This window comes from Paenibacillus sp. JT22N7 (genome assembly GCF_059383875.1).
Genome location: NZ_JBXENY010000003.1, coordinates 459,609 through 517,279 on the forward strand (window position 1 = coordinate 459,609; position 57,671 = coordinate 517,279).

Consider the following 57,671-nt stretch of genomic DNA (forward strand, 5'->3'; position numbering starts at 1 on the left):
ATGAATGCAAGCGATCTCTCGTTAATCGCCAATATTTCAAATCGGACGGTGCTTGCAGCACAGCTATTTGTTTCCATGCTGCCAGTCCTTTGCATTTATCCTTTCCTGCAAAAATATTTTGTTAAAGGTCTTGTTCTGGGAAGCGTGAAAGGTTAGCCAATTTTGTAACGATAGAGGTGCGAGATGAAACGGGATGAATTGAAAGCATCATTCCAGAATCCGGGTATCGATTACCGATCGGTACCTTTCTGGGCTTGGAACGATGAGCTGAAGCAGGAGGAATTGGACCGTCAAATTGAGGGGTTTCATGCGCAGGGGATGGGCGGATTTATGATGCACGTCCGAGAGGGACTCGAGACGCCTTATCTCAGTGAAATGTTTATGGATCGTGTAAAAGAGTGCGTCGCCAAAGCGAAGGAGATCGGTCTTAAAGCATGGCTTTATGATGAGGATCGATATTCCTCTGGTATGGGAGGAGGGATGGTTCCACGGCTTGGCGGTGACGCAGTGCGGGCTAAGGCACTGACACTTCATATATGCCGGGATTATCGTCCAGGCGCTAACCTCCGTTTTGTTTACCGAGCCGTCATCAAGGGAAATCATCTTTACTCGCTGGTACAACTATCCATAGATGAACCAAGCGAGTATCTTGAAGCTGCTAACGAGGTTTATCTTGTATTCGAACAACGGATTGCTGCCAAAAATGACTGGTGCCATGGCGATACGTATACAGATTTGATGAATCCCGAAACGACCCGCTTGTTTATTGAGGCCAATTATGAGCCTTATCGCCAAGCTGTTGGAAAAGAGTTCGGCAAGACGATTCCTGGTATTTTTACAGATGAGCCCACGGTTAAAGGTTTTTCAGAACGTTTAAATGACCCGGAGCTGACCTGGATGACTTGGAGTGAAGTGATAGAGCAATCGTTTGAACATCGAAGAGGATATCCAATCGGAAGCCTGCTTCCCTATCTTTTTTTTCAGGGAGAGGGCTCGGAGCAGATCAGACATGATTACTGGCTCACGATAACGGAAACGTTCAGCGAATCGTATACGAAGCAAATTGGCGCTTGGTGCAGAGAGCAGGGAATCCAATTCACTGGACATTTCCATTCGGAGAGCAGTCTAATCGGTTCCACTTTGAACAGTGGTGCAGTAATGCCGCATTATAGGTATTTGGACATTCCCGGTGTCGATACCTTATGCGAGCAAACGGATGAGCATCTTACGATGAAACAGGCATCCAGCGTTGCAAATCAACTTGGGAAAAAGAGAGTCATAACCGAAACGTATGGCGTAACGGGTTGGGATCTCACCTTTGAGACACGTAGATGGATTGGCGATTGGCAATTTGCGCTGGGTGTCAATGTACTGACGCATCATCTTTCCTGGTATTCGCTGCGCGGCTGCCGGAAGCGCGATTATCCGCCATCCTTTAATTATCATACGAACTGGTGGGAGCACAACCGCGGCATGGAGGATTATTATGCCAGATTAAGCGCCGTGCTGAGTGAAGGCAAGCTAACTCGTGATCTATTGGTTATTCATCCCTCTACATCGGTGTGGACGAGGCTAGGGTATGACGTGAAGATAACCGATTGGAAAAACAGTGCCGGCAACGAGCAGGAGCTTCAAAAATATGACCGTGATTTCAACCTATTCGTGAATCGGCTTGTCCAGCTTCACCATGATTATGATCTAGGCGATGAACTAATCATGAAGGAATTCGGCAAGGTGAAGGGGGACCACATCGTTGTGGGAGAGGCCATGTACAGCTATGTTGTGCTGCCTTCACTAACGAATTTATTATCCTCTACCTTGGAGTTGCTGCTTGAGTTTATGAGTCATGGTGGTAAAGTAGCTTCCTACGGTGAGCAGCCTTCGCTAATTGATGGCAAGACATCAGACAAGCTGGCTGCACTGCTGCTGCACGAAAGATTTACGCAAGCAGCCGATTTGAAAGAATTGGAGAGGCTGCTCGATAATGAGACAAAGCGTTCTCTCCGCATTCAGGAGCATCCTGGATCGGAAGCCCCATTCTTTATTCATATGCATCGTTCACTTGAGGGGCAATCGATTGCGTTCATCGTCAATAATGATCGTGAAAGAGGCTCTGAGGTTCAAATTATACTAGAAGGCGGCAGCTACTTGCAGGAGTGGGATGCTTGGACAGGTGAGATTAAAACGATTGAAACCGAAGCGACAGAGCATGGGGTCAGCTTTCGAGCTTCATTTGGTCCTGCTGACTCGAAGCTGTTTGTATTATTTTCGAATAAGCCGGAAGATGAAGCCGGGCAGATAAAGATATTTCCAGCAGGAAAGACAGACCTTCATTTGGAGCCTATAGGCTTCCAGCGCACAGCGTCCAATGCATTGATATTGGATCAATGCCAGTATCGTTTTGGAGAAGAGGTATGGACAGAGACGATGGAGGTTTGGAAGGCTCAGCGCCTAATTCGGGAACGTCTGGGGATGCGGCAGGTGTTTCATTCCGGTAATTTACAGCGCTATTTCTGGATTCATGAGCCGCATTCGGGGAATGGAACTCCTATTTCGCTACGGTTTACCTTTAACGTAAAAGTTTTGCCGAGCAGCGATGTGTTTTTTGTGTTTGAGGATGCGGAACGCTTCAGCTTTACTCTTAACGGAAAGGAAGTGCCTGCAGAAGCCGAGGGTTATTATTTGGACGTCAGCATGAAGAAGCTTAAGCTGCCTGCACTGACTGTTGGAATTAACACAATAGACATTCAAATTTCGTATCAAAATGATATGGAGCTTGAGAATGGATACCTCATCGGCGACTTTGCTGTTAATGAGCATCGAGAGCTGATAAATGAACCATTAAAACTAACGTATGGAGATTGGCGCAGCCAAGGCTATCCTTATTATTGCGGAAGCATGAATTACCTCTTCGAGATGGAACATCCGCCGGAGCATAGCACAGGATGCAGGCTCGAGATTGGCCAGTACCAGGCTGTTTTGCTGGAAGTAAAGGTGAATGAATCCGCAAGCAAAACGGTTCCTTGGCGAAGCGAAGCGTTCATAGAGCTGGATACCATACTGAAGCCAGGCTTAAATGCTATAGCCATTAAAGTCGTGGGCAGTCCTCGCAATTTGTTTGGGCCGCTCCACCTTGCTGATCCTCGGCCTAGCTGGATGGATTGGTGGTCATTTCATCCGGAGGAGGGCGAATATACGCCCGAGTACCAGGGCAAGCCTTATGGACTTATGGAACCGCCAAAATTAAAGTATGGTCTTAAGTAAATATCAGGAGAGTGAACATCATTCGGCCTATTCATTTGCAAATTAAAAACTATGACTCCCCTCTTGCGATCGATACGGATTGTCCGATATTTGCTTGGCAGCTGGAAAGCAAAGATCACGGAGAACAGCAAGCATATTATCGTATAGTGGTTGCTGAATCGGAGGAGGCCTTGTTAGCGGAAACAGAATTATGCTGGGATAGCGGCAAAGTGAGCTCCTCCGAGCAGTTGAATATACATTATGCGGGGCAGCCGCTCCAGAGCCTTACTGTTTACTATTGGAAAGTAGCCGTTTGGAATCAGGCGGGCAAGCAGGCATGGAGCGAGCAGCAGCTACTGTTGACAGGCTATTTGCATGTAACGGAATGGAAGGCAAAGTGGATCGGCAGCGGAAGAAAGCAGCCTTTCTATGCCCGTCATGAATTTCAAATATTAAATAAAGTAAAACGGGCTTATGCTGTCGTTTCAGGGTTGGGTCATTTTAAGTTGTTTATGAATGGCAGCAAAGTAGGCAACCATGAAATGGACCCTGGCTGGACGAATTATCACCAGTCCGTGCAATATGTGTGCTTTGATGTAAAGGATCATATCTGCATGGGAACCAATGTCATTGGCTTATCGGTCGGCAATGGCTTTTATGCGGGAGATGCGGGCGGAAGACATTTCTACACGATAGGAAAAGGGTATGAAGCATTCGGAGAGAACCTGCTTGCCATTGGAGAATGGCATATTGAGTACGAGGATGGCTCCAAAGCGCTAATCCTTACGGAAGCAGACCGCTGGAAGGTTAGAGATAGCGCAACGATGCTTGCGAATGTGTACGGATCTGAAAATTTTGATGCAAGACGTTACCCGGTCGGCTGGTATGAGGCTCCGTTTGATGCTGCAGAATGGGAGCAGGCAGTGGTGTTGGCAGCTCCATCAGGCAGATTGGTTCGCCAAAATCAGCCACCAATAACCGTGCGAAAAATATATGACACCATTGGAATTGAGGAGCCGCTTGAACAGGTATATGTCTACGATCTTGGACAAAACATGTCCGGCATGTTTGAGATCCATGTGAGCGGACCGGCAGGCAGCAAAGTGACGATCAAGCCGGGTGAGTTGCGAAATAAAGATAATACGGTTGCAACGCCTTGGGATATTGTTACTTTTTCTGAATACATCCTTGCCGGCACGGGTGAGATCGAGGTATGGAAGCCTGACTTTTCCTGCTACGGGGCCAGATGGGTGCAAATCGAAGGCTGTACGCGTGATGGTGGAGACCCTGCCAAGCCTGTCATACACGATGTCAAAGGTTACTTTGTCACTTCTGCCGCGAAAAATGTGGGCGAGTTGGAGGCGGATGATCCGCGCATCACACAGCTTGCCAAAATTATCATTAAAGCAATCGAGAGTAATTTACAGAGCGTACATTCGGATTGTCCGACGATTGAGAAGCTGGGCTGGGTAGAGACGGCCAGTCTGATGGGACCCTCCATTATGTATGTTAAGCAGGTGGAAGAGCTCTGGCTGAAAATAATGCGCGACATGATGGAGGCTCAGACAGAGGAAGGGCTCATTCCTGATATCGCTCCTGAGTATTCCAGGTTTGAAGAGGGGTTCCGTGATTCCATCGCATGGGGAAGCGCGATCATCCTCGTGCCAGAGCTGCTGTTGCAGACATACGGGAATAAGACCGCTATAGAAGAGGCATATCCGGCTATGAAAGCTTATATGGCTTACTTGCATACCAGAGAGATTCATGGCGGATTCATTGGACATGGATTAGGCGATTGGGGCATTGCACCGCAGACAGGCGGTGATTATGTTGAAAACGTGGAAACCGCCTTCTATTACGAAGCCTTCCGTTTGATGGCAAAATATGCTTTAATGCTGGGATATAACGAGGAGCATACGTATTATGCTGCCGAGGCGGAGCGAACTAAACAGCTTTATAATGAGCGTCTGCTTAAACCAGTTCCAGGTCAAAACCGCTACGCCTATTGCAAGCTGAACGGCGAATATGATCCAGAGAACCAGGTCATGCAGGCGATGCCGCTTTATTTTAGCTTGGTTCCGGAGGAGAAGCTTGCTGATATTGAAGTCGCATTGCTTCAGGCGACAGCCAGCCATCAGCTGCGCTCGGGAGAGATTGGGCTTCGTTATTTATTTGGCGCATTAGCCAAAATAAATCGAAACGATATCGTATTCGATATGATGATGCAGCCGGAGCATCCGAGTTATATCCGGTTTGTGGAGCAGGGCGAGACGGCTTTGCCTGAATTTTGGACGGACGATTCTAGGTCACGCAATCATGATATGATGGGCCACATCTTAGAGTGGCTATATAAGCATATGCTTGGTATCTCATCGATAAAAGACGCTTATCAAGAAATTGGGATCGCGCCGATTTATTTTGATAAGGTGCGTTTTGTGCGAGGAAGCTATCATTCCGTTAGAGGTATCATCCAAGTCGATTTCTCGCATGGGCAAGATGGAGTGCGATTACAGGTAAGTCTGCCTCCTAACACCATAGGTCAAGTTAAGATTCCACTTGCTTCAGCGAATGCCAAGGTATTAGAGGCTGGGCAGGAAAGGGAGTTCGATCCTGAATGGGAGAATGGCCAGCCTTATGGGGTAATTAAAATCAGCTCTGGCAGCTATAATTTCTATTCCCCGAAAGAATAAGTAGGCTTGCTTAGAACTGAACTGATCCCTGTTTATGAGACGGAGATCAAAAAACCTTTTCGTACTAAATAGCCAAGTGAAGCTTCTATAACAAGTATAGTGTTGTAAATAGTAAAGTACCTTAGAACTGCTAAAAAGACAGATAGATTCCAGGCCTTTTTGGAAACTGTCTGTTTCTTTCTTTTTTATCGTGGCTATATATCCATCAATATTCTTTTCGTTCCAAGGATACCCTCTATCTTTACTTTTTAGCACTAATGTAATTATATTCTTAACAAGAATAATGCTTTTTCAACTCGGGATGGACCCGATCATTATCTTACGTACAAATGGAATTATTGTCCTTCTTTGAATGTGCTATGTTGCTTAATTAAATTATGATAAATTCACTCTAATTCAGTTATTTGTATGTTTATGTGTCTTATAAAGGCCTCAAACGAGATTCGAACCAAGATCCCGTCGTCTAAACTTTAGGAACCGTTCAGGCTTACAATACTACTATGGTTAGGCTTTCTTGTTGGCTACAAGAAACTCGTAACATTTTATACATAAGGGATATAACTGCAAACGATCTTCAATTGTTCTTAGGAACTCTACGACATCCTCAAAAAATTGAAAAGAGTACCAAAAATCATCCTAAAGCCGGCAAAGTATTTGAGGGAAGTTCTTCAGAAACGAAACAATTTGGCTGAAGAAGCGTTATTTATTTCCTTGAAACGAGGACAAAGACTTACTAGAAGAGCAATTGAGCTTATTATTGAAGAAATTGCACGTGACGCGGGAGTAAAAGCAAATAATTTAAAGGTCACACCTCATAAGCTAAGGCATACTTGTGCTGCGGTATTATATAATGATGGTGAAGGAGCAGATCTTTTGGCAATAGCAGATTTATTAGGTCATGCAGACCCTAAAACTACAACTATTTACACCAAGGTAAGCACCGAGAAAATGAGAAATATCATTATTTCAAATCCATTAGAAACTACATAATAAATAAACAGATTAATAAACAGATAGGATGTTTAACGATTCAGACTATGTTATCATTGTGTCATTTTATCTAAAGGGGTAAAGTTGCTATCAATATAGGGATAAACTTTGTGTCACTGGACATCACTGGACAAATGGACCGATAAACCCGCGTGGTTACGCGGATTCTCACAGACATCTTCACAAAACCCGTATTTCTTTTAGTTTAATTCCAATGATTTTTTGCTGTATAAATATAATATTTTTATATATTGTGACACAATTTATTTAAAAATCGAAAAAACAGGTGAAGATATGGAGGATCCGCTCTCCATCGGCACCATCGGGCTGATCAAAGCCATTGAGAGCTACCGCGCGTACAGAGGCACGAAGCTGGCTACTTTGCTACCCGCTGTATCGAGAACGAAATCCTGATGCATTTAAAAAACAAAAAGGACGTATCCCTGCATGACCCTATAGGGACGGACAAGGAAGGTAATGAGATTACGTTAATCGATATCCTCGGCTCAGAGGCAGATGATGTGATCAAAGAGTTGGATCTGAAGATCGAGAAGAGCAAGATTTACCTCAATCTGGATATTCTGGACGACCGGGAGAAAGAAGTCGTAGTGGGCCGCTTCGGCCTGGACACCGGCAGGGAAGAGCGGACGCAGCGGGAGATTACGAAGGAGCTGGGGATCTCGCGGAGTTATGTACCTGTTAAACCTTATTTCTTTCAAAATAAGTTCACATCATTTTTTTCGCTTTAATCAGGCGAGCGCTCTCCCGTTATATTGGGAAAGCGCTCGCCGTATTAACACGTTTTTCTATTAACTACCGTATTACCAAGGCAGCTCTGTGTCCATATGAAAGAACTTGCCTGTCGGTCCGTCCGAAGGTAACGTGGCAAGCATTACGCTTGTCTTACCGCCATCTTCAAGATCCATATCAGCGTATTTTCCGCCCAGTGGAGTCTTCACCCAACCAGGGTAAGCAGAATTCACTTTAATTGGTGTATCCTTCAGCTCATGTGCAAGATGGGTCGTAAAGGTATTCATTGCCGCCTTCGAGGCATCGTAAGCAAGAAGCTTGACATCATAAATTTGAGCAGCGGGATCGGAATGGAGTGTATTCGATCCAAGCGCACTGGATACATTAACAATTCTTCCGGCTGGCGCTTTGCGAATCAACGGCAGCAGTAGCTGAGTTAATTCAACCATGCTGAAGAAATTGGCATCGAAGGTTTCACGCATAACGACCGGCGAAACGGTACTTGTTTCATTAATGGGTGCAAGATCTTCAATCTCTATCTGTATCCCAGCATTATTAATCAACATATCAAGCTTACCGTACCGCTGTTCAAAAAAATTGTAGGCAACTTGAAGGTCTTCGGCTAGATTGACGTCCAATTTGATATTCTCCGCTTGGATTCCCTCCGAACGAAGTGTATCCACAGCAACCTTCCCTTTCTCCAAATCGCGTGACCCAATAACGACAGTGGCTCCAAGCTTACCTAATTGACGTGCCGTTTCCAATCCAATGCCACGATTTCCTCCAGTTATAAAAGCAACTTTGCCGTCCATGTTTATAGTCATTTTTAAATTCTCCTTTAAGATTTATTTTATACAGTCCTTTGACTTAGCCTTGATGATTTTAGGATTGGCATCATACCTAAAATTAATGCCGCTTTAGATTTAAATCGAGAACGATCGTTCTAATTATGTTAAAAAATTTATCCCAGGACTGCTAAAGTTGTATTAATAATGCTTTCCAGCTTTTCTTTGTCTTCTGTCGTTTTAATCATTACACGCAATCCCACCTAAGCATTATGCAGATAGAGGGAAAGGCTCACAGCATCATAATGTTCGGGAATTTCTCCCGTTTTCTGAACTGAACGCTCACCTGCAAATCATACAACAATTGCTCTGAAGCAAAAAAACTGCTCATGAATTTAAACTGCCACTTCTGGATCGAGCAGTGACAGTTCAACGGCCGAATTTACCGTTAAACAGCCCTTGGGTTGATTCTCTTCACAACTGACTATCATTTCAAACAACTGCTGGATAGCCTCTTTGGCAGAATTTGAGCGATGAATGCGATTCGTAATATTTGAATTCAAAGTCAAAGTATATCGGTTCAAGACATCCATAAATAACTGATGCTTGTCTACGAACGTATCATAAAAGCTTCTTCTGTGAATACCCATGCCCTGGACAAGCCCCTGTATGGAGGTTTTTTCGTAGCCTTGACGCCAGAATAAGTCCATTGCCTTGTCTAATACCACGTTGATTTCAAACTCTTTGCTTCTCGCCATGATCATTCTCACGCCCTTTTGCTGCCCCACCTCCTGTCTGCAAATTCATATTATCATATTGAGAACGATAGGTAAAGTATTGTTTTGAATTGAGCTGCAGCCCGCAGCAATGGGGTTTATGTGTACATTACGGATTGCACGGTGAAGAAAATCGTTTCCATTTAATCGACCAATGCAGATGATATTGTTAAGGAAGTCTATCTGAAGATCGAGAAGAGCAAGATTTACCGCAATCTCGACATTCTGGATGACCGGGGGAAGGAAGTTGTAGTGGGCGGTTTGGCTTGGACACCGGCGGGGAAGAGCGGACGCAGGGGGAGATTGCGAAGGAGCTGGGGATCTCGCGGAGTTATGTGTCGCGGATTGAGAAAAGAGCACTGATGAAGCTGTATCATGAGTTTTATAAGGTGAAGCGGTAAGAAATGAAATGATAATTACAAAGTAGTATTTTAAAATAAAAACGTTAAAAAACGACTTGTCTGCGGATAAGTTGCTTTTGTTTTTTAGGTGAACCCCTGATGAATGCGGATTAGTATATCCAACTGCTATATCTCTACGAAAAAAAGGGATTCACGATGAAGTTGGAATTCGACGAAGCTCCAAAAAGGGTTTGGACATTCTTGGTTTTAGAGAGAGTTCTTTTGCGGTTTTTTTGAATCCAACTAGAGGTTTGGATTCAGAGACCCTGTTTGATTAAACTCCAGATGCGTTCAAACCTGTCCTGGTAGTCTGGTAAATTCCAGGATTCTTTGAAGGACGGGAGGCTAAACACCGCAAACGCGGAGAGAATCGCTTCTGCCCGTTCCAAGTGGGGATCGTGATAGTCCATTAAGCCGTCAATAATTTGGTAGGAATCCCAGAGAACGTCACGTAATACCAGTGGATTGCTGTCAACATATTGCGTATTCAAGGCGAACATTTTGGCATTCTCGTTATAGGCACGTTTTTTTGCGTTAGCAAATGCCCAAAGCCAATCGTGGAGCAATTCCTGTGGATTAGCCATATTAGTCATGTCTATTTTGATTTGTTCTGAAATCATCCGGTTGAACCAGCTCTTCGACACGGCTGCCCAGAGCTCTTGCTTATTTTTAAAGTGTTTATAAAGCGCTGCGTGGGTGATACTTAATTCATCCGCAATTTGTGAGAGGGTCACTTCGGATTTTTCCGTGCGTTCAATTAATGTCTCCGCTGTTTCAATAATGAGCTCTTGTGTGATTTTAGCCACTGTGCTGCCAACCCTTCTTTCTTCAATAAATCCCCAATAATCGTTTATACACCTGCCTGTATTTTATCATATAAAACAATGAGTAACAATTGTTGACTTTTGTAACCTCTGGCATTATGCTTGTCACATAAGTTACAAAAACAAATAAATGTTACTTATTATTCAGCGCATAGGAGGCTATTAATTATGAAAGCAGCACAGATTACCAAATATTCAAAAAAATTCATAGTAGAAGTCAATGATATTCCAGTCCCGGAAATAAGTGATAACGAAGTCTTGGTCAAGGTGAAAGCAGCGGCGGTTAATCATTTGGAATTGCTCATTGGTACCGGGAGCGTGAAGCTGATCCAGGATTATGAGTTCCCGTTGGTACTGGGTAACGAGCTGACAGGTGTTATCGAAAAGGTTGGTAAGAACGTCCAGGGATTTAAAGTTGGCGATGCAATTTACTCACGCCTGCCACTACAAAAAATCGGTGCCTTTGCGGAATACGCGGCGATTCATGCGGATGCCATCGGGCACTTGCCCGCTAATCTCGATTTTGTGACCGGTGCTGCTGCGCCATTAACAGGATTGACTGCTTATCAAGGTTTGCATGAAGAATTGGCTGCCAAAGCTGGCGAAAGCGTGTTTATTCCCGGGGGTTCTGGTTCATTTGGCCAAATGGCCATTCCTATCGCCAAAAGCATGGGGCTGAGGGTCATCGTTAGTGGAAATCCGCAAGCGCGTGAACGGACAATGGCGACTGGAGCAGACCAATATATTGATTACACGACTGAGAATTATTGGGAGCAGCTTAGTAATGTAGATTATGTGATGGATACGTTGGGACCAAGCGAATTTGATCATGAACTTTCCATTATTAAAGCAGGAGGTCGCCTTCTTTCTCTGCGGACCGGACCTAACAAACGTTTCGCCGAGCATATGGGCTTGCCAGGTTGGAAACAAAAGCTCTTCACCATTGCCGGGGCTAAGTATGATCACAAAGCGAAGAAAAAGAAGATTCAATATCATTTCATTTTTGTTCGCAGTGATGGCGAACAATTAAAGAAAATTACGAAGATTATTGAAGATAACGGGATTGTACCAGCGGTGGACCCGACTGAATTCCACATTGAAGATATTAATGAGGCTCTGAAGCTTGTTGCGACTGGTCATCCTAAAGGAAAAGTCATTATCCGATTTTAAGGGGAGCACCTAATGAAAGCTGCACAAATTTCTAGATATTCCAAAACACTTGAAGTGGAAATCAACTCAGTCGATGTTCCATCAATCACATCAACTCAGGTTCTGATCAAGACTAAGGCAGCCGGTGTTGATCCACACCTTGTCTTGGCGATTACAGGAAAAGTTAAGTTGTTCGATCATTACAACTTTCCATTGACTCTAGGCAACGAGTTGGCTGGAGTTGTGGTTGAAGTCGGTACCGGTGTCCAAAATTTCAAAACAGGTGATTTCGTGTACACTATGCCACCGCTAGATACAATGGGAGCGTTCGCTGAATATGTCGCAGTAGATGCATCTATTGTGGCTAAAATACCAGCTAATTATTCCTTTACAGAAGCAGCAGCCGTACCATTGTCTGCTTTGACGATCATCCAAGCACTTGATATTTTAGGTGCTCAACAAGGCAGTAAATTATTTGTCTCTGGAGGTACGGGGGGCTTTGGACAGATTGCCATACCTTACGCGAAGTCACAAGGACTGTTTGTGACCGTCAGTGGTAGTGGATCAGCGCGTGATTTGGCCAATCGACTCGGTGCAGATGAGTTTATCGACTATGAAACGCAGGATTATACTCACATACTGAGAGGCTATGATTATGTTATTGATACCCGGGGCGCCAGTGAAATTAGTAAACAAATTAAAATATTAAAGCCAGGTGGTAAATTATTGTCGTTAAATGCTGGTCCCAATGCCCGTTTCGCTAAACGAAGCGCAGACTTGTCAACGGCGAAGAAGATTCTTTTCAGTTTACTGGGGTTGCCTTTTGATGGGCTAGCGAAATGGCATAATAAAAGTTATGATTTCATATACGTTCAACCAAGTGGCAAGCAATTAGCAGCTTTCACACAGTATCTTGAAAAAGCAAAATCTAAGCCGGTAATTGATTCTGAGTACCCCTTTGATCAAGTGAATGCCGCAATTACTAAAATTGCGACAGGCCATAGTCAAGGGAAAGTCATATTGAAAGTAGATGATGAAGAATGAAATTGAATAATAGAACGATACTGGTGACAGGCGGCACGTCTGGAATTGGCTCTGCTTTTGCAAAACGTTTTCATGAGATGGGAAACACAGTGATCATCACAGGGCGCTCACAAAAACGCATTGATCAAGCAGTAAAGAACAATCCTGGAATCATTGGGATGGTAGCTGATGTTAGTGATGCTAAAAGCGTTGAGCAACTTGCCAAAGAATTAGCTAAACATTATCCCAAACTGGATATTGTTTTCAATAATGCTGGTATCATAAACGAGTTTGACTTATTCGATGAAAGTATTACCTACGAGTATCTTATTTCAGAAATCAACACAAACTTGAATGGTACAATATATGTGACCAAGGCTTTGTTGCCACTATTAGCCAAACAAAGAGAGGCAATGATTGTTAACGTTACTTCACTACTTGCTAATATTACAGTAGCCAACGCACCGACTTATTCTGCAACGAAGGCTGGCATACACATGTTCAGTGATGCATTACGTGAGCAAATCCGTTACAAAGGAAAAAATATTCATGTGATGGAGCTTTGTCCACCAGTTATTTCTGAAACCAATCTCACGGACACTTATGATGAAGGATTGATGAATAAATTGATCTCTTTCCCCTTAACAAAGCTTGTTAATGTTGGTATTAAAGGCATGTTGAGAAATAAACTACGCGTGAACGTAGGTTTTACCAAAGTTATGCGCTTTTCAATGAAGTTCGCCCCGGATTTTATCACGCATACTTGGGGTCAAATGATTCTTAAGCAAGGTAATAAGAAAAACTAATCTTATACATTTTTTACGGACTATAGTTCGTTTTCATTGATTGTGATATTGAATGGATTAGCAATAACATTTTTATTCTTTACCGATCGTTCTCAATATGTTATATTGAATACGGGAGGAGGGAACCAGAATGGCACGTTACAAAGAATTTGAAGAAAATGTAGTACTAGATAAGGCAATGAAGCTCTTTTGGGAACAAGGCTATGAAAAGACATCAATGACGGATCTAGTTGAGCATATGGGTATCCATCGGAGAAGTTTGTATGACACCTTTGGCGACAAACATACGTTGTTTCTGAAAGCAATGGATCGATTTCGAACTAAAGTAAATAGCGAGCTTGCAGGAGTAGTTAAAGGCTCTGAGACGGCTGTTGAGGCTCTTCAATTGATTATTAGTTACATGATATATGGGAATGAAGATTCACCTTCTGGTTGTTTAATGGTGAATTCTGCCGTGGAATTAGCTATGCGCGATGTAGATGTGGATTCAAAGGCCACTGAATCATTTACACTAGCAGAGCAACTGTTCAAGGATATTATTTTGTGGGGACAGGAGAATGGAGAATTAAACCTAGATTATGATGCCTCAGTACTGGCAGAACATCTGAATGTGGTGGGTATTGGGTTGAGGGCAATGGCGAGAACTTCCATTCCTAAAGAGAACCTGCAACGTACAGCCAACATCTCTATAAAACTTTTAACTAAATAGTTATAGGTTAATTGTCCTTTATGTATCAATGTTTATAATTTTTAGAATGATCGTTTTAATATATTGAACCAACAAAGTTTTCTTCTTGAAGAGACCCTTCTTTTTACCAAATATAGAATGATCATTCTTGTATTATAAAACATATCCCTCCATCTAATAAGAAATTGTATCTTCGTAATGAGAAGAATCCAGAAAATGTTGTTTTGGAATTGGAATACTATACTACAAAATAAAAAGGAGTAATAAAAATGAAAATTTCTGAACAAGTCGCATTTGTCACTGGTGCCAACCGAGGTCTTGGTCGATATCTAACGCTAGAACTTCTGTCCAGAGGAGCAAAAGTTTATGCAGCAGCAAGAAATCCAGAATCTATTGATATCCCAGGTGTAATCCCCGTGAAACTGGATATTACTAATCCTCAAGAGGTGATTGAAGCTGCTAAGATCGCTCAGGATGTAACACTTCTAATAAACAATGCGGGGTCGTCAACAGGTGCTTCTTTACTTGAAGGAGATCTAGATCAAATACACTTAGAATTTAACACGCATTTCTTTGGTACTCTTTCTATGGTTCGTTCTTTTGCACCACTTATAACTAAAAATGGCGGTGGTTCGATTCTGAATATTCTTTCCTTATTGTCTTGGTACAGTTCGGGTACTGTGGGCGCTTATACGGCTGCAAAAGCTGCAGAATGGGCATTGACGAACGACCTACGTTTAAATCTCCACTCTCAAAATATTCGAGTAGCGGGGTTACATGTGGGCTATATGGAGACAGACATGACATCGGGCTTAGAAGTTCCCAAAGTTAACCCCTTGGACGTTGCAAAAGCAGCGATTGATGGTATAGAATCTGACAATTTTGAAATTATTGCGGATGATGCTAGTCGTCAAGTACAAGGTGGACTTGCCGGTGGTGTAGCTGCACTATACCCCCAACTTTCCTAAAATAAGGGGCAGTAATAATAAGGAATTTCACTTAAAAACAGAACAAAGGAGACAATAAAAATGATAATTTCTGAACAAGTCGCATTTGTTACTGGAGCAAACCGGGGATTTGGCCGCCATCTTGCCCTTGAACTTCTATCAAGAGGGGCGAAAGTGTATGCAGGTGCAAGAAACCCGGAGACTATTGATATTCCAGGTGTTACACCAGTTAAGTTGGATATTACCAACCCTCAAGAAGTTGCAGATGCTGCTATGATCGCTCAGGATGTTACCGTGCTAATTAACAATGCAGGCTCATCAACAGGGGCGTCTTTACTAGACGGTGATTCTGAAAAAATAGGTTTGGAATTTAATACACACTTTTTCGGTACACTGTCCATGGTTCGGGAATTTGCACCGATCATAGAGAAAAACGGGGGAGGATCAATTTTGAATATTCTTTCCGGATTATCATGGTTTAGTTCGGGAACTTTAGGCGCGTATACGGCTGCAAAGGCTGCAGAGTGGGCATTAACGAATGATTTACGATTAAATTTATATCCACGCAATGTAAGAGTAGCTGGTCTACATGTTGGCTTTATGGAGACAGACATGACTGCCAACGTAGACATGCCTAAATCCAATCCTGCAGATATCGCGAAAATAGCTATTGACGGTATAGAATCTGGCAGCTTTGAAATTATCGCAGATGAAATTAGTCGTAAGCTACAAGGTGCACTTGCAGGTGGGGTATCAGCGTTATACCCACAACTTTCTAAATAAAAAACTAATTTAAACTACAGAGGAGTTGTTTGAAATGAGTAAATTGTGGACTAAAACAAAAATCGGAAAAATGGAATTGCCTCATCGTTTAGCTATGGCACCAATGACACGTAGCAGAGCAGAAGAGGACGGTACACCAGGTGAACTAAGCTCCCTTTACTATGCTCAAAGAGCATCTATGGGGTTAATCATTAGTGAAGGCACACAACCTTCTGATGATGGGCAAGGTTACTTGAATTCACCTGGTATCTATACTGAAAAGCATATAGAAGGTTGGAATAAGATTACGAATGCAGTGCATAAAGCTGATGGTTATATATTTATCCAATTAATGCATGTGGGCCGCATGTCGCATCCAGATAATACACCCCATCATCGTCAACCTGTTGCTCCATCTGCAATCGCGCCAGGTGTGGAGATGTTCACCGCTAAAGGAATGCAGGATATCCCGGTTCCGCGGGAGTTAAGTAAAGAGGATATTCAAACAACCATTGCTGATTTCCGAAAAGCAGCAGCAGCGGCTATAAAAGCAGGAGCAGATGGCGTCGAAATTCATGGAGCGAATGGTTATCTGATTAATCAGTTTCTTGGAGAGAATTCAAATACACGGACAGACGAATATGGAGGCTCTATAGAAAATCGTAGTCGCTTCGCGATCGAAGTAGCGAAAGCTATTATCGAAGAAATTGGAGCAGAAAGAACCGGCTTCCGTATTTCGCCAGGAACACCTCTTGGAGGAATACAAGATGGGGAACAAGGTCCTGAACTTTATCTCCACCTCGTAAAGGAATTAGCTCAATTGGATTTAGCTTACCTTCATGTCATGCATCTTGGAAATGAGAAGCTTCTCCAAGACATTCGCACAAACTGGACAAACGCATTATTGGTCAACAGAGCAGGGCGTGCTATTGATGATATTAGTGTAGATATTGATAGTGGCACAGCTGATCTGGTACCCGTTGGTGTATGGTCTTTGGCTAATCCAGATTTTGTGGAACGTCTCAAAGTAGGGTTCCCTTTAAATGAAGTTGATCGTAATACTTTATATGCTGGTACCGGAAGTAAGGGTTATACAGATTATCCTACGATGGATGAAGTGAAAGCTCAAAGGCAGTAACACAGCAGTAAGAACATAAATACCACATGGCGTGCCACTGTAATGGCACGCCATGTGGTATTGTAGATGTCGGGGGACAAGAACATATTCCCATTGAAAGTCACTAATTTAGCGGCTTTTTTTGTTTTATCGCAAGTTCGTGTCCCGAGCCAAGGACAAGAACTTGTACCGATTGCCGTAATGGAAAAGATTATAGTCCGATTACCGATTAGGCATATGTCTAATCGATTTTCGCCAGCTAATTCATTTAGCTGACGGTCAGGATAGCGTAACTATGGCGATTTGAAAAACTGGAACCGCAATCAATATATATTCGCAAATAAGGTTCCTTTTAAAGCATCTTCAAATATAAAAAGAAAGTTTTTATCCTAAATAAGGATTAGCACTTTTTCTGCAACCAATTTAGTGACCTTTCTTTATAAAGAATGATGCCAACATCAGTGATTGTCGAGCAAGATTTAAATTTTCTCTTCTATTATAGAGGTACTCTGTACTCTCATTTGTTCGTTGGTGCAGTTCAACATGTAGTGCTTTGATTTGGTCAGATAACTTAGGTATAGGACCATCAACTTTCACATTGCGAATGATCTCCTGAATGTACAAATTGTAGATAGGCGCTGGGGGGACGTTTAGTTCATTCATCCATTGAACTAGTTGAGCAGAAGAACTCGCATATACAATACGGCCTAATCCAACCCAAGCATGAGCAGTTGCACACATCGGGCAATGTTCCCCGGAAGTATATACAGTTGCTTGTGCGCGCTCCTCTGATGTCATATGCTTAGCAGCCCATCGTGCCAAAGCAAATTCTGGATGTTGGGTAGGATCACCCCCAGAAACATGATTAAAGTCTTCTTCCAACACATTACCTTGTTGATCGACTAGAAGGGAACCAAACGGTTCATCTCCGTTTACTAGTGCAACTCGCGCAAGTTCCACACAGCGTTGTAAATGCTTCAAGTCTTGTTCTGAAATCATTATTTCATCAATTTCTTAAATTTTGGATTTTTGATATATGTGTAACGATGGAATTCACCTATAACTTTCTCCTTCATACATCGCTAAGTCTAAAGAGATGTATATTCCTTCATTGAAGATTGTGGTCTTGATCCTCTTTGTCTTATGCTGCTAAATGAGATACCGTATAAAATAATAATAACTCCAAGCCATTGAGACCAACCTACGAATTCTCCTAGTACAAGTGAAGACATTATAACGGCGCCATGGGTAATTCAGATGCGGTCATAATTGTACCCATTCCTGATCCAATATGGGGTAGTACCAGCCTAGCTGACACGACCCGCAATCGCATGGATTAAATTAGGAATTCATTAATAACCTCGTTATACTCATTTTGAGCATCGGTAATTGCCAGTTTTGAGTATACTCTAAAGATTTTCTACTTTCATGTCCCGGAATAAGGTTGAATAAGTGCGTCATCTATGCCCTGCTTTTTTCGCGAGGTTAATAGAATGTGACGTAATGAGGAGAAAGGTTTTGAGATAAATTGGCTTCCTTTGAATATTTTTCCAAAATCTTGCGGATTCCCCTGTTTGTGTACTTTTTCTTCCATGAGGACTCAAACAAATAGGCCGCTTGCTTATTTTTCATAGTATCAGCGTGCATGGCCAGCAACTCTTTGAAATTATGAGGAAATGGAACAATGCGGTCTTTTTTAGTCCAGTGTGATCTTATTTTCAAAACGGGGTTCAACTGATCCGTTGCATAGAAAATTTATTTCCAATTCCTCCGACAACGGTTTTTCTTGATAAGGCTGATACCAAAAATATGCATCCGGACCGTGCAGTTGTACTTGATAAGGTCTCTCTGGCGATGATGGGATCAAAATACCCAGCGTGCCTAATACATCAGGAAACTCCTTGCGGTTCATTGATCCAACAGCTGAAACAAAAGAGTGATTCGTTAAATAATGACCGATGGCTCGCCCCCGGATTCCCGAATGAAGCAACAGACGTGGGGTTTCGAATGTGCTTTTCGATAATACGACCGTCTTTGCTTTAAGAACATAAGCTTTTTTGTCCGGAGATATAGCTTTTACACCGGTAACATACCCATTCTCTTCGAACACTTGGACCCGCCCGGGCCTTGACAGCCAAATCGTAAGGTCTGTTGTTCATCGCTTCAGCCAGAAAGGAGGTAGAACTGAAAAATACATCGGAAGGAACCTGCCCATATGCGGTTGGCTGCAGGTTGGCGGCGATCGGAGTAGTCGTGGCTGTGGGAAACCCGTTTTGATGCAGTCGATTCCGCAAAATGTCAGTGAACGAAGAACCATCGGTATATCTGTTCGTGACGCTCATGACCTGTTCGGCGATGGAATAATAAGCTTCCATTTCCTGAATTGGAATAGGCCAATATTCTAATTGATGTAGGTCCATACGGGGGCTAATTCCATTCCAGAATAACGTTTTTCCCCCAAGGGTCAAAATTCGCCTTGCTCCTGAAAATTCCGGAAGTGAACCCATTAAAGGTTTTGATACATATTGGAAATATCTTTGCACCCGTTCGCTATTCATAGAGGGAATATTGGCCGCATTCGTCGGCAGCAAAAGGTCTCCGCTTCAATGACGCCAATCCGTTTATTGCTTTTTTGCCTCTGTTCGCATAATCGCCAAATGACAGTCCCTCCTCCTGCGCCAGTACCGACGATGAGGACATCATATTCGATGTCGGCCATTTGTTCCAATGAGGTAAGGGGAAGCCAATGATTTAAATATATTGGCGGAGTCAATGGCGGTGGGCAAGAGGGAGAGTGGTACTTTGGTGTTTTCGTTGCAGGTGAGTAAGGAAGGTAGACCGGTTTACCGGTTATGTTCAGATCGGGATTTGCAATGTGCGAATTCAGGGAGATAAGATTTTCTGTTTGCACATCGTTTTTGTACGCGATTGTTCTTAAGGTTTCTCCCTCATGAGCAATCCAGATTCTCATCGTGATCACCACCTTTTGACCAAATCTTTTTAGATATATGCAGATTGTGATGAAAAAATGTCATTCTATGCTAAATGCAGAAGCAGATCATGGAACGGAGACCTGTACATGCTTACTGCTGCAAACAGTAAGCATGATCTGCCGTTTTATCCAAGACTTCAGCCCGCATCGCGCCACGACGCCGTAAGCTTTGTTGTCAGTTCGGTTGAATTTTCGCAACGTTTCACCTTGATCATGCTGGACAAGATGCTGCTCGATGCCGCTCATGAGATGTAGCGGCTATCTATGAACTGCTTCAGCATCAAGGCGTCAAACCATTTATTGATCTGAACAAACGGGCAACCAAGTACATAGATAGCGACAGCAAGATTTCACCCACCGGCACCCCGATCGTCCTGCAGGCAAGGAAATGACGCTTTATGGCTTTGACAACACTAGGACGTGTCTGAAAACTCATTACTGAGTCCATTTGAAAATGGCAGCCACGTATACAAACGACAAGAATGACTTTGCTAGCTTGTCATAACGGGTAGCCACGCGGCGAAAATGTTTGATTTTTTGAAAAAGCACTCCACTAAGTGGCGTTCTTTGTACAAATACCAATCCACTTTCCATATGCACAAACTGATGCTCATCCAAGAATTGAACAACTGGACTATGATAATGACCCGTTGCCTCTAATACGACTGCCGCACGTTTCCCAGTAAAAGATAGGGCGTTCCTCTGTCTGCAAAAGCTTGCGCGTGACTTTCCCCTTTGGACACATCCAAACTAATGACAGGGTTCACATAATCACTCCCATAATATTTTTCGCCGGCAACCCCTATAACCTTCTTGTCGTCCACATTATCGCATGTGATTCGGGATCATGGTCCCAACCAGCCTAATCATGGTTTAACAAGTAGGGGGGATGAACTGTATAGCTCTCGGGATCCAACTCCCACGGGCAGAAACGTTCGATCCCCGGCTACCGCTATCTTACGATCACACAAAAATAAGGTCTACCAGAAAGATCTGGTGACCTCATAATACGATTGGGCAGGTTAGTTTAAGATAAACCATGCAAACATAATAAAAATGAAAAAGCTAAAGACCAGTATAGGCTTTAGCTTTTTCTTAATTCTTTATATTTTTTTCCCCACTTGCCCATACTATCTAGTATAGGAATAAAACTTTTCCCTAAAGGGTATGCGTCAAACAGCCCCCATCATGCAGTCATGTTGAGGGCTGTCGTATACTATAGCTATTGTTGTTTAAATACTCGGCAGGCGAGCGGTAGCATCGGCGACCACGGAAGCAACTTGTCTAAGACTTCGGGATCGTTTGGATCTGTCAGCTGAGGCGGTTGCTCGAAGAGGTACTGCACATACTTAAATGGATTTAGGCCATTTTCTTTTGTTGTTTCCATCACACTGTAGATCTTCGCGCTGGCTTTGGCTCCGCGAGCTGTGCCCGCGAAAAGCCAGTTTTTACGATTATGTGCTTAAGCACATAAACGCAAAAACTTCCTCTTCAGCAATACGCCGCGCGGAGCAAAAGCAAGTGCGATAATCTACAGCATCGCGGAAACCGCAAAGGCGAATGACCTGAAGCCGCAGGCTTATCTGCAGTATCTATTCGAGCAGTTGCCGCAGCAACTTGAAGATGTGAAGGATCATGAAGCCTTGCAGAAACTGGCGCCATGGTCGCCATCACTGCCGCTCTTCTGCCGCAATTTCAAGAAATAATCTCGAGCCAAAGCCTCTTCTAGATAAGCATGGGCTATTCGGCATTCCTTGAGTTGCGATGTCTTCATATTCTCGAAAAATCGGTAGTTCCATCATCTCATATGCTTCATCTTAGTTCCATGTGTGTCGGATTTGATGCATACTGAATAACAGAGAAAAACAATTGCTCCCGCGCCTTCGCTTGGGCTACGTCCTCCATCAGTGGATAAGATGTACACGGTAATATGAACCATTATTTCCAACTTGGGCGAGTGACTGCTATGATCTCATGAGGAACTATAAGCATACTAAGAGAAAAAAGAGACAATCGTTAGAAAACGATTATCTCTCATCGGAATAATTGATGTTAAAAGGTTAAGTTAATGAAGTTGTTTAAACACAAGGATTTCCGAGTGTTTGAAGGCCTTTTTCTATATCTGGATAATGATGATTTGAGGGCGTGGTCACACGTTTGGTCACGCTAAACTAGGATACTCATGTTATGAGAGGCCCCGGGACGAAGGCTTAAAAAACATCATTCAACGTTTATTTCCACTCTGCAACATCGGCAATCGGCTTTCGTGTTGAAGGGCGGCCATCAGAATCTGCCTTACCGATGGATACCAGCATAACCGAAACGTAACGTTCCTTGTCCAATCCAAATATTTCAGCAATGTTCTCCTTATCATACCCACCCATGGCACAAGTGTCATAACCGTAAGAACGCGCAACCAGCATTAACTGCATAGCCACCAGTCCGCCATCGGTTAAGGCCACGTCTTTACGAAAATGATCCGGGCTATTGCTATAATGAATATTGATAGCCTCAAGGATATATTCTTTCACAGATTCAGTCATTGACCCCTGTTTTACTTCTGCATTGAAAATTTCTGGCGCACTCGCAACATGCTCTAGGTCACCAAAAATTGCAATTACAGCAGATGAAGTTACTATCTGTTGTTCATTGTATTGTTGCCCATTGAATATGGCCAAAGGCAGCAATTTGGATTTAGCCTCTTCGCTTTCAATGACCAGGAAACGCCATGACTGCAAATTATAGGACGAGGGAGCCTTGGTCGCCTTGGTTAATATATCCTTCATTTCATCGCGGCTAATCTTAACAGAAGTATCGTATTTCTTAATCGCCCTACGTTCAAAAACAATTTTGTTGAAATCGTTTATCCGATTTCCATGCTCATGTAAATTCATGCTTCTATTCTCCTTTTTTGTTGGATTTATATTCGATTGCAGGAACATCATACCGCGAGAACTAAGGGTCAACTAGTACGGTGTTTATGCTACTATAAAAACTATTACCTTAACTTAACTCACACGAAATCCGATAAAACAAATGCATTCGTTATAAGATTCTGGTACAATTTATTAAGCATAGATCATTGGAAAGGGGATGCGACTCTTGAATGACGAACTGCGGCGTAAGGAGCTTGCTGAATTTTTGAAAAACCGTCGCAACAGGACAAGACCAGAACAAGTTGGACTGAGTAACAACTCTAATTCTCATAGAAGAACTAAGGGCCTTCGCCGGGAGGAAGTGGCGGTTTTGTCCGGAATCTCAGTGTCTTGGTACACATCCCTTGAACAAGGGAGAGACGTGCGTATATCAGATAGTGTCATCGAAAGCTTGGCCCGTACTTTAAAGTTAAGTCGTGATGAAAGAGCTCATCTCTATGTCATAGCGGATCGCAAGATCCCTCTGGAATCGGTTTCAGATGCGTCATATCTGCAAATATCCACCCCTGTGCTTCAACGCATCGTTGATCAATATATACATCTGCCAGCCTACGCCATTGACGGTCAGTGGAATCTGTTAGTTTGGAATCAGACAGCCATTGAAGTATTTGGATTGCAGTCTAACAAGATGAAAAACTGTTCGGGAAATCTGATCTGGTTAATGTTCAACGACCCCGTTGTACGAGGCCGTTATGCGGACTGGGAAGACTCGGCCCGAAAGCTACTCGCAGCTTTTCGTTACACTTTTGCTCGGCGGACGGAAGATCCCTACATCATTGAAATTATTAAGAAGCTTTTGGAAGTGAACGAAGACTTCAAAACGATTTGGGAACTCCATGACGTCCAGTGTTTTCGGGATGATAACCATTTTAAAATACAGCATCCCTCTGCAGGTGAAATTAATGTTCGTTCCAACACGTTTTATGCAGGCGAATACGACGATGTTACCCTCATTTTGTATACACCTGAAGACGATATGGATGAGAAAAATTTGATAAATTTAGGAGCATTCAGGCCAATAAATTCATTGAACCCCTGATTATTTGATGATACACTGTTTGACCAGCCATTTCTTTTAGACGCAGAGAAAATTAAGTGGATGCTTCATCGAAAAGAACGATTTACATTTTCATCCCCTCATGCCATTGAGGATTCAGCCGAAATATGGAACCAGCTTAGAAAGGACACGAATCAGACCGTTGAATTTATTGAAGGCTGTAACGATGAGGAACTTTATATGCACTATGCCTTTGATCAGTGGATGGAAAGGCAGAAACCAAGAAATCCATGGGCTCGATATGCTGACGATGGAGTCATACACTGTTGGAAGAAAGCAGAAGCTGAACAACTCCTTGAGGAGTTGAAAAGTCGAATGAAAACCTGCAAATTGGAAATACACCCGGATAAAACCAGAATCGTATATTGTAGAAGTGATCGATATCAAGGAGGACATGAGTATGAAGATTTTACCTTCCTAGGATACACGTTTCGCAAACGGTATATGAGAAACAAGCAAGGGGAATTTTTCAATGGTTTTTCACCGGCAGCCAGCAAAAGTGCAGGACAAGTATTGCGAGAGCGCATACGTAACATACGTACTTGCAATAAATCGGTTTCCATAGAGGAATTAGCTAAGTTAGTGAATCCTGTAATACGTGGTTGGTTCAACTATTTCTCGAAGTTTGCTGCTGGCTCAGCCAAAAGAATCCTGACTTATGTAAACCTCACTATAGCCAGATGGACGAAGTCCAAGTACAAGTCGATGAAGGGGAGCACGCTAAAGGCAATGAGATTTTTGAAACGTATTGCAAAGTGCAACCCGAATCTCTTTTACCACTCATAGACATGTTCACAAAACCCGTATTTTATACATATGTACATAAGTAGACTCAAAGCCTTACCACGTTCGGTCCATCCGTAACGTTCTGTCGGAGGACAAGAAAAAGCGGTCAAACTTACATCCCTTTTACTCGAAGAAAAAATCTTCATTCTAAAAAAAACTTTTTACTGCAAAAAATTTCATCACAAAAAATAGAACAACCGATGGAAAATCAGGAGTGGTTACCTGTATTCCATCGGTTGTAAGAGACAACTTATGAAAGAAGACGAGTTTAAACCCCTCTTCAAACTTGGCAGCTTATTTCCTGCTCGAAAATGGTTTCTCATGGAGTGACTTAGCAAGACTTCTTATATTCAACTGATCAAGTATCGGGATCAGTCTCCACTCGAAATCGTTCTGCTGTATATTTCTTTTTTGTTTATCATTCCGTTCAAATTAAAAGATCTTATTCGTTCTCCAATTCATAATCTTTCAAAGCATCTTGACACTGCTAATCCGCACTAAAGAAACCACCAATTGACCGAAGAAGTAACATAAACCAGTTTTCTTTCTCCACTGTTCGCTCAGTGATTAAATCAACAGTTCTTAATTGTACGACGCTTTGCCCTTTGACTACGTAAGTAAATGTCGCCGTTCCAGCTTTTGTACCAGCTACTACAGGGGCAGCGAGCCCACCTGGAACTAAATTGACTGTAGCAATAGGTTGTGTAGATACATCTGATTTCGGGAGAATAAAATAAACATCATCTTTTGTTACTATCTGAACATTTTTTTCTTTCCCGCCCTTGACAGGAAATGTTTCCATCCCAGTGACTAAACTCCCAGCAGGAATTACTTGATTCATTGTAAAGTGATTGAATCCATAGTCTAATACCTTTGCCGTCTCTTCGAAGCGGCTCCCCATCGATGGAGTCCCCATGACAACACTGATTAAACGCATACCATTGCGCTCTGCAGTTCCGGTAAAGCAATAGCCTGCGCTTTTGGTATATCCTGTCTTGAGCCCATCCAAGCCCTCATAAGCATAACTCGGAATAGCTTTGTTAGTCTCTAGCATCCGGTTTGAATTGACAATTGGATCTTTATCGGACTTACGCATCTTGTAAAATGGAATGGATGTGACATCAGCATAATCTGGTTCATCTTGAATAAGGTTTTTCGCCAATGTGGCCACGTCTTTTGCTGACATCAGCGTTTCTCCCATTTCATCAGGGCGAAAGCCTTCTGGCATGTCGGCGCGGCTCAGTCCGGTAGCATTGATAAAATGGGTTTTAGTCAGTTCCATGCGTTTGGCTTCCTCATTCATAAGTGTTACAAAGTTCTGTTCTGTGCCCGATACATGCTCAGAAAGAGCAATCGCAGCATCATTCGCGGATCCCACTGCCATTGCGGTGTACAGTTCTTTTACCGTATGCTGATCTCCTTCTGCAAGAAATGCACGGGTACCTACGCTTTTAGATGCATGATCGCTGACTGTAACGATGTCATCCCAGGATAGTTCTCCTGTTCTAACTTTTTTGGCAACAATGTACTCTGTCATCATTTTGACCATACTTGCCGGCGCAAAGCCCTGATCGGCATTGATGGACAATAGAACATCTCCTGTAGTTTGTTCAATGAGAATGGCGGATTTAACATTAAGATGCAATGATTCCACAGTCGGTATGTCAGACATCCCCGATGAGTTAAGTGTTCCTTGGTTCGTGGCTGAAACTGAGAGCGGTAACACATATATTGCCAGTATACAAACGACGATTACTGTGATTAATGGTTTGAATATTCTAAAAATCAATGTTCTCTATCCTCATTTCTGATCATTGGACGTTCCAAATCGATGTGTCCCATTAAGCTTTCTTTATGTTCTCCATCAACCAAAAGTTCAATAGAGCTCACCTCACCAAATTGAAAAAATGTATGTTTTAGCGCTTCAATGGCGAACTGCTCTCCACCTGAGCCAAGCAGGGCTGTCGGGGGAACATGAAGATCAAGTATAATGTTTCCATGCGACACTTCAAGCTTGTTTAAGATTATCTCATCTTTCCACATCGGTATATTGCGATATATGAAAATTATAGAACTGAATGATTTAATGTCAACCTTAATTTTTTTCTAGTCTTAAGAAATTCTTTAGAAATTACTTACCCCGTTCTTCAGGATTTGTTTTTTATGATGGATTTAAGTGAAGCAATGAAACTTGCTTTACTGTGTTTGAATGACCGTTGGAAAACGTTGGAGGGATAACCCATTATGAACGAATACCATTCGAGATTTTTTGGGAAAAGCAATCTTCATGTAAAAATTTCAATCCATGTTTGCATCAGTTTATTCCTTGCCTTCTTCCTAACATTAGGCTTCTCATATGATCTTGCGTATTGTCGCGGAAGCGGATGAACACCATAAACAAATTGGTCCCACTTTCTCTCGGTTGTAGGCCCTTTCTCCATGGACCTAAAAACAATGCCATTCGTTAGGTCTTTCAGTCATTTTCGTACATCTCTAATTTCAATACATACATGCTCGATTCGAGGTTATAAATGCCGAGTATATCAGGCGTAACCTCAAATGAATTCATGTCATCCACGATATCATTCCGTCCACCAGACGCCAAGAGAACACCCCAATTTGCATGAGACTTTCCATCCGCAGAGAAATGACTATCACTCATATCGGCGGTTAATACCGTAACACTTGCACCGGGATAACAGACAAAAACACTGTATTCCCTTGGATTACCTCCGTCATCGTTCATGCTTTCGGTTCGAACTTCGTAGACATTTGCTACCTCAAGTTTAAGTCCGCCATGGTTAAAAGTTTTAGTTTCTCCGTTTTGTGTCGGACTTGGTGTAGGACTTGGTGAATTAGAAGGTGTTTCAAGTGACGTTGAAGTCGGTGTTGAACTCGAATCAGTATTGGAGGGCATAGCTTCAGTAGGTACATTATTGTTATTGCAGCCAGCTAACAACATCAACATAGTAATTGTCATGAGTATTACCATAGCACCTAGCATTTGATTAGAGTAGTTCATACACGATCGCCTTCCTTATCAGCATAATTTCTTTCACCATTTAGAAGTAAATATTTGGAAATTGTTGCGTTCCCATTAACGTGATAAAGCTGCCGATAATGCCAGCAGATTCTTCGTAGGTGTATATGGAGCTATCGTTTTCCGTTAGAGCTTAACGCCACCGTGCCAGTATAGAACTTTATTTCATCAGACACGTACGGCGTACTAATGTTTACTGGTGTCTATATATAGTATTTTATACATATGTATACAAATCGACCGAATCCCTTGTCCCACAACTGTTTGTATAACTTTGTCTGAGGACAAGAACATTGTTCCTTAAAGATTGTTCGATCCGTTCTCCACTTGTTAAAATTGGCCCGTATCTCCCTATTATTCAACATTCAGATTTTACAGCCACTTTAAGAAAATTTACGGCATTAGTATTTCCACCTTCAAAAACCAAGGAACTAGGATATTGAAAAGAAAGTAATTTTCTATATGAAGAAGAGGCACTCTTAAACAAGCGCCTCTAGTAAGTTCTTTTTGTTTTTATTCTATCCTAAAGGATACAAAGTCGAACGAACCGTCGCCTTCATAACGAAAATACAGCGCATGTTCCCCTGGTAGAATGTGCAGCGGTGCCGAATACTCTCTCCAATTTTCAGCGGGTTGAATTTCAATATGTGCAACCTGCTCTCCTCCAACCATCGTAGATACTTTAAAAATCCCACTTGCTGTTCCACGTACCCGCACAGTAATTGCTTTTTCACTCCGGAATACAAAATATTTGTATCCTGCCCATGCACCATCTCGTATGTTGGCAATATACTGATTGCTCTCCTCTTCTCTATCCGTTCCGCTTTGAGTAAAGTAAGGATGGTTGCCGGTAGTGTCTTTTTCTTTACCGTATTCATAGGTTCCTTCAGGTCCAGATAGATTGCATGCTATGCGCGCCTCATATTCCCCTGTCCCAGTCAACGGCCCTTCATTAAGGCCGCAACTGGTCATTTCCACCTGTGGTATGCTACCGTCCGTCAGTATCTCAATCCTTTCAGCACAACCCTGCCGTGAAAAATGGTGTCCATTCGTTTGTCTATGATAAAATACGTACCATTCTCCATTGATTTGTACAATACCACCATGTGTATTTCCGGTATAGTTTAACGCTTTCCCCGCAGAATGTTTACCCACATCGCCATTGCTCACAATGGTACCTCCAAATGCATATCCGCTATCAGGCCTATCGCTGACGGCATAACATAGCTCATGACTTTTTTCAGAGGAATATATTATATAATATTTATTTCCTATTTTACGTGGGCTACTAGCTTCGTAAAATGCGTGCTCTTCGAAACTGGTCGCTTTGGCCGTACATGCACCAGGAACGGCCACAATGGGTGAGCTTTTTAGCGTGAGCATGTCCGGTTCCAGTTCTACACAATAAGCACCATCGATCAGGAGTAAACAGATGGTCCGTTCCTTCCATTCCGTTCAAATAAAAGTGATATATTCCTTTGGCCGTAAAACTAGCTCTGGCCTGGGCAAGGCCCTTCCTTACAGTGAATTCCTTGCGAATATAAGGGGCAGGTTTATATACATCAATTTGCACTTCCTTTTCCGGTTCTATCCAGAGGGCATGCCAGTCACTGGTATGCAGCAGCCCCATTTCGAAGAAAGCGTATTCACTAAATAATGACACTTCATCGTGATTGCCCCAAACCTTAACCCTCCAATAAACGCGTTGCAGCGTTTTCAACGACGGACCCGCATACAAGATGGCTTGGGACTGGTCAGACTCTATCTTGCCTGTATCCCAAAGCAAATCGTTAAAATCTTTCGTTCCGGATGCCTGAGCTCCTTTTGTTATGAGCAGCGTTCCTCCTGCATCAAAAATGTGGTGTAACAGCCTTCTCCCGAATTCGGTATTTATTAGGCTATATTTTAGCTTTAATTTAAAATTGTTTCAAGAACAACCTGACGTGGCAGCCTCTCCTCGAGCCTTTCTTTCATAAAAAAAACGTTAACCTTAATAATAAGATTAACGTTTTTTAAAATTCAATTTTTCACATAAAATAAATAGCCGCCGGAGGCAAGATTCTAAGACGTAACTCTACCTTGTAAATCTTCGTTATTCAAACGATCACGAACCTCGGTTAATGCGAAGCCCAGCAAATTCTTACCTTTCCAAAACAAAGGATTATTTACGTGAGGATGGTCTTTTGAAAGTCCAATTCCCCAAATCCGATCCACTGGACTAGCTTCTACAAAAATCCGGTTTTTACTTGCCTTTATAAAATTCAAAAGTTCGGGGTTTTGTCCGAACTTGGCTAGGTTTCCTTGAAGTACGATATCATAACAACGACTTTCCCAAATGTCTGCATCAAAACCTTTAACTGCACGACCGTAACTCTTCATTTCTTTCGGGTGCTTTGCCATCATTATTGCCTCAAGCATTTCGTTGTCATAAAAAAGCCGTGCCTTTTCAGCCATCATATACTGCTCGGCGCAGCTGTATAGCTCCCCTTCCACTCTAAATGAGCTTTCCCACCACTGGCTTAAACAGCTGGCACTTATGGTGCCATCTTTCATTGATGTATGGCCCCAGAAAAATAGAAACTTTAACTTCGCTCCAGACTCATAAGCAACTTGCAATTCTTTTAGTGAATAGTACATAAAATCTCCTCACTTTAAACAAGTAATTCGAGATCGATTAACTTCATAAGCCCTGATTCAAGCCTATTGGTAATAGAGCTGCGGATTCTCTAAAAGTTAAATGTCACTGAATCACCTTTATCCATTTTAGGAATAGCGTACCACATGATAGGTTGATAGGCAAAATACGATAGACTTAAAAAAGACTGTGAAACGATTTCCGTATACCAGCCTTTTAATAATATTCGTTCTTCTTAGGCTTGATAGCGAATAAGAAGTAGAGCCACCGTTCCTGTTTCATACTCGGAAGCGCCATTCCGATGACCGTGAACCATTTCATGACTGTTTTTTCTTGCCGATGTTCTTCCGCGAACGATGTCGAGCATATCGCGAATAACGGAATGGCAAGCAAAAACCCCTCCGAATATTCTGGATGCTGGCAAGGGCTGCTAAATCCAATTTTTTCTTATCCATTATAATTTGCTCTCCATTCGATATACGTACGAATATACCTGAATTCCGCTCCTTCCCTTGTTAACCATCCCCTTGAGAATCAACGAATAACCAAATAATAAAAAATTGCGGCACATTTTCCAATTATACGCTAGCGATGTGAATAGAATAGTTTTCCTTCTATAGGGAATAAGAAGAAGAAAGGATTTTATTTTTGGAGGGAACATACGATGGCAAATATCCCAGCACTACCTACATACCCAGAGCCGTTTTGGATGAAATCGGCTGAGAGTCTTCCTTCCTACCCTAAGCTGGAGGAGAATATCGAAACCGATGTTGTCGTGGTTGGAGGGGGCATTTCAGGAATAACGACAGGATACTTGCTCGCGAAAGCAGGGTTGCGAGTCGTTCTATTGGAGGCCAGCACTCTCTTCAGTGGGACAACCGGTCATACAACTGCTAAAATAACCGCTCAGCATGACATTATCTACGATGCGCTGATTAAACAACAGGGTTATGAGAAAGCAGAACTCTATTACAAAGCCAATGCAGACGCGCTTCAATTTATTCGAGATACGGTCAATGAACATGGGATTGAATGCGGCTTCACCGAGCAGGATGCCTACGTGTATACAAATACAGATTCTTACCTGTCGAAGCTTCAAGACGAAATGGCTGCTTATGAAAGGCTCGGTATAACCGGATACTATGTTGACCATATTCCTTTGACGAACATTCCGGCAATAGCAGCCGTCGTCATGAAGAAGCAGGCACAATTCCATCCTTTGCAATATTTGAGCGCGCTTGCCGGCAAGTTCGTCGAGGCTGGTGGCCGGATCTACGAACATTCGACGGCAACAGATATTCAACAGGATCAACACCCCGTTGTCTCAACAGCTAATGGCTACCAAATCACTTGCGATCGCGTCGTCATCTGCTCCCACTTTCCCTTCTTTGACGGATATGGCTTTTTTTTCGCCAGAATGCATGCGGAGCGTTCCTATGCCCTTGCCGTAAAAAGTAAGGTTAACTATCCAGGCGGCATGTATCTTAGCGCGGAGGAGCCAAAACGTTCCATCCGCAGTGCTACGGACCTGGACGGCTCCCCGCTCTTGATTATTGGCGGTCAGAACCATAAAACGGGACAAGGTATTTGTACGATCAACCATTATGAAACGCTGCAGCGGTTTGCAGCAGAGAATTTCGGAACGGAAAGCATTTCTTATCGCTGGTCTGCGCAAGATTTAGTGACTGGAGACAAATTGCCTTATGTAGGCCGTATTACGGAGAACAATCCGAATATCTTCATCGCTTCCGGCTTCAAAAAATGGGGAATGACAACAGGCACCGCAGCTGCTCTTCTCATACGAGACCTTGTTCAGGAGCACGACAATCCGTATACCCAGCTTTTCGCGCCATCCCGTTCCCTGTCTCTCAGCACGCTGAAGAATCTCGTCGTGGACAATTTGGACGTGGCCAAACATCTAGTCAGCGGTAAAGTAGAAATGGTGCATCGAAAGCCTCATGAGCTGAATTCGGACGAAGGTGCCGTAGTCAGCGTGCATGGCCGCCGAGCAGGCGCTTACCGCGATACGGAAGGAAAACTGCATGTCGTAGATACGACTTGCACGCATATGGGCTGCGAAGTGGAGTGGAATGACGGGGAGCGAACATGGGACTGTCCTTGCCATGGATCCCGCTTCTCGATAACAGGCACAGTACTTGAAGGTCCGGCAGAAAGGCCGCTTAAGACGATTGAAGTTAGCAGTTAAATCCACCATAGACACCGATAAACCCGCTGGAGCAGATTTTACTGCCCAGCGGGTTGTTTCTCTTATCTATTTCGGACGAAAATCATGCGGCATTATTCATTAAGGAATGTTGGAACTTAAATGACTAGAACGACAACCTCGGCAGAATACAACCCGTCTGCGTAAGCCGTTAATACAATACGGCCCTTTTCTCCCGATAATCGAATAATTGTGCTGACGCAGCCTCGGTACATATGCATCCAATTTCGGTCATAGGGCTCGCTGGAGCACAGGTCTCCGTTATCCACTCGCACAATCTCAGCAGGTCCGATAACTTGGAAGGTGACCTTGGCACTTTCACGGAATACGGGCGTCCCCTCTTGGTCGATTGCCCGGACAGTTAACAAACGATGGTAACCATCCTTGGCTGGCAATTTGACTGTTTCTTCATCGAAGCTCAGTCTCACCGTAGGGCCGGCTGTTTGCAGCGTATAGCTACAGGCCTCTTGTCCGCCATTGAACCCTCTAACTTTCACGGTGCCTGGCAAATAAGGAAGGTAACCCGTAATCATGCGGCTAGGGTAAGAGGAAGGTTGCTTTACATGGTACTGCTTGCCATTAAGCTCTAGCACCACTTCCTCGCAGTTAGACGCGATCATATACGGAATGACCGTTTTGTTGAATTGCTGGAAATTCCAATGGCTTGCGTATCGCGGAGCATCCCAATGCTGCTTGACGCCCTCGTCCTGCAAGGAGTAATCCTGTAAAGCAAAATATACCATTGGCTTTTCCGACCAGTAGCTTTCGTATAGATAGGACAACGGCTTGCGTTCATTGTTCGTCCAAAATAATGAACCGGCCCAGCCTTTCGCAGGATATCCCATGGATTCACCCAAATAGTCGATGCCCGTCCAGAGCATCCCGCCGATGACGTAATCGTGCTTCTCCACGTCCATCCATGGCACCTCGTCACTGAAATTTTGCATTTGCTCGGGATGTCCCCTGAAAAATTGATACGTCTCCGTGCCCAGAATCAGCTTGTCAGGAGCAACTTTATGGATGCCGGGATACCATTGCTCCTGATAGTTGCAGCTGATGACATCGACAATTTCGGCGATCCGCCGGATTCGTTCAATCCTCTCGTCCTGATCGTAAATTTCCGTATCGCTCTCCGTGTCCACGAACTGCTGAATATCCTCCACTTTGGAGAGATCGACGTTGTCCTCGTATTTGAAGTGCGGATTCATCGCGTAGGAGACAGGCCTTGTGTCGTCAAGCGTTAGAAGATGATCCTTAAGCATTCTCAAGATGCTCAGCATGGAAGCCTGTCCTTGGTTCTCCACTTCGTTGCCGACGCCCCACATGAAAATACAGGGATGATTCCTGTCTCTTCGCACCATACATTCCAAATCGCGCTGCCACTCCGTCTCAAAGTATCTCCGATAAGACCCGCCCGTCCACTTGTCGAATGGCTCCTCATAGACCAGCAGCCCCAGCTCATCGCAAAGATCCAGCAGCTCCGATGCAGGGATGTGATGAGAGACGCGTACAGCGTTGCATCCCATTTCCTTGAACTTAAGGAATCGCTCTCTCCAAATTTCTGGCGTGACAGCTATACCGAGAGATCCGGCATCTTGATGTACGCAGAAGCCTTTGATTTTTGTCACTTGACCGTTCAAATACATCCCTTTGCCTGCAACCATTTCAATTGTCCGAATGCCGATTCGCAGCTTGTAAATGTCTGAAATCTGTTTATCTTCGTGCAGAGTCAATTCCACATTGTAGAGATGCGGCTGCTCGGGACTCCACAGCTTCGGAGACGGAATATCAATCGTAATGCTGCCGTTGTCAGACTCTCCCGTATAAGATAGTCTTCCGTTTGTCATATTTGCACTCACAAAGCCAGCGACCCCGGTATGAATCTTTACCACTGCGTTGTCGCCTTCAACCTTCGAGACTACCTGTATATGCTCCGGATTCAAATGTTTTTCTTGCAAGGTCAACAGCTTGACCGTCCGGTATATACCTGCTCCCGAATACCATCTGTCCGCTGGCATAGATGTATTATCCACTTTGACCTGAATCAGATTATCGCCCGCATGGACGGCATCCGTAATATCAAGGGTGAATCTGGAATAACCATATTTCCTGCCTCCTACAGAAATGCCATTCACCCATACCGTACTGTTCTCGTATACGCCGTCAAATTGCAGCTGATAGACGTGACCTTCCTTCTTCTCCTCTAAAACTAAAGTTTTTCTGTACCAGCCGATCCCCCATCTATCCCTGAACCCCTGTGGTTCGCCCTGCTTCATATGTCTATCGATCGGAGCGGTTATCGCCCAGTCGTGGGGCAAATGAACGGGCTCAAAGTTATCGTCTGCTGGCTCGTTTTTTGTAAATTCCCAACCATTCATCAATAGTGTTTCGGCTCTGTACATTCTATTGTCATCCTTTCGCTATTTCGTTTGGCAGCGTTGTAACAAGTGATACTCTGTTATATTATTTAGTGTAATAGCCCGATAATAAGGAAACAATCTAATGATTTTACGAATAACATTAAAATATTAAGGTGATCTGATGACGAAAAGATATATTCCAGTCCTGACTGAATTAGACAGAGAATTGCCTTATTATGTTGTGCAGGCCGGACAGCATTGGCTGCAGGAGAATGTCATACGCCCCCAAGGCTATTTATATCAGTGGATTCAATGCGTTGAAGGAGAAGGGGAATTAATGGTCGAAGGCAAGGTCTATCGGGTGAAGGAAGGAATGGCTATGCTTCTATTTCAGGGAGTTCCCCATGAGTATTATGCAGTAAGCTCCTCCTGGATCGTCGACTGGATCGTCTTCGACGGCCATCAAGTGCAATCGTTCCTGAACCGCATTGCTGGCATCTCAGCATCCGGCGTATATTATGTATCCAGACCTGAAGCGCTATTGGCCAGAATAAGGAATGTCCTTGATATTGGGCAGTCGAACGCCGGATTGAAGGGTATCCAATGCTCTGGAGTGATGTACTCCCTGCTTACAGATATTGTGCAATATGCATCGGTCCTCCCCAACCATAGCGCCACCAGCCTCAATTTCAAGCTTAAGCCGTTATTCGATTACATTGAGCAGAACTTCAGCCAGCCGCTCACGCTGGAAATCTTGGCCGAGGTTATCGACGTTACGCCGCAGCATTTATGCACCGTTTTCAAAAAAACAACCGGTATACGTATTTTTCAATATATTCATTCCGTAAGGATTAAAAAAAGCAAGGAGCTTCTTCTGCAGCATTCTCAAATGCATGTGAAGGAAATTGCTTATCTAAGCGGCTTTGAAGATGCCAACTACTTCTGCTCTGTCTTCAAAAAGCTGGAACAAATTACACCGAGCCAGTACAGGAACATTCATTTTTGATTCATTGAATGGAAACAAAAAACCACGTCTTAGTAGGTACATTGTACCCCTTAAGACGTGGTGCTCCGATGATACTATTTTTACCGATGGTCACGCCTTGAGTAATCTTAACGTCTGAAAATACTAAACCTTCCCATATTCAAAAGCTAAGACCAACTTATTACAGCTCATCTGCAATCATTTTTGCCTTTTCCGCAAGCTCCCTCATATCATCAGGCGGAACAAGCTCTGCTAAATCGTAGGACAGCGGATTACGGGAAAACTTGTTCAATTCATCCCGAAGCAGGTTTCTTTTTTCTTCGGAGGCATCAATATAAAGTTTGCGCGGCTGCCTAGCCTCATCCAAATCATGCAAATCGACATAGCCTGATTTAAGACTCTCTAACACAATGGCTGAAAGGTCGATTAGTGCACCGCAGGCAATATCAAGCTCTACCCGAAAGATGCTGTTAGCACGTTTCATATCATATCCAACATTTCCGCCGTTTTTCAAGTCTCCCTCAGAAAGCAGAATATCGAAACCCAAGTCCTTTAAGATCTGATTGAGCGTCACATCCGTTAAGTCCAATTGTTCCAAATAGTCTATTAATGCCAGCGAATCATCGGAACCGCCAATTAAATCTCCCCACCATTTGCTTATGTACATATGTTCATCTCCGCTTTCTTTTTAGGCATTCTAATTTTCCAAATAAAAAGGGATATCAAAAACCGGACTCAGTGATTTATTTATATATGAAAATACGTAAACAGCTACTTGTTGAGGACTAATAAGTTATTTAATTGAATAATCGTTTCTTTAGAAACTTTTTTACCGTATAGGTCTTCATTTTGCTTCCAATATAGCAATGTCTTTTTCATAGAGATGGCGAACTCAGGATAAGCAAGGTTGTAATGGACCCCAATTCCAACTGTAGATAGTAGGCATTGTGTGTATTTAGGGAGCTCGCCCACAATTGTGAAGAACATATCGTTATACTCAAAATAAGAAACACGCTCTTTAGCATGATCATAGCTCAACGGATAGGTAGAAATTCGGGCAGTCTTACCCTCAAAGGCGGCATACTTGTTGGCCTCTCCCCATACTCCCTCCCAGCTAAAGTTGGTCAGGCGAGAGGCTAGAAAATCGTTATAATCGGGTTCAGAGTGCTGCTCCATATCGGTGAATGCTATGCGCATTGAACCTCGGTTACGATAAAAGGCGCAGTCGATAATGATAATGCCGCCGTATAAGCCATTAGGATATTGAAAAGTAAGGCAGCTGCCATTGTGATAATCACTTTCAAATTTCGTAGGCGGCTTGACCCTCTTTTTTGCTATACTTTTGGGTACACTAATTTTGGCGATGAATGTATGTAAGTACTTTTTTCGCTGGTTAATAAATGGTACATTTGCTCCAAGCTGTTCACAGACAGTTAAGTCACTCCCACTCTCAATGATCTGAGCGACTTGCTCTAACAGCGAATCCTCTAAGGATTTCGTTTCCCAAAGGCAGTAGGACAACGCAAATAATACATTGTTTCTATCATCTGCATTATTTAAGCTATCAGTAAATTTCTCTTGTAGCTCGCTGACAATCTGAGTAACTTCACAACCCCGATTATACTGCTCATAGAAATATTCCTTGATCTCACACGAGGTGTCATTACCAAAAACCTCAGCACTCCAAGTTCCCATACGCTCATCACCTCTAGAAAGTTAGATCGGCTAATGTCATTTCAATACAACAGAGGATACTGTTGTACCTTGATATTTCCAATCAGTCTAATTCAGCTCGTGAAAATAGGTCTTTTATTAATGAGTCATCTTCACATGCTTCCTTAAAGGCGATTGCAAAACTAAGTATGGCTTCTCTATTGTCTGAATAAGCAGCGAACATATCGGCTTCAGGGTCAAATCGCACAATATCAACTAAATGAGGCATTTTTTCTTCAAGAAACACGGCTGCTAATGAACCCCAATCATAGCCATTGCCCTCAAATCCTTCATCGGCTCGTGTTTGAAAAATTTCATGCTTATATTTGCCAACACTTAAAATCATGGATATGCTTCCATTATTATGAGCAACTAGCCCAAATGGGTTTATTTTTTCATTAACTTCTAACAAACCCTCATCCTGTTCAACTTTAACGATATGGATCGTTTCATTTCCTGCTCTACTAGCGGCGTTGCGGCTCATTTCTAAAAACCTCCTGCCATGTGCATCTTCAGGGTCTAGTGCTACAGCTTGTTCAAAAGCAACTATCGCTTCCTTATACTGTTCAAGGTAATAATAAGCATAGCCTATTCGGTAATGCCAAAGAGGGTCGTTCTCGCCTTGCTTTTGCACAGATAAAAAATATTTGATCGCTTCATGATAATTATCTTGATTATTCAATGCTCTTGCCAAATGGCAAACTAAGTCGTAGTCCCTGTCTGCTTCGGGTATTTCCATAATTTTATTAATAATTTTCTCATACTGGTCCTTGTTATGCCAAAGAGTGAGCTGCTTTAATAGATCCTTATCCATCTTTGTATTCTCTCCTCTAACTTTAATTAATTGGATTTTAAGCAAGTCATTTTAATTTGGGTGAGGTTTTCTAAGTTGATTTCAATTTGTAATTCAGTATGCTCATTAATAGCGATTAGGGTTTTATCTTTAATTTCTAAGTTCTTTATAGGATTTGAATTTTCAAAAAATATTCCCCATACCAAATGGTCTTCAGCATCCGTACAAGCAATAAATCCTTCATTGCCCATTTGACCATCACCGCCATATATTTTCCCATCTTGATAATCAATACTGACCCATTCATCAACGATCGTCCAATAATCATCATTATACTTTGCTATGCTTTCAATGGTTGTGTCACATAAGGGAGAGCAAAAAAATTCACTTTCTTTTGTGTTGGGGTTATATGTACTATAACAATTTAAAATAGTTACAGTGCCATTTGGAAAGATGATGCAATTAATGCCGGGCAGTTCATGTTTTTCAAGATTCCAATGTTCCGCAATAAAAGTATTCATAATATATCCCCAATTATTTAAAAACTCTCAATTTTTGAAAGATAAAAGTCTTCCCAATTATCTCTTGTGTTCTGTGATTGTGGATTAGCAGGAATGATAATTTTTTCCGTTGGCAAGTAAAAATAATTCTTTTGGGTATGCTTTTGCAATCCTGAAATTTTCTTTAAGTCTCTTTGAAATGCTCGATAAAAAGATTGTATCTGTTTGTTAGGATTCTTTGATATCATGCGCATTTGTATAAGTTCTCGACTTTTATAGGTTTCTCTGCCGCCTTTAACTTCAATAGAATAGGAGCTTGGTTCATCGTAAAAATATCCAAATTCGTTTATTTGGGTTATATCTTGTATAGGGTAGCAGGAAAAGAAGAAAGAGTTATATGCAGAATCATTAAAATAACTGGAGAACAATTCGTTTTTTTCACTTTCAAAAGATGAATATTGACGTTCACCCTGTGCGTTAACAAATATTTCAGCATACAGTTTAACTCCATGACTCAGCATTACTTGATGGCTCTCAGTAAGAAAATCCATAACAGGCATTGAAATATTAAAATAGATGGATATACTATTTTCCTCCTTATCCTAAATATAAATGAATAGGGTGTTATTCAAGTTGGAAATTAACCGCCACCCTCGAATCCCTCGTCTAACCTACCAATCACGTTCTTGAATGGCTACTTCTGTATCTATTTCGATACTAAAAAAGGCTAAAATATCTTCAACAGTTTGTGCAATTGATTCTCTCGCAACGGTTTCAATTTCGCTGTCATTTTCGTCAAACTCTTCTGCAATAACATTGATTGCTTGGATGGCGAAATCAAGCTTTGCTTGAATTTCTTCGATATCTTGATTTCCTTGTTCCAAAAATTCAACAACTTTAACTAGTTCAGCTTTGACTTTATCCACAAGAAAATCAGGGAAATATGCATCAATATACATATCTTTTAAATATTCAATTGATGCACTACTTTTGTCTTGCACTCTTAGCTCCGATGGTTTCATTTTGTCTGACTTTCGTTCGACTTTACCTCGGCTCCAATCTAATAATGTTAAAGTCGATCTATCTCCTGGATCTAGCTTATCTGTAATTTCAAATTCTCTTAATGCTTCCTCATATTGTTCAAGATAATAGTAGGAGTAGCCCACACGAAAATGCCAAAGAGGGTCATCCTCACCTAGTTTTGCAATAGTCAAAAGCTGTTGAAGTGCTTCATCGTAACGTTTCAGATTATTCATAGCTCTTGCCAATAAACTGATCGTATTATAATCTCTGTCTGATTGGGGAATTTCCATAATTTTATCTACTATTTTTTCATGTTCATCTTCTTGATGCCAAATATTAAGTTGTGCGAAAGGGTCTTTTTCCATCACTCTGCCTCTTTTCGTTTGTAAGATAATAACACTTCCTCATTTATTAAGGTTCCGCCTAAATCCAATACAATGGCCTGTATGTCCGATATCTGCCTCCTCTATCAAGTAAACCGGAGTCTTTATCTTCCAATTATAACCTATGACAAGCGCAGGTCATAGGTCCACTATTGAATTAATCTGCCGATTAACTTAATCTCCACTTTTATGCAATCCTCGTAGGAGGAGGATGAGTCTCTTCTTTCATTTTTCACTTTTACTTAACGATGGGATGGGGACAATGAAGTTTTCTGGTGATATGAAAATGAAAAAAGACCATCTCGATACATGAATCGAAATGGTCATTACATTGGCTCGAGTAAGAAGCTGAAATTGTTACGTCCACAGTTACTAAGCGTTGCTTCGCATTCTGCCCCTATTGTTGAGGAAGAAATAAGTTTTCTCTATCAAAATAAATTTTAAGTTTTATAATGATGCCCATATGAATATAAACAGACATGATGGTGTCATCATGTCTGTTTATATTTTAAATTCTTTTATACGCTGAATCGCCAAAAGGCTCGGACTGTAATCCTGATTATGCAATTGCGCTTACATTTTATTTTATGAAACAGCTCATCGTTCGTTTATGACGACTGTCAGTTCAACATTGAAATGGTTGAAAAATGAGCTGAGAAAAATGATATAAATCATTTTTCCATACCGGCCAATCATGGCCTCCGCTCTCCTCGTACCAAATGTGAGGTACATTCTGCTGGGTCAAATACGCATGTGTCTGGTCGCTGACATGTTTTAGATTATCCAAAACTCCGCATGAAAGCCAAAGCAGCTTGAGTTTTGCGGTTGTTTCCTCAGGATTCGGTACTAGCCGCTCAGGTGCCTTCGTATTAGGAGCGGAAGAGAAACCGCCAATCCATGCAAAATGGTCGAGATTCCCTAACCCAATATTGAGTGATTGCCCTCCTCCCATAGATAAACCGGCAAGAGCACGATTTTCTCTTTCAATCTGAACCCAATAGTTTGATTCTATAAATGGAATGATCTCATGCAACAAATCGGATTCAAAGTCCTCGAAAGCTTGCAGCTTGTCGGGATCGAATAGGTTTCCCTCCGCTCGATCATTCGGCATTGCCCGACCGTTTGGCATGACCACGATCATAGGCGCAAGCTTGCGTGCTGCGTACAAATTATCAAGAATAACTTGCGGATTGCCGTGATGGTACCATTCCGTTTCATCCCCGCCAATACCGTGCAATAGATAGAGTACGTTATACCGTTGATTATCTGAATATCCCGGTGGGGTGTAAATCATCATTTTGCGTGAGGTGCCTACCGTCATAGAGAAATATTCAACCGTGTCTATTATCCCACGGGCTATGTTATCCCCATATTGGTCATATCCTGACGGTGCGGTATTCAATATTAAATTATATTTAGCCATGTTCATAATCTTCCTTTCCTGAATGAAAGTGCTTCACTGCCAACAGTGTATTACTTCCATTCAGCGCTAACAACCTGTTAATTCATACTTCTTTCTCATACCCCAAAGTAGAAATTGGCGGGGCATACTCCCATAATCCGACAGGTTGCCGTCGACCATTGTCTAGTAGTAAGCTCATTTTGTAAACGCATACATTTAGTTCCATTTTAAACCACGTCCCCGAAGAAAGAAGTATTGCCCTCTCCACCCTGCCTAATTACTATCATGATTTGCATAAATCAAACAAAATAAAGGAGATGTAATGAATGAGTAAGAAGAAATTTAGTTTAGGAGTCAAGATTATGCTGCTTCTCGCATTAGTGATGTCGCCGATGTTGCTAAGCGGAAAGCCGGTAGAAGCGTGGGTTGGCATGCCAATGTCCAAGCTCCATGTTAGTGGTAATCAGCTGGTGAACACCAACGGTCAGCCCGTATTGCTCAGCGGGTGGCATCAGCCTTCCGGTGCTTACTGGACATACCAGAACAGCAACTACTATCTGAATCAGAACGGCGGGAATCGGCATGCAGCTATTCTGGCATATTTGAAGGATATTACCGATACCTTTACGAGCACTTCCGCCAAATACGGCAACAACCATGGATGGTATATGAATCAGGTCCGTCTATTCATTGACCGGGAAGACATGGGAGACGTTGCAGCGGGCACCTATAACTTTGCTGGTTTGCAGGCCGTCACCCAGAACGTAATCATTCCTTACATCAACTATGCCAAGACCAAAGGTTTATATGTTACACTCGGCCTCGATTACACGTTGAATAACAACCAAGCGACAACGCCCGACAATCTTGCTAAATTCAATCAGATCTGGGGCTACCTAGCTGACCAGCCGGGCATTAAGAGCGCGGATAACGTCATGTTCGAGCTAATCAACGAGCCTGTACTATCCGATGTTAATGGTGTTTGGGGCGGACATCCTTCCCAGTCCAATTTCGTTGCGCACTGGAACTCGCTCAAAAATTTCCAAAACGCAATGATCTCCACGATCCGCAGTAAAGGAGCAGATAACGTTGTCTGGGCAGCGGGGCTCGGCTGGGATCAATACTATCAATTGTGCGCAGCATATCCACTTACGGATCCACTGAACAATGTTGGTTATTCGGTCCATTGGTATCCAGGCTATGGTGCTAATGACAATTACACGCTTTTACAGCAGCAGTGGGATACCAATATTAAGCCTTGCGCTGATAATTATCCAATCAATATTACAGAAACAACCTGGTTTAAAACACAACCCGGAGACTCCTCCTATTGGGAGCTGTTTAACGGGTCAAACGAGGGATTCGGCAAAAACACTAAAGCGATCTTCACAGCGGCAGGTAATGTGAGCATTGCTGTCCATATGAACGGATTTTTGCTGAATTCCGGCACGAGAAGCTCGTTCGCAGACCCGACAGCCGGCTTGCTGTATGATGGTAATACAGCCCGCGATGGCATGGCCCGCTTTATTTTTGAATGGTATTATGAACGCGCTCAGTTAAATCCTTGGAATGGTGTCTGGAATGGAGTGACGAATGGTGCGACGTACAAGCTTGTAAACCGTGCATCGGGCAAAATGCTCGAGGTTCCGGGCGGGCAAAATACGAACGCCCTGCAGCTTCAACAGTCGACGGACAATAACACGACGGCGCAGCGCTGGGTCGTTACGGATCAGGGTACCTACAACAACTATTATGAGTTGCGGAGCGTGAGCTCATCTGATAATAAAGTCATGGATGTTCGTAACGGAACAAAAAACAACGGGGAAGCGATTCAGCTTATGCAGGCTCTCTCCAATACAGCACAACAGTTTCGCTTGATCAAGCTAAGTAACGGATACTGGAGCATTCTTAACGTGAACAGCAACAAAGCAGTCGAAGTGCTGGGATCCTCCACCGCAGATGGAGCGAAAATCCAACAAAATTTATACCGCGGCGATCTGAACCAGCAATGGCAGTTGGTTCAGTGAAGTTGGAAGGGCAAGTCCATTACGGACTATGCCCTTTCTTTTGCTTAGTGTGAGCTAATAGCAGGTTAAAATATTATCATTAAGTACACTTACCTAATCTTAAGCCCCTAGTTGCCGTCGCTCACCGAAGAATAATCTGCTCCCGACTAGGACCAACAGATACCGTTGTGATTGCGACTCCGATCTCCGACTCGATGAATTCGACATAACCCCTTGCCGCCTCCGGTAAATCTTCCATTTTAGCCACCTGCGAGATATCGCACTTCCAGCCCGGAAGCCGCTTATAAATAGGTTTGGCCGAGGACAAATTCTGTGGGAAGAGGAACTCGTTCGCGACCTCCCCCTCCGTCTCATATCCTACGCATATCGGAATTTCATCCAAGTAACCTAGAACATCCAAGTTCGTAAGGGCGACGGAGGTTGCGCCTTGGATCCTGCAGCCATAACGCGTCGCGACCGCATCGAACCATCCGACCCTTCGCGGCCGGCCTGTCACCACTCCATATTCGCCGGCATCTCCCCCGCGGCTTCGAAGCTCCTCGGCCTCCTCGCCCTCCAGCTCTGCTACGAAAGGACCGGCACCGACACAGCTGGAGTAAGCCTTAGTAACCGCAACTATCTTCTCTATCGAATACGGCGGAAGCCCTGCACCGACCGAAGCATATCCGGCAAGCGTAGATGAGGAAGTGGTGAATGGATAAATGCCGTGATCCGGATCCCGCAGCGCCCCAAGCTGACCCTCAAGCAAAATCCCTTCTCCATTTCGATATGCCTTATGCAACAACGATGTGGTGTCGCACAGGTAAGGTGCTATAGCTTCCGCCTGCTCGCTTAGCTTGGATAACCAGTCCTCCACCTTAATGGAAGACTGTCCGTAAAGATGCTCAAGCAGAATGTTCTTGCTCTCTAATAAATGCTCCAACCGTTCACGAAGATGAGCCTGGACGAACAACTCGGAAACCTGAATTCCGAGCTTCGCGTATTTATCGGCATAGAAAGGAGCAATACCGCGTTTGGTCGAACCGAAGCTGCGTGCTCCCAATCGCTTTTCTTCAAGCTCATCGAGCATCCGGTGCACTGGCAATACAATTTGAGCCCGCTCCGAAATACGTAATTGAGGACGTGGAACCCCTCTTACCGTTAAGGAATCCAATTCTTGCAGCAGCACATCGATATCTACCGCTACTCCCGGGCCGATAACGTTTACGACATCCGGATAGAAAACCCCTGAAGGTAGCATCCGCAGCGCGAATTTGCCGAAAGGGTTGATAATCGTGTGCCCCGCGTTGCTCCCGCCTTGGTATCTCACCACATAGGAAGAATCGGCCGCCATCACGTCTGTCATTTTCCCCTTGCCCTCGTCTCCCCAATTCGCACCTACAATTGCTGTTATCGTCATATCCTTGACCTCCGATCCTAATTTGCTTACAGAGCTAATGATAATGGAAGTAAAGTATATTAGAATAATAGATATTAGTTATATTAGGTATAAAGAGAGGTAATGGATATGCAAGTAAATCTGGAGTGGTACCGTGTCTTTTATTGGATTGCTAGAACAGGGAGCTTATCGCGGGCAGCAGATCAGCTTCATATCACTCAACCGGCCGTCAGTCATACCATTAAACAGTTGGAGAGCACCCTTGGTGGGCAGCTGTTTTTCCGCACTCCGAAGGGTGCTACCTTGACCAAGGAAGGAGAGGTGCTTTTTCACTACCTGGAGCAGGCTTTCAATTTCGTTGACATCGGAGAGAAGGCCATTGCAGAAATGAACAACTTAAACAGCGGAGAAATCGCGATTGGGGCAAGCGACACGTTGTGCAAACACTACTTATTGCCTCATCTGGAGCAGTTCCATGCCCAGCACCCCGGAGTACGGATTCGAGTCACGAATCGGACGACTCCGGAGACGCTAGCGCTGCTAAAGGAAGGCAAAATCGACTTTGGCATCGTCAGCCTGCCCGCTTCCGACAAACAAGTTGAGTTCCGTAAGAGCACGCCGATCCAGGACAGTCTTGTCGGGGGGATCCAATTTCGGGATTTGGCGGCTGACGGCCCGCTTCCCATTGAGACCCTCATGCAATATCCCCTTCTGCTTCTTGAATCGGGGGGCAGCACAAGACGGTACCTGGATGACTATGCCGCTTTACATGGAGTGAAGCTGGAGCCTGAATTCGAACTGGGAAGCGTGGATCTTCTCGTTCAATTCGCTCGCAGCGGATTCGGCCTTGCTTTTGTCGTTCGGAATTATATCCAAGAGGAGCTGCAGTCCGGCAAGCTCTTTGAAATATCATTGGATCCGCCGTTGCCCGAACGGCAAATCGGTATTGCAACGCTTAGAGGGGTCCCTCTGTCTTCGGCGACCCGGTCTTTTCTGGCGTTATTGCCTTGAAAGCCGTGCCAACGTCGCATCGTGCCATTGATTCAGAACATTACAATATTTCGATATACCCTTCTGTTCCATGCACGCGAATGCGTTGCCCATCTTTTATTAGTTTGGTAGCCTTTTCTACCCCAACAACTGCTGGCAAGCCATATTCACGCGCGATAACGGATCCATGGGTCATTAGTCCGCCAACTTCGGTGACTAGTCCTTTAATAGATACAAACAAAGGTGTCCAGCCAGGGTCAGTAAAGGACGTGACTAATATATCTCCATCTTCTAGAACCGCATCTTCCATCCTTAAGATGACACGTGCTCGCCCCTCAATCACTCCGGAAGAAACAGGCAAGCCTGCCAAAGCTTCGGCTGGGAGATTTTCTCGTTCGTATTTACCCGAAATCATTTCACCATCAGACGTAATAACTCGTGGTGGAGTTAGTTTTTCATATATGTTGTACTCGTCCTTTCGTTTGCTGATGATCTGGTGATCCAGTTTACTTGTGCGTACGACATCGCTAAATTCGTCAAAAGTGAGATAATATACATCTTCTTTCTCATGAATAACGCCTGCTAGTACGAGCTGCTCGGCTTCTTTCAGTAAAGCTTGCTTATATACGAAGTAGCGACTAATCATGCCGTATTTTGGATATTCACGATACCCGATGAAATTCCGGATTAGACTAATCACTCGTTTTGTCTCTTCGGCTTTTCGCTTGCCATCCGGTAATGTTTTCAATCGATCTAATAACTCTCGTTCTTTTTCTAAAGCTTCCTGTCGTCCTTGCTCAAATTTCCGTTTGCCCGCATTAGGCTCAAAGTTTTTGATGTGACCTAGAATCATCGGGACAAGTGTCATTGGTTTTTCACTCCAACGAGGTTTCGTCATATCGATTTCTCCGGCACAGCGCATTCCGTATTTATGGAGATAAGCAGAGATAGCGTCTAGGGTTTCCTGTCCACCTTTAAACGTAACGAGCTCATACAAAAAGTTATCGTCTTTTACATGCTGTAAATAATCAATGACTTCTGGAAAGGGGCGAATCACATCTGCGACATCCAATAGCGCCAGACCCATTTCCGAAGTAATATTGTTTGGAACAGATTGCGAAAGCGTATCTGCCACGTTTTTTTCACCTAACCACTCTTTCATTTTTTCATTAATCCATGCAGAAGCATCCATAGCAGTCATAAACACAGCCGAACTTTGTGGATCAAATAAAAATTTCTTTAATTGCTGGATATCTTCTAGAATAAAATCAAATAAAGCTGATCCTGTTTTCGTTTGGATGTTTTGTTTTAACTCTTCTATCGATGTTTGATTACGCTTAATCAATTCAGATACGATTGCCGGATCGTTTTCGATTTGTGCTTGAAAATCCGAAGACGCTATACCTTCATTACTTTTAATGGGACTAGGTATTTTTTCAACATCATCTGGTGACGTTTTTATAAAACCTTCTCGCGCAACGATGGTCAAAAGTGCGTCTTTGATGAGTGGCTCGGATTTTCCGAGAGCATCTATGATCATCTTTCTTCTGTCAGGCGAAGCCAAAGTTTGTGTGATATCAACAAATAGTCTTCCACCAGCTTTACGCATAGGTGCACGTGTCGTTAACAGGTAAAAAGACAGTCCCAATGGTTTTATAGGGTCGGTCATCATTTGTTGGTGGCCGACAGATACATAGACGTGATTTTCTTGATCATCCGCTTCAGGGATCGGGTATAAAGTAGTGATTGGCCGGCTCTGAACAATATAAAAGGTATCATGAGCCAAGCACCATTCGATATCTTGTGGGCAGCCGAAATGTTCTTCAATCTTTCTTCCTATGCGTGCTAGTTGTAAAATTTGTTGTTCAGTAAGGGTTTGCGCCTTTTGCTGATCAGGATCGATCTGCTGTGTCTCTGTTCCGCCTTCTTTTAGTCCATAGATAGCCCATTTTTTGATTGCAATCTTCTTATCGACGATTTCCTCTTCCTGTACTTTATAACTATCGGGAGATACCAAGCCAGATACCAATGCTTCTCCAAGTCCAAAACTGGCATCGATGGATAACAGCTTTCGGTTAGAAGTAATCGGATCAGCAGTAAATAAAATCCCTGAAGCCTGTGGGAAAACCATCCTTTGAACAATAACGGATAAATAAACTTGGCTGTGGTCAAATCCATTTTGCATACGGTAGATCACCGCGCGATCCGTAAAGAGGGAAGCCCAACATTTGCTAATATGCTGCAAGACTGCTTCTTTGCCGATAATATTTAAATAGGTATCTTGTTGGCCAGCAAAAGAGGCATGTGGTAAATCTTCAGCCGTCGCACTAGAACGCACTGCATAAGCATGTTCATCCCCAAACTGGGAGAGATAGTGAGTAACTGCTTTTACAACATTGGCAGGAATTTCTGCTTCCATAATGATCTGTCGAATCATTCGGCTGATTTCACCAATTTGATTTCGATCCTCTACTTTTAGCAACGTTAGTCGATTGAGCAAAGCATGGTACGTTTCGTTTTGTTCGATGACTTTTTGATATCCCACTGTTGTAACACAAAATCCTTCCGGTACTTGTATTCCTTCTATTTTGGATAATTGCCCTAAATTCAACCCTTTTCCGCCAACGAGCAATAGCTGCGTTTTATCCATTTCCTGAAAACCGAGAACCAAAGAACTCATTCAACATCTCTCCTAACCATTAAATTGAGAAAAAATCATTTGACACGAGTTCATCGACATAGTACAATTAAATTATAAGATGTGTTATCTATGTCAATTCAACTTTTGAGAGTCGTATTCAGATTGTATCATCGTGTCTGTTTATATGCAATATTAAAGAACCTGATATAACTAATCAGGTCCTTTTTTGATTTCCTAATATGATTAGTTGTATCAAAAAAAGTGGACATTTCCTTTCTCTAAAAAGGATGTCCACTTTTTTTGTGCGAATTCTTTCATTTTATTCTTCTATGACTATTAATGTATGATCATTGATTTACCAGTGAATATCTACGCCGCCTTCAACATGGATATCTTGCCCTGTAATCCATCTGCTATCTTCTGAGGCTAAAAATAAAATAACGGGGACCACATCGTCTTCTGGTATTCCAATTCTGTTGAAAGGACTAGATTTCGCCACTTCCGTCATAATGACATCATAAAGTTCTTTCGGAGAGTCATTTATTACCGTATCCGTTATCGCTATAGGACTTACATTGTTCACTCGAATATTATATTTTCCCCATTCAATAGCGACAGTACGAGTTAAAGCCCCAACAGCGCCTTTAGCTGCAGTATAAGATGCATATCGATCTAAACCTTGAACGGCTCTGCTTATAAAATTGATAATCGATCCACCATTTTCTTTCATCAAAGGGAAACAAAGCTGCATCATCGTCCATGTTGCATATAGTTGTGTTTTTAATGAATGATCTAAATCCTCAATCGTTTGCTCTAAAAAAGGCACCATATAGTTCGAAGAAGTGGCCCCATTAATTAATACATCTACATGGCCAAATTTCTCTTGAATGTTCTGCACAAATTCCTTCATCTGCTCTTGTTCTTTTAAGTTTGTTACTATTGCTAATACATCTGTGCCTTCTGCCTCACACAGCTTTGCCGTTTCCTTTAATTTCTCTTCTTGAATATCACAAATGGCTAGTTTTGCCCCTTCTTTGGCAAAGCAGATCGCATTTTGTTTTCCAAGTCCTGCAACTGCTCCAGTAATCACAACAACTTTATCTTTAAATTTCACTTGCTACACCTCCGAATGTTATGAAAAACAGATCCTGTGTCCATATAAAATGACACCTTCACTGTAACAAACTTCGAAGCGGCAACATTACAAGCTTGATGCTTTTTTATATCAGATTTGCACGTGAACTTTTAGATGGTCCAAATTGGTGTAAATAAGAAATAGACCATACTTCGCCAAGGAGATGGTCTATTTCTTTTCTGAACTTACACGTTTATTTTTGGTTATTACGTGCTTCAGCCTTGATCATGTTTGAGATTTAGGCTTGAGACGGTACTGATGAGGTGTGATTCTCATTTCTCTCAGGAATATATCGGTAAAATGGCTTTGTGAGCTGAAGCCGAGCTTTTGTCCAATATCATTCAATGTCAACGAAGTATGTTCGAGAAGCTGCATAGCCGCGGAAATCCTTTCCTTACGGATGCGATCAGAAAGCGTTTCTCCCGTCTCTCGTTTATATGCATGGGAAAGATGGCTTCGGCTAAAGTGCAACGCCTCCGCGATTTCGCTGACAGTCAGAGAATCGTACAGATGTTCTTTAATATAATGATGACACTTCCGAACTAACGGTGAATAGCTTTTATCCTCTTGGGCAAGCGCGACATTGCCGGCATACTCAAGGAAAACTTGTTGATGCAAATCTAATAAAGCTTGTACAGATTTGGCCTGTTGCGCCTTCAGGATATAATTACGGTAAATACCTGAAGCCTCCATATCCGACATTCCTCCGTCTACGGCAGAACGCACAATTTGAGGCCATAAAAATTGAACAACCATATAAGTAAAAGATAATTGATTGCTAAAAATCAGCTTTGTATAGGTTTGAAATTCGGGGGTACTCAGCTCTCTCTCAATTTGTTTGCGACGACCGCCGCGAAGGCAATCTAATAAAAACGATAGGATGGAATTTCCTTTCAGTCTCGCATACTCATCAGAAATAACGGTTTGAAAGTCCATTGCAAGCGCCTCCTCATTAAATCACTGTATCTATTCTACCAGAGAGTTGAGGAGGTTTTCATCTTAGAGAGTGTGACCATTTAAAGAGTAAATAAATGATCAGCATCGATGAAAATCGATAGGCACCTATTTCTTACCAACCGGTCGAGATTCAATCCATGTAAGGTTATTAGTCCATAAATATTGCAAGTTTTATTTTGCGATTTTAAACCATGGGCCTGAAGCTTGAATCACGTTCCAAAGTTTTTCCGGAAGCTCAAGCTCACTCACCTGCGACGCTCTTATCGCGGTTTGGATCTCAGACTCTTGTCCCTGTTGAAGCTTTTCAACCCAGTCTGGATTCATGATTAACGCGTGGCCAATCGCAGCCAAGGATAATCCCTTATCTAATGCTGCTATAACATTATCCGGAGTTACCATAGTGCCAGCAGCCATTACAGGTATTCTGCCGTTTACATGTTCAACCATTAATTCAAGATAGTTTTTTTCATCTTGACTATCAACTGGCTTTGATAATATGGCATTAACCAATGACGCATGCACATAATCAACGCCCTCTTCAATGAGGTGCTCAATCAAAGCATAGGTATCCTTCATTCTTAGACCGCCTTCTTCTGATTCGTCAGGAGAAATTCTGTAGCCGAGAATAAACGGTTTTGTTGCATGTTTTTTAATAATATTGTTTATTTCTTGAACGACTGCTAAGGGGAAACGCAAGCGATTTTCCAGTGATCCTCCCCATTGATCCTCACGCCTGTTGAAGAAAGGAGAAAAGAAGTTCTGAAGTAAAAATCCATGCGCACCATGAATTTCAACGCCATCAAACCCCGCTTCAATGGCTCGTCTTGTTGTTTCTCCAAACGCGTGAATCACTTCCAATATCTCATCGTGTGTAAGTGCTCTAGGCTTAACGGAAGGAGCAAATGCTGTGGCTTCAGTCTCTACATCGCTGGAACTAACGACCTCCCCATTTGGAGTCAATGCTGGCAGCGCTTTGTTCCCTGCGTGAAAAATTTGCAGTATAACAGGAGCTCCCCCACTTTTCGCTGCATCCGCCAATTTACGCAAACTTGGAATAAAAGTATCATCATAAGCGGCGAATTCATTCGTAAAACCAATACCGTTCGATTGGACATGTGTACATCCTGTGATAACTAAACCTACGCCATTCACTCTTTTCTTGTAATATTTCACTTCATCATCTGAAATCGTGTAATCGTCATTACTCGCCCAAGTGGTCATAGGTGCCATGACGACGCGGTTTTTGATCGTGATGCCATTTTTGAATGTAAAAGGTTCGAACAATTGATTGTATTTTGAATTCATTTCATTTCCTCATCTCATTTGATTTATTGAGAACTGATTATATTTAATTATTTCGACCTTTCTTTAAGTCCATGTGTCATTAATAAATCGAACATTCGTTTATTTTTAGCTGATTAATAATACTCCCATTTCTTATCAGTCGGCTGCCTATATAATAAACGATCATTCGATTAAAATCAATGCTTTTTATCAGAGGGCAGCCATTCTACTGGAATGTTTCTCCCTCTGATGGTTTTAAATTATGCTTTTAAAGCATCCCAAGTCATTTGAATTAATTCATTCAAGCTATCTTGCTTCAACTCTATTCGACCACCAAAATGTTCTTTAACATATTGCATGGACGGGCTAAACATAAACATATGAAGCAGGCCTGTATCCACTTGTTTGAAAACATGTTGACTCTTTCCTTTTTCAAGCAAGCTAAAAATCGGCTCGAACATCTCTATTCCTTCTTTTAAAGATAACTTATGAAGAAGAGGTGAGTTTGAAAATTGTTCAATAAATAAAAATTCTTCTTTATTGGTTAAAATAAAGTTTATAAACTTTTTCAACGCATGTTCGAAAGCTGCTTGTAAAGATATTGAGTCATCATAATTATAAAACACTTCTAGACTCATCTTCTTCTTAATACTCAAATACAATTTATTCAGCATGTCCTCCTTATTTTCAAAATAAACGTAAATCGTTGAAGCAGATACGCCAGCTTTTTTCGCGATCTTGGACATCGAAGTTTCAGACAAACCATGTTCATTTATCAGGTGGATCGCTGCATTAAAAATGCTCTCACTTTTATTTTCATCTTTATGTCTCATGCGCCTATAATAAACGTTCGTTCGATTAAAGTCAATTCAAAAACCTCATCTATTGAAAGGGCCCGATCTCTCACACTACCATCTTATCGGCAGCATCTTACCTCGCATGATGAAACGTACAGCCACCTTATCCCCTTCGGCAACCATCTCCTCCAACGTCCACTTTATATCAGGGAAGCCACTTCGCATCATTCCGATGATCGCGAGATAGCCAGCTGGCCCCCGCATCGGCTCGGCCTGTCCGGGGACAAAGAAGATAGCACCCGGTGCAATAAGCTCATCAGCTAGCTTCTCGCTAGCTGTATTAATAAACTCCGTAAATCTGTGCATCTGATGTTTGTTAGTTTCAAATAACATGGTGAAACTCCTTTCTAGACTTCCATTGTTTTTAAGGCTTAGGGAAAGCTTCGTTTTTCGAAACATTTATCATCGCATGGGGGAAACTTTTCTTGAAGTACTTTTCAACTCTGCCGTGGATATCCCCACGGTACCAATCCGACAGCCCATGTGCTGCAAATAATTCAGGCATTCCTAGCCGCATTGAACGCTTTCCCATCGAACCGTCCCCTATATTCAGCGTATCAATCCAAATACGATCGACTATGCCGTTCAGCAATTTAGGAAACTCAGGAGTAAACGGCAATACCGGTGAAATGGATGCCTGCGCAGCTATTCCGGATTCATATATTGCTCTTAAAGCTCTTAGGCGCAATTTGATCCCAGGCGCATACGGCGAAAAAATTTGCTTAATATCCTCTCGATCTGTTTCAATCGTCATGGATACCAGGACATCACAAGTCTCCTTTAATTTAAGTATCAAATCAAGATCCCTTGTAATGAGTGGGCTTCGTGTCTGGATTTGAAGCAGATCAGGCGGCGTTTCGAGCATCGCTTCTAAAATCCGCCTTGTAAGGGCTGCCTTCCGTTCAATTGGTTGATAAGGATCAGTAGCCGAGGACATAAAGATCTTGATCGGTTTATTTTTTTGACGCAGCTTGATGACTTCATTCCGGTAATTTTCAGCCGCATTTGTTTTGATCTCCACCCATTCTCCCCAAGGCGTCTCTTTAAACTTTTGAATCGGCATTTCTCTTACGTAACAATACCTGCATGAAAATGCGCAGCCGCTATACGGGTTCAAGGAATGGGTATATCCAATATCTAAATAACCTTTGGCTTCATTTAAAATTTTCTTGGAAATTATATCTTTCATTTCAATTGGCATTTAAATTTACATCCCTCTCTATAAGATCAGGATTGAAAAACATGGAGGTATTCCGTGTAATCGTCGTCGCTGAAGACATTAAAGATGATTTTCTCAAAATGGTGGGCATGCGTATTCAACCACTCATTGACGGTCTGGACAGCTATTCTGGACGCTTCTGGCTTAGGAAACCCAAATACCCCTGTCGAGATTGAGCAAAAAGCGACCGTTTTTATATCTTCTATTTCACTGGCCAGCTCCAAACAAGCTCGGTAACAAGCAGCTAAATCTGCCTTTTGCTGCTCTATCAATTCCGTTCCTTTGGATACAATTGGACCTACTGTGTGCAAAACAAACCTTGCAGGCAAATTATAACCTTTTGTGATTTTTGCTCCACCTGTAGCTTCTGACTCGCCTTGATAAGCCATAATTATTTTGCAGTCTTCCCTTAACTGCGGACCTGCCGCGGTGTGAATAGCATTATCGATACAAGCATGGTATGGTTGAAAACAGCCCAACATATATTGATTCGCTGCATTGACGATTGCATCTGCACCTAGCCGTGTAATGTCGCCCTGCCATAAGCTGAATCTATCAGCTTGACTAAAGCTGCACCGGGGTACCAAAGTTGAAACGCAATCTAAATGATCCACATCAACAGTCCCTTTTTCTTTTAATTCGGTTTGCAAAAGAGCGTCTAGCTTGCTTAAAAAGTCCACTGCTAATGGTGTCGGTTCCCTGACCGTGAGAAGCCCCTTTAGTAAATTGCGTTTTTCCATATAATTAGAGGGAATCACCGTTTTCTGCACCTGCTGTTGTTCTTCCAGCAGCGTTTCTAATAAATCGTTTACCATTTGCTCTTTACGACAGAAATCATTTTGCACTGGTATATAACGGTCGTTCAATTGGATGAGAGAAGCATACTCCATTAATGTTAGTTGCACCCTTTTACATCTCCCTCAACATGTGCTTTATTTCGTAACCGCTAATACAACCTCTTGCATATCTTCGGTAAATGAGACTGTTTTAGCATTTATTTCCTGCATACCCTCTGGGTGGTCTTTGTTTAGCCGAATTAAAATAGCCTTCTCATTATGATAAGTCATTGTTTCAAATGGATAACGAATGATGCCAGGTGTATTAAACCCAACTCCCAATTCCAAAAAGACGATCTTCTTTTCTTCAGCATTCAACAAAAAATTTTTGTATGACGTATCCCGATCGTGCCACTTTTCATCCTGCACAAAATACCGGTTCATTCTTAAATTAGGATCCATCTTTCCGCCGCAGATCGGACATTTAGGTACGAGTTCTGCTGGAATTTGACAATTAACGGTCTGCTGAATCATATCCTTAACGATTTGTTCATTATAATAAAGTTTGTTATGGCAGCCTTTAGCACACTGTAGATAGCTGTAATTGCCTTGTATCTCAAATACGCGATCTGGCGGAAAGCCTCCCTTTTCAAACTGGCTTTCGACGTTGGTCGTGATGACAAAATACGGCTTGTTTTGAACCAATCGAAATAAATCCTGGTAAAGCTTGGTCGCACCCGCTTCATAGCGGCTTAAACTAATGTGCTTGGCCCAGTAAGCCCATTTCTCTTCCTCTGTTGCAAACGGATAAAAGCTGGACGTGTAAAGGTCAGTGAAGCCATACTTTTCAATAAAGGGGCCAAAATGGTCGGTAAATGGTTTCCCGCTATATGCGATGCCCGCAGCTGCCGATAAACCTGCCCCTCCGCCTAATAAAATGGTATCCGCTTCCTCCAACGCCGCTTTTGCTTTGTCCAAACGCGCACGATAACTGTCCATCATTTCGATCTCTCCTCGGTTCCTTCCAGATATGGATTGCTCTTTAGAAAATCACGGATTGATCACAACAATCTTTCCGCTTGCCTGATTACTTTCCATCAACAGATGTGCCTCATGGATTTGGTCGAGCGTAAATATTTTGGCAATCGGCGCTTTGATCTTATGCTTCTCGATAAAAGCAAACAAATCTGCAAGCAAATTTTCTTTAATGAGCTCGCTTGTAAAAGCTGTAAAATAAACGCTTGTCGGTATATGAACCAACGGTTCAAAACGTTCCATCTCCCACTCATTCCCTAATATCCCTGACATGCATAAGATGCCATACTCTGACACGAGCGACAGCGAATGTTTCAATGTTGCCGTTCCTACTAGCTCCAAAATTTTATTTGCACCTTTTGGCGCAATGGCAAACAGCTTTTCGGTTAATGATTCATCATCGAGCAGTACATAATCTGCGCCAAACTGCTTTAAAAAATCTGCTTTATTTTTATCTCGGGTGGTCGATATAACAGTTGCGCCGGTGGACTTGGCGAGCTGCAAGGCGGCCAAGCCTACAGAACTGGTTCCTCCACGGATCAGCAATGTTTCCCCCTCTCTCAGCCTTAGACATTCAAATAGCGAAGCATAAGCTGTATAATACATTTCCGGGCTTGCGGCAAGCTCTACCCAGTCCAGCTCATTTTGAATAGGGTACACTTGAGTACACGGGATAAGCGCATATTCAGCATAGCTGCCGTCAAATTCACGTCCCAGTCCTCCCATCAAAGACACAACACGCTGCCCTTTTTTATAAGAACTATCCGAAGGATCATCTATTTCCCCCGCACATTCAATTCCAATCACTCGTGGCAGTTTAACGGATGGAGAATGGCCTTGCCTTGTATACATCTCCGAACGGTTAATGCCAAATGCTTTTATTTTGACACGTACCCAGCCTGGCAGCACTTCGGGCATGGGAATTTCACACACAACCAAATCCTGAGGTGCACACGCTTTTTCTAGAACGATCGCTTTCATCGATAAAACGCTCCTTCCATACTCACTCTAAAATTTATATATTTTCTTCTCGATTTGAATCAATAAAGCATTAGCACCGATCGCCAACCCAGCGGATAATAAGCTACCCCACAACATTTTGTTAACATTCATTGTACGAAGTCCATCGAACAAAATGCTGCCTAATCCGCCTGCGTTGATGAATGCCGCGATTGTTGCCATGCCGATCGTAGACACGACTGCAAGTCTGATTCCGGCAAAAAGTGTTTTTATGGATAACGGCAGCCTGACCTGAAACAGAACTTGTATAGGGTTCATTCCGATGCCAGCAGCTGCTTCAATAATAGACGGATCGATTTCAGTTAAACCCGCAATAAAATTGCGCAATAATAAATATTGGTTGTATATGATTAGAACGATAATGGCTGTCCCTGTTCCCAATCCAGTTACCGGAATCATAATCGCGAAAAGCGCCAGACTAGGGATGGAGTAAATGACGGAAAATCCATGAAGCAGCATTTTTGAAATGATTTTCGAAGACATGGCTGCTATCGTTAAAATCGCAGCTAGTAGAACTGAAATAATCGTAGCAGCTACTACCATTTCCAAATGTTCCAGCAGTGCCTTAACCC

51 protein-coding genes and 8 pseudogenes (2 of these 59 cut by a window edge) are annotated in these 57,671 nt (G+C 42.8%); 22 read left to right on the top strand and 37 right to left on the bottom strand.

Features of this window, described 5'->3' with window-relative positions:
- The 6 genes and pseudogenes from AC50Y5_RS10475 to AC50Y5_RS10500 all read left to right on the top strand — a co-directional run.
- Positions 1-156, top strand: partial view of a carbohydrate ABC transporter permease gene (locus AC50Y5_RS10475; RefSeq protein ID WP_056040371.1) — the 3' end only. Its footprint begins 729 nt before the window's first position; the window shows 156 of its 885 coding nt (coding positions 730-885); its start codon lies off the left edge, out of view; its stop codon occupies positions 154-156.
- Positions 157-183: 27 nt separating this feature from the next.
- The gene (locus AC50Y5_RS10480; RefSeq protein WP_494860358.1) at positions 184-3,264 is read left to right on the top strand and encodes a glycosyl hydrolase; all 3,081 of its coding nucleotides are present in this window, start codon (positions 184-186) and stop codon (positions 3,262-3,264) included.
- Positions 3,265-3,275: 11 nt separating this feature from the next.
- Complete coding sequence (locus tag AC50Y5_RS10485; protein ID WP_494860360.1) at positions 3,276-5,933, top strand: family 78 glycoside hydrolase catalytic domain; 2,658 nt, start codon at positions 3,276-3,278, stop codon at positions 5,931-5,933.
- A 488-nt stretch (positions 5,934-6,421) separates the two neighbouring features.
- Positions 6,422-6,625: pseudogene (locus AC50Y5_RS10490) on the top strand (hypothetical protein); the annotation flags it as partial.
- Positions 6,546-6,923, top strand: a complete 378-nt coding sequence (locus AC50Y5_RS10495) for a tyrosine-type recombinase/integrase (protein ID WP_494860362.1) — start codon at positions 6,546-6,548, stop codon at positions 6,921-6,923. The pseudogene AC50Y5_RS10490 and the gene AC50Y5_RS10495, both read left to right, overlap by 80 nt.
- A gap of 222 nt (positions 6,924-7,145) precedes the next feature.
- Positions 7,146-7,672 (top strand): annotated as a pseudogene (locus AC50Y5_RS10500) (sigma-70 family RNA polymerase sigma factor); the annotation flags it as partial.
- Between the two features lie 72 nt (positions 7,673-7,744).
- Here AC50Y5_RS10500 and AC50Y5_RS10505 read toward each other — a convergent pair.
- Both AC50Y5_RS10505 and AC50Y5_RS10510 read right to left on the bottom strand, forming a co-directional pair.
- Positions 7,745-8,497, bottom strand: coding sequence for an SDR family oxidoreductase (locus AC50Y5_RS10505; RefSeq protein ID WP_200931666.1), 753 nt, complete (start codon positions 8,495-8,497; stop codon positions 7,745-7,747).
- 356 nt (positions 8,498-8,853) lie between these two features.
- Positions 8,854-9,246, bottom strand: a complete 393-nt coding sequence (locus AC50Y5_RS10510; RefSeq protein WP_494860364.1) for a TetR/AcrR family transcriptional regulator — start codon at positions 9,244-9,246, stop codon at positions 8,854-8,856.
- A gap of 138 nt (positions 9,247-9,384) precedes the next feature.
- Between AC50Y5_RS10510 and AC50Y5_RS10515 the strand changes: the two are divergent.
- Positions 9,385-9,635: pseudogene (locus tag AC50Y5_RS10515) on the top strand (sigma factor-like helix-turn-helix DNA-binding protein); the annotation flags it as partial.
- A gap of 257 nt (positions 9,636-9,892) precedes the next feature.
- On the opposite strand, the gene AC50Y5_RS10520 reads toward AC50Y5_RS10515, so the two are convergent.
- Positions 9,893-10,441: a TetR/AcrR family transcriptional regulator gene (locus tag AC50Y5_RS10520; RefSeq protein ID WP_494860366.1), complete on the bottom strand. Its 549-nt coding sequence runs from the start codon at positions 10,439-10,441 to the stop codon at positions 9,893-9,895.
- 186 nt (positions 10,442-10,627) lie between these two features.
- On the opposite strand from AC50Y5_RS10520, the gene AC50Y5_RS10525 reads away from it, so the two are divergent.
- The 7 genes from AC50Y5_RS10525 to AC50Y5_RS10555 all read left to right on the top strand — a co-directional run bounded on the left by AC50Y5_RS10525 (position 10,628) and on the right by AC50Y5_RS10555 (position 16,972).
- On the top strand, positions 10,628-11,629 hold the full coding sequence (locus AC50Y5_RS10525) for an NADP-dependent oxidoreductase (protein WP_046230981.1): 1,002 nt from the start codon (positions 10,628-10,630) through the stop codon (positions 11,627-11,629).
- Positions 11,630-11,641: 12 nt separating this feature from the next.
- A complete protein-coding gene (locus tag AC50Y5_RS10530; RefSeq protein WP_494860368.1) occupies positions 11,642-12,652 on the top strand; it encodes an NADP-dependent oxidoreductase in 1,011 nt (336 codons plus the stop codon).
- Positions 12,649-13,437, top strand: a complete 789-nt coding sequence (locus tag AC50Y5_RS10535; RefSeq protein WP_494860370.1) for an SDR family oxidoreductase — start codon at positions 12,649-12,651, stop codon at positions 13,435-13,437. The genes AC50Y5_RS10530 and AC50Y5_RS10535 overlap by 4 nt, the downstream gene beginning before the upstream one ends.
- 130 nt (positions 13,438-13,567) lie before the next feature.
- Positions 13,568-14,146 carry a TetR/AcrR family transcriptional regulator gene (locus AC50Y5_RS10540; protein ID WP_056040356.1) on the top strand — a complete coding sequence of 193 codons (579 nt, stop codon included), beginning with the start codon at positions 13,568-13,570 and terminating at the stop codon, positions 14,144-14,146.
- Between the two features lie 248 nt (positions 14,147-14,394).
- Positions 14,395-15,093 carry an SDR family oxidoreductase gene (locus tag AC50Y5_RS10545; protein ID WP_056040355.1) on the top strand — a complete coding sequence of 233 codons (699 nt, stop codon included), beginning with the start codon at positions 14,395-14,397 and terminating at the stop codon, positions 15,091-15,093.
- Between the two features lie 60 nt (positions 15,094-15,153).
- Positions 15,154-15,855: an SDR family oxidoreductase gene (locus AC50Y5_RS10550; RefSeq protein WP_494860373.1), complete on the top strand. Its 702-nt coding sequence runs from the start codon at positions 15,154-15,156 to the stop codon at positions 15,853-15,855.
- Positions 15,856-15,889: 34 nt separating this feature from the next.
- Positions 15,890-16,972: an alkene reductase gene (locus AC50Y5_RS10555; protein ID WP_046230975.1), complete on the top strand. Its 1,083-nt coding sequence runs from the start codon at positions 15,890-15,892 to the stop codon at positions 16,970-16,972.
- A gap of 504 nt (positions 16,973-17,476) precedes the next feature.
- Here AC50Y5_RS10555 and AC50Y5_RS10560 read toward each other — a convergent pair.
- From AC50Y5_RS10560 to AC50Y5_RS10570, 3 genes and pseudogenes are all read right to left on the bottom strand, one after another.
- Positions 17,477-17,950 (bottom strand): annotated as a pseudogene (locus AC50Y5_RS10560) (nucleoside deaminase); the annotation flags it as partial.
- 697 nt (positions 17,951-18,647) lie between these two features.
- Positions 18,648-19,061 carry a GMC family oxidoreductase N-terminal domain-containing protein gene (locus AC50Y5_RS10565; protein WP_056040351.1) on the bottom strand — a complete coding sequence of 138 codons (414 nt, stop codon included), beginning with the start codon at positions 19,059-19,061 and terminating at the stop codon, positions 18,648-18,650.
- A gap of 444 nt (positions 19,062-19,505) precedes the next feature.
- Entirely contained in the window at positions 19,506-19,922 is a 417-nt protein-coding gene (locus AC50Y5_RS10570) for a LysM peptidoglycan-binding domain-containing protein (RefSeq protein ID WP_494860382.1), read from the bottom strand.
- Positions 19,923-20,030: 108 nt separating this feature from the next.
- Here AC50Y5_RS10570 and AC50Y5_RS10575 point away from each other — a divergent pair, with 108 nt between their 5' ends.
- Complete coding sequence (locus AC50Y5_RS10575; protein WP_494860388.1) at positions 20,031-20,198, top strand: hypothetical protein; 168 nt, start codon at positions 20,031-20,033, stop codon at positions 20,196-20,198.
- Between the two features lie 180 nt (positions 20,199-20,378).
- Here the strand turns inward: AC50Y5_RS10575 and AC50Y5_RS10580 are convergent.
- The 3 pseudogenes from AC50Y5_RS10580 to AC50Y5_RS10590 all read right to left on the bottom strand — a co-directional run.
- A pseudogene (locus tag AC50Y5_RS10580) lies at positions 20,379-20,521 on the bottom strand (IS5/IS1182 family transposase); the annotation flags it as partial.
- Positions 20,522-20,540: 19 nt separating this feature from the next.
- Positions 20,541-20,710 (bottom strand): annotated as a pseudogene (locus AC50Y5_RS10585) (IS110 family transposase); the annotation flags it as partial.
- A gap of 455 nt (positions 20,711-21,165) precedes the next feature.
- A pseudogene (locus tag AC50Y5_RS10590) lies at positions 21,166-21,396 on the bottom strand (transposase domain-containing protein); the annotation flags it as partial.
- Between the two features lie 22 nt (positions 21,397-21,418).
- Here AC50Y5_RS10590 and AC50Y5_RS10595 point away from each other — a divergent pair.
- A pseudogene (locus tag AC50Y5_RS10595) lies at positions 21,419-21,649 on the top strand (transposase domain-containing protein); the annotation flags it as partial.
- A gap of 525 nt (positions 21,650-22,174) precedes the next feature.
- Here the strand turns inward: AC50Y5_RS10595 and AC50Y5_RS10600 are convergent.
- Complete coding sequence (locus AC50Y5_RS10600) at positions 22,175-22,837, bottom strand: nitroreductase family protein (RefSeq protein WP_056040346.1); 663 nt, start codon at positions 22,835-22,837, stop codon at positions 22,175-22,177.
- Between the two features lie 208 nt (positions 22,838-23,045).
- Between AC50Y5_RS10600 and AC50Y5_RS10605 the strand changes: the two genes are divergently transcribed.
- Both AC50Y5_RS10605 and AC50Y5_RS10610 read left to right on the top strand, forming a co-directional pair.
- Positions 23,046-23,918: a helix-turn-helix transcriptional regulator gene (locus AC50Y5_RS10605; RefSeq protein ID WP_056040343.1), complete on the top strand. Its 873-nt coding sequence runs from the start codon at positions 23,046-23,048 to the stop codon at positions 23,916-23,918.
- Positions 23,919-23,978: 60 nt separating this feature from the next.
- Complete coding sequence (locus AC50Y5_RS10610) at positions 23,979-24,722, top strand: group II intron maturase-specific domain-containing protein (RefSeq protein ID WP_056040341.1); 744 nt, start codon at positions 23,979-23,981, stop codon at positions 24,720-24,722.
- A 487-nt stretch (positions 24,723-25,209) separates the two neighbouring features.
- Here the strand turns inward: AC50Y5_RS10610 and AC50Y5_RS10615 are convergent, their stop codons facing one another.
- The 7 genes from AC50Y5_RS10615 to AC50Y5_RS10645 all read right to left on the bottom strand — a co-directional run bounded on the left by AC50Y5_RS10615 (position 25,210) and on the right by AC50Y5_RS10645 (position 30,821).
- Positions 25,210-26,511, bottom strand: a complete 1,302-nt coding sequence (locus AC50Y5_RS10615; RefSeq protein WP_494860394.1) for a D-alanyl-D-alanine carboxypeptidase family protein — start codon at positions 26,509-26,511, stop codon at positions 25,210-25,212.
- Entirely contained in the window at positions 26,508-26,765 is a 258-nt protein-coding gene (locus AC50Y5_RS10620; protein WP_056040337.1) for a GerMN domain-containing protein, read from the bottom strand. The genes AC50Y5_RS10615 and AC50Y5_RS10620 overlap by 4 nt, the downstream gene beginning before the upstream one ends.
- A 430-nt stretch (positions 26,766-27,195) precedes the next feature.
- On the bottom strand, positions 27,196-27,744 hold the full coding sequence (locus tag AC50Y5_RS10625) for a hypothetical protein (RefSeq protein ID WP_494860396.1): 549 nt from the start codon (positions 27,742-27,744) through the stop codon (positions 27,196-27,198).
- 531 nt (positions 27,745-28,275) lie between these two features.
- Entirely contained in the window at positions 28,276-29,145 is an 870-nt protein-coding gene (locus AC50Y5_RS10630) for a carbohydrate-binding protein (protein WP_081419009.1), read from the bottom strand.
- Positions 29,051-29,548, bottom strand: a complete 498-nt coding sequence (locus AC50Y5_RS10635; protein WP_056040325.1) for a glycoside hydrolase family 78 protein — start codon at positions 29,546-29,548, stop codon at positions 29,051-29,053. The genes AC50Y5_RS10630 and AC50Y5_RS10635 overlap by 95 nt, the downstream gene beginning before the upstream one ends.
- Before the next feature lie 275 nt (positions 29,549-29,823).
- Entirely contained in the window at positions 29,824-30,399 is a 576-nt protein-coding gene (ybiA, locus tag AC50Y5_RS10640) for a riboflavin biosynthesis intermediates N-glycosidase (protein ID WP_494860399.1), read from the bottom strand.
- A gap of 233 nt (positions 30,400-30,632) precedes the next feature.
- Positions 30,633-30,821, bottom strand: a complete 189-nt coding sequence (locus AC50Y5_RS10645) for a hypothetical protein (protein WP_155973416.1) — start codon at positions 30,819-30,821, stop codon at positions 30,633-30,635.
- A 240-nt stretch (positions 30,822-31,061) separates the two neighbouring features.
- On the opposite strand from AC50Y5_RS10645, the gene AC50Y5_RS10650 reads away from it, so the two are divergent.
- Positions 31,062-32,603 carry an FAD-dependent oxidoreductase gene (locus tag AC50Y5_RS10650; protein WP_056040321.1) on the top strand — a complete coding sequence of 514 codons (1,542 nt, stop codon included), beginning with the start codon at positions 31,062-31,064 and terminating at the stop codon, positions 32,601-32,603.
- 116 nt (positions 32,604-32,719) lie between these two features.
- Here AC50Y5_RS10650 and AC50Y5_RS10655 read toward each other — a convergent pair whose 3' ends face one another.
- Positions 32,720-35,023, bottom strand: a complete 2,304-nt coding sequence (locus AC50Y5_RS10655; protein WP_056040320.1) for a glycoside hydrolase family 2 TIM barrel-domain containing protein — start codon at positions 35,021-35,023, stop codon at positions 32,720-32,722.
- A gap of 139 nt (positions 35,024-35,162) precedes the next feature.
- Between AC50Y5_RS10655 and AC50Y5_RS10660 the strand changes: the two genes are divergently transcribed.
- Positions 35,163-35,987 carry an AraC family transcriptional regulator gene (locus tag AC50Y5_RS10660; protein ID WP_056040317.1) on the top strand — a complete coding sequence of 275 codons (825 nt, stop codon included), beginning with the start codon at positions 35,163-35,165 and terminating at the stop codon, positions 35,985-35,987.
- 160 nt (positions 35,988-36,147) lie between these two features.
- Here the strand turns inward: AC50Y5_RS10660 and AC50Y5_RS10665 are convergent, their stop codons facing one another.
- The 7 genes from AC50Y5_RS10665 to AC50Y5_RS10695 form a co-directional block, all read right to left on the bottom strand.
- Complete coding sequence (locus AC50Y5_RS10665) at positions 36,148-36,633, bottom strand: imm68 putative immunity domain-containing protein (RefSeq protein ID WP_056040316.1); 486 nt, start codon at positions 36,631-36,633, stop codon at positions 36,148-36,150.
- Between the two features lie 104 nt (positions 36,634-36,737).
- Complete coding sequence (locus AC50Y5_RS10670) at positions 36,738-37,661, bottom strand: hypothetical protein (protein WP_494860405.1); 924 nt, start codon at positions 37,659-37,661, stop codon at positions 36,738-36,740.
- 82 nt (positions 37,662-37,743) lie between these two features.
- Positions 37,744-38,493 carry an Imm51 family immunity protein gene (locus AC50Y5_RS10675; protein WP_081419007.1) on the bottom strand — a complete coding sequence of 250 codons (750 nt, stop codon included), beginning with the start codon at positions 38,491-38,493 and terminating at the stop codon, positions 37,744-37,746.
- Between the two features lie 26 nt (positions 38,494-38,519).
- Positions 38,520-38,993: a hypothetical protein gene (locus tag AC50Y5_RS10680; RefSeq protein ID WP_494860412.1), complete on the bottom strand. Its 474-nt coding sequence runs from the start codon at positions 38,991-38,993 to the stop codon at positions 38,520-38,522.
- A gap of 17 nt (positions 38,994-39,010) precedes the next feature.
- Positions 39,011-39,493 (bottom strand): hypothetical protein, encoded by a 483-nt coding sequence (locus tag AC50Y5_RS10685; protein WP_494860414.1) that lies wholly within the window; start codon positions 39,491-39,493, stop codon positions 39,011-39,013.
- A 150-nt stretch (positions 39,494-39,643) separates the two neighbouring features.
- Positions 39,644-40,360, bottom strand: coding sequence for a DUF5713 family protein (locus AC50Y5_RS10690; protein WP_442952552.1), 717 nt, complete (start codon positions 40,358-40,360; stop codon positions 39,644-39,646).
- Between the two features lie 643 nt (positions 40,361-41,003).
- The gene (locus tag AC50Y5_RS10695) at positions 41,004-41,801 is read right to left on the bottom strand and encodes an alpha/beta hydrolase (protein ID WP_200931665.1); all 798 of its coding nucleotides are present in this window, start codon (positions 41,799-41,801) and stop codon (positions 41,004-41,006) included.
- 305 nt (positions 41,802-42,106) lie between these two features.
- Here AC50Y5_RS10695 and AC50Y5_RS10700 point away from each other — a divergent pair, with 305 nt between their 5' ends.
- Entirely contained in the window at positions 42,107-43,807 is a 1,701-nt protein-coding gene (locus AC50Y5_RS10700) for an RICIN domain-containing protein (RefSeq protein WP_494860417.1), read from the top strand.
- A 121-nt stretch (positions 43,808-43,928) separates the two neighbouring features.
- Here the strand turns inward: AC50Y5_RS10700 and AC50Y5_RS10705 are convergent, their stop codons facing one another.
- Positions 43,929-45,206 carry an adenylosuccinate synthase gene (locus AC50Y5_RS10705; RefSeq protein ID WP_494860419.1) on the bottom strand — a complete coding sequence of 426 codons (1,278 nt, stop codon included), beginning with the start codon at positions 45,204-45,206 and terminating at the stop codon, positions 43,929-43,931.
- Between the two features lie 108 nt (positions 45,207-45,314).
- Here AC50Y5_RS10705 and AC50Y5_RS10710 point away from each other — a divergent pair, with 108 nt between their 5' ends.
- On the top strand, positions 45,315-46,196 hold the full coding sequence (locus tag AC50Y5_RS10710; RefSeq protein ID WP_494860421.1) for a LysR family transcriptional regulator: 882 nt from the start codon (positions 45,315-45,317) through the stop codon (positions 46,194-46,196).
- A gap of 40 nt (positions 46,197-46,236) precedes the next feature.
- Here AC50Y5_RS10710 and ppsA read toward each other — a convergent pair whose 3' ends face one another.
- From ppsA to AC50Y5_RS10765, 11 genes are all read right to left on the bottom strand, one after another.
- Positions 46,237-48,855 carry a phosphoenolpyruvate synthase gene (gene ppsA / locus AC50Y5_RS10715; protein ID WP_494860423.1) on the bottom strand — a complete coding sequence of 873 codons (2,619 nt, stop codon included), beginning with the start codon at positions 48,853-48,855 and terminating at the stop codon, positions 46,237-46,239.
- Between the two features lie 316 nt (positions 48,856-49,171).
- Positions 49,172-49,930 carry an SDR family NAD(P)-dependent oxidoreductase gene (locus tag AC50Y5_RS10720; RefSeq protein WP_494860425.1) on the bottom strand — a complete coding sequence of 253 codons (759 nt, stop codon included), beginning with the start codon at positions 49,928-49,930 and terminating at the stop codon, positions 49,172-49,174.
- A gap of 246 nt (positions 49,931-50,176) precedes the next feature.
- Complete coding sequence (locus AC50Y5_RS10725; protein ID WP_494860427.1) at positions 50,177-50,887, bottom strand: helix-turn-helix transcriptional regulator; 711 nt, start codon at positions 50,885-50,887, stop codon at positions 50,177-50,179.
- A 192-nt stretch (positions 50,888-51,079) separates the two neighbouring features.
- Positions 51,080-52,213: an NADH-dependent flavin oxidoreductase gene (locus AC50Y5_RS10730; RefSeq protein WP_494860429.1), complete on the bottom strand. Its 1,134-nt coding sequence runs from the start codon at positions 52,211-52,213 to the stop codon at positions 51,080-51,082.
- A gap of 239 nt (positions 52,214-52,452) precedes the next feature.
- Positions 52,453-53,025 (bottom strand): TetR/AcrR family transcriptional regulator, encoded by a 573-nt coding sequence (locus AC50Y5_RS10735; protein WP_056040297.1) that lies wholly within the window; start codon positions 53,023-53,025, stop codon positions 52,453-52,455.
- A 75-nt stretch (positions 53,026-53,100) separates the two neighbouring features.
- A complete protein-coding gene (locus AC50Y5_RS10740) occupies positions 53,101-53,382 on the bottom strand; it encodes an ester cyclase (protein WP_081419005.1) in 282 nt (93 codons plus the stop codon).
- A 31-nt stretch (positions 53,383-53,413) separates the two neighbouring features.
- Positions 53,414-54,250, bottom strand: a complete 837-nt coding sequence (locus tag AC50Y5_RS10745) for an SPL family radical SAM protein (RefSeq protein WP_494860433.1) — start codon at positions 54,248-54,250, stop codon at positions 53,414-53,416.
- A gap of 26 nt (positions 54,251-54,276) precedes the next feature.
- On the bottom strand, positions 54,277-55,173 hold the full coding sequence (locus tag AC50Y5_RS10750) for a protein-ADP-ribose hydrolase (protein ID WP_494860434.1): 897 nt from the start codon (positions 55,171-55,173) through the stop codon (positions 54,277-54,279).
- 27 nt (positions 55,174-55,200) lie between these two features.
- Positions 55,201-56,046, bottom strand: a complete 846-nt coding sequence (locus AC50Y5_RS10755; protein WP_494860436.1) for a Sir2 family NAD-dependent protein deacetylase — start codon at positions 56,044-56,046, stop codon at positions 55,201-55,203.
- A 48-nt stretch (positions 56,047-56,094) separates the two neighbouring features.
- Positions 56,095-57,060, bottom strand: a complete 966-nt coding sequence (locus tag AC50Y5_RS10760; protein WP_494860438.1) for a zinc-binding alcohol dehydrogenase family protein — start codon at positions 57,058-57,060, stop codon at positions 56,095-56,097.
- A 27-nt stretch (positions 57,061-57,087) separates the two neighbouring features.
- Positions 57,088-57,671, bottom strand: partial view of an ABC transporter permease gene (locus tag AC50Y5_RS10765; protein WP_056040288.1) — the 3' portion only. Its footprint extends 34 nt past the window's final position; only the last 584 of its 618 coding nucleotides appear in the window; the start codon falls outside the window, past its right edge; the stop codon is at positions 57,088-57,090.

Bases quoted from the DNA above. Each gene is read 5' to 3' on its own strand.
- AC50Y5_RS10735 (WP_056040297.1), bottom strand. From the start codon at position 53,025: ATGAGACATAAAGATGAAAATAAAAGTGAGAGCATTTTTAATGCAGCG.
- AC50Y5_RS10555 (WP_046230975.1), top strand. From the start codon at position 15,890: ATGAGTAAATTGTGGACTAAAACAAAAATCGGAAAAATGGAATTGCCT.
- AC50Y5_RS10745 (WP_494860433.1), bottom strand. From the start codon at position 54,250: ATGCCAATTGAAATGAAAGATATAATTTCCAAGAAAATTTTAAATGAA.
- AC50Y5_RS10540 (WP_056040356.1), top strand. From the start codon at position 13,568: ATGGCACGTTACAAAGAATTTGAAGAAAATGTAGTACTAGATAAGGCA.
- AC50Y5_RS10660 (WP_056040317.1), top strand. From the start codon at position 35,163: ATGACGAAAAGATATATTCCAGTCCTGACTGAATTAGACAGAGAATTG.
- AC50Y5_RS10610 (WP_056040341.1), top strand. From the start codon at position 23,979: ATGCTTCATCGAAAAGAACGATTTACATTTTCATCCCCTCATGCCATT.
- AC50Y5_RS10550 (WP_494860373.1), top strand. From the start codon at position 15,154: ATGATAATTTCTGAACAAGTCGCATTTGTTACTGGAGCAAACCGGGGA.
- AC50Y5_RS10725 (WP_494860427.1), bottom strand. From the start codon at position 50,887: ATGGACTTTCAAACCGTTATTTCTGATGAGTATGCGAGACTGAAAGGA.
- AC50Y5_RS10545 (WP_056040355.1), top strand. From the start codon at position 14,395: ATGAAAATTTCTGAACAAGTCGCATTTGTCACTGGTGCCAACCGAGGT.
- AC50Y5_RS10600 (WP_056040346.1), bottom strand. From the start codon at position 22,837: ATGAATTTACATGAGCATGGAAATCGGATAAACGATTTCAACAAAATT.
- AC50Y5_RS10630 (WP_081419009.1), bottom strand. From the start codon at position 29,145: ATGCTCACGCTAAAAAGCTCACCCATTGTGGCCGTTCCTGGTGCATGT.
- AC50Y5_RS10620 (WP_056040337.1), bottom strand. From the start codon at position 26,765: ATGTGGAAAGATGAGATAATCTTAAACAAGCTTGAAGTGTCGCATGGA.
- AC50Y5_RS10680 (WP_494860412.1), bottom strand. From the start codon at position 38,993: ATGAATACTTTTATTGCGGAACATTGGAATCTTGAAAAACATGAACTG.
- AC50Y5_RS10530 (WP_494860368.1), top strand. From the start codon at position 11,642: ATGAAAGCTGCACAAATTTCTAGATATTCCAAAACACTTGAAGTGGAA.
- AC50Y5_RS10705 (WP_494860419.1), bottom strand. From the start codon at position 45,206: ATGACGATAACAGCAATTGTAGGTGCGAATTGGGGAGACGAGGGCAAG.
- AC50Y5_RS10505 (WP_200931666.1), bottom strand. From the start codon at position 8,497: ATGACTATAAACATGGACGGCAAAGTTGCTTTTATAACTGGAGGAAAT.
- AC50Y5_RS10695 (WP_200931665.1), bottom strand. From the start codon at position 41,801: ATGGCTAAATATAATTTAATATTGAATACCGCACCGTCAGGATATGAC.
- AC50Y5_RS10740 (WP_081419005.1), bottom strand. From the start codon at position 53,382: ATGTTATTTGAAACTAACAAACATCAGATGCACAGATTTACGGAGTTT.
- ybiA (WP_494860399.1), bottom strand. From the start codon at position 30,399: ATGTACTATTCACTAAAAGAATTGCAAGTTGCTTATGAGTCTGGAGCG.
- AC50Y5_RS10625 (WP_494860396.1), bottom strand. From the start codon at position 27,744: ATGAACTACTCTAATCAAATGCTAGGTGCTATGGTAATACTCATGACA.
- AC50Y5_RS10570 (WP_494860382.1), bottom strand. From the start codon at position 19,922: ATGAGAATCTGGATTGCTCATGAGGGAGAAACCTTAAGAACAATCGCG.
- ppsA (WP_494860423.1), bottom strand. From the start codon at position 48,855: ATGAGTTCTTTGGTTCTCGGTTTTCAGGAAATGGATAAAACGCAGCTA.
- AC50Y5_RS10670 (WP_494860405.1), bottom strand. From the start codon at position 37,661: ATGGGAACTTGGAGTGCTGAGGTTTTTGGTAATGACACCTCGTGTGAG.
- AC50Y5_RS10710 (WP_494860421.1), top strand. From the start codon at position 45,315: ATGCAAGTAAATCTGGAGTGGTACCGTGTCTTTTATTGGATTGCTAGA.
- AC50Y5_RS10685 (WP_494860414.1), bottom strand. From the start codon at position 39,493: ATGCTGAGTCATGGAGTTAAACTGTATGCTGAAATATTTGTTAACGCA.
- AC50Y5_RS10755 (WP_494860436.1), bottom strand. From the start codon at position 56,046: ATGATGGACAGTTATCGTGCGCGTTTGGACAAAGCAAAAGCGGCGTTG.
- AC50Y5_RS10675 (WP_081419007.1), bottom strand. From the start codon at position 38,493: ATGGATAAGGATCTATTAAAGCAGCTCACTCTTTGGCATAACAAGGAC.
- AC50Y5_RS10535 (WP_494860370.1), top strand. From the start codon at position 12,649: ATGAAATTGAATAATAGAACGATACTGGTGACAGGCGGCACGTCTGGA.
- AC50Y5_RS10760 (WP_494860438.1), bottom strand. From the start codon at position 57,060: ATGAAAGCGATCGTTCTAGAAAAAGCGTGTGCACCTCAGGATTTGGTT.
- AC50Y5_RS10525 (WP_046230981.1), top strand. From the start codon at position 10,628: ATGAAAGCAGCACAGATTACCAAATATTCAAAAAAATTCATAGTAGAA.
- AC50Y5_RS10480 (WP_494860358.1), top strand. From the start codon at position 184: ATGAAACGGGATGAATTGAAAGCATCATTCCAGAATCCGGGTATCGAT.
- AC50Y5_RS10690 (WP_442952552.1), bottom strand. From the start codon at position 40,360: ATGGAAAAAGACCCTTTCGCACAACTTAATATTTGGCATCAAGAAGAT.
- AC50Y5_RS10655 (WP_056040320.1), bottom strand. From the start codon at position 35,023: ATGTACAGAGCCGAAACACTATTGATGAATGGTTGGGAATTTACAAAA.
- AC50Y5_RS10650 (WP_056040321.1), top strand. From the start codon at position 31,062: ATGGCAAATATCCCAGCACTACCTACATACCCAGAGCCGTTTTGGATG.
- AC50Y5_RS10700 (WP_494860417.1), top strand. From the start codon at position 42,107: ATGAGTAAGAAGAAATTTAGTTTAGGAGTCAAGATTATGCTGCTTCTC.
- AC50Y5_RS10730 (WP_494860429.1), bottom strand. From the start codon at position 52,213: ATGAATTCAAAATACAATCAATTGTTCGAACCTTTTACATTCAAAAAT.
- AC50Y5_RS10575 (WP_494860388.1), top strand. From the start codon at position 20,031: ATGCTTACTGCTGCAAACAGTAAGCATGATCTGCCGTTTTATCCAAGA.
- AC50Y5_RS10665 (WP_056040316.1), bottom strand. From the start codon at position 36,633: ATGTACATAAGCAAATGGTGGGGAGATTTAATTGGCGGTTCCGATGAT.